Source organism: Candidatus Thiodiazotropha endolucinida (genome assembly GCF_001715975.1).
Lineage (GTDB): Bacteria > Pseudomonadota > Gammaproteobacteria > Chromatiales > Chromatiaceae > Thiodiazotropha > Thiodiazotropha endolucinida.
In genome coordinates this window covers 57,672-104,848 of sequence record NZ_MARB01000016.1, presented here as the reverse complement: position 1 = coordinate 104,848, position 47,177 = coordinate 57,672, and the positions used below count along the sequence as shown (strand labels likewise).

41 protein-coding genes and 2 tRNA genes (1 of these 43 only partly in view) are annotated in these 47,177 nt (G+C 51.5%); 12 read left to right on the top strand and 31 right to left on the bottom strand.

The features are described from left to right. Positions 1-122 precede the first annotated feature (122 nt). Together CODIS_RS14085 and CODIS_RS14080 are read right to left on the bottom strand one after the other, a co-directional pair. Positions 123-713: a class I SAM-dependent methyltransferase gene (locus CODIS_RS14085; protein ID WP_069126375.1), complete on the bottom strand. Its 591-nt coding sequence runs from the start codon at positions 711-713 to the stop codon at positions 123-125. A 46-nt stretch (positions 714-759) separates the two neighbouring features. Next, positions 760-1,410: a DsbA family protein gene (locus CODIS_RS14080; protein ID WP_235615228.1), complete on the bottom strand. Its 651-nt coding sequence runs from the start codon at positions 1,408-1,410 to the stop codon at positions 760-762. A 123-nt stretch (positions 1,411-1,533) separates the two neighbouring features. Here CODIS_RS14080 and CODIS_RS14075 point away from each other — a divergent pair, with 123 nt between their 5' ends. Continuing rightward, the gene (locus tag CODIS_RS14075; RefSeq protein ID WP_154723134.1) at positions 1,534-1,722 is read left to right on the top strand and encodes a hypothetical protein; all 189 of its coding nucleotides are present in this window, start codon (positions 1,534-1,536) and stop codon (positions 1,720-1,722) included. 31 nt (positions 1,723-1,753) lie between these two features. Here the strand turns inward: CODIS_RS14075 and CODIS_RS21560 are convergent, their stop codons facing one another. Beyond that, positions 1,754-4,135, bottom strand: coding sequence for a methyl-accepting chemotaxis protein (locus CODIS_RS21560; RefSeq protein WP_069126370.1), 2,382 nt, complete (start codon positions 4,133-4,135; stop codon positions 1,754-1,756). A gap of 377 nt (positions 4,136-4,512) precedes the next feature. Here CODIS_RS21560 and CODIS_RS14065 point away from each other — a divergent pair, with 377 nt between their 5' ends. The 3 genes from CODIS_RS14065 (at position 4,513) to CODIS_RS14055 (ending at position 10,524) form a co-directional block, all read left to right on the top strand. After that, positions 4,513-5,043: a TlpA family protein disulfide reductase gene (locus tag CODIS_RS14065; protein WP_083220775.1), complete on the top strand. Its 531-nt coding sequence runs from the start codon at positions 4,513-4,515 to the stop codon at positions 5,041-5,043. Between the two features lie 378 nt (positions 5,044-5,421). Next, positions 5,422-8,880 (top strand): hypothetical protein, encoded by a 3,459-nt coding sequence (locus CODIS_RS14060; protein ID WP_069126367.1) that lies wholly within the window; start codon positions 5,422-5,424, stop codon positions 8,878-8,880. A 216-nt stretch (positions 8,881-9,096) separates the two neighbouring features. Next, positions 9,097-10,524, top strand: coding sequence for a peptidyl-prolyl cis-trans isomerase (locus tag CODIS_RS14055; RefSeq protein ID WP_069126364.1), 1,428 nt, complete (start codon positions 9,097-9,099; stop codon positions 10,522-10,524). 115 nt (positions 10,525-10,639) lie between these two features. Here the strand turns inward: CODIS_RS14055 and CODIS_RS14050 are convergent, their stop codons facing one another. The 4 genes from CODIS_RS14050 to lexA form a co-directional block, all read right to left on the bottom strand. Then, entirely contained in the window at positions 10,640-12,466 is a 1,827-nt protein-coding gene (locus CODIS_RS14050) for a diguanylate cyclase (RefSeq protein ID WP_069126361.1), read from the bottom strand. Between the two features lie 302 nt (positions 12,467-12,768). Next, positions 12,769-13,185, bottom strand: coding sequence for a hypothetical protein (locus CODIS_RS14045; RefSeq protein WP_069126358.1), 417 nt, complete (start codon positions 13,183-13,185; stop codon positions 12,769-12,771). After that, entirely contained in the window at positions 13,185-14,486 is a 1,302-nt protein-coding gene (locus tag CODIS_RS14040) for a DNA polymerase Y family protein (RefSeq protein ID WP_235615227.1), read from the bottom strand. Before CODIS_RS14040 ends, CODIS_RS14045 begins: the two co-directional genes overlap by 1 nt. Beyond that, positions 14,487-15,086, bottom strand: coding sequence for a transcriptional repressor LexA (gene lexA / locus CODIS_RS14035; protein WP_069126356.1), 600 nt, complete (start codon positions 15,084-15,086; stop codon positions 14,487-14,489). Between the two features lie 233 nt (positions 15,087-15,319). On the opposite strand from lexA, the gene CODIS_RS14030 reads away from it, so the two are divergent. The 3 genes from CODIS_RS14030 (at position 15,320) to CODIS_RS14020 (ending at position 18,372) form a co-directional block, all read left to right on the top strand. Then, on the top strand, positions 15,320-15,673 hold the full coding sequence (locus tag CODIS_RS14030; RefSeq protein WP_154723133.1) for a hypothetical protein: 354 nt from the start codon (positions 15,320-15,322) through the stop codon (positions 15,671-15,673). Between the two features lie 437 nt (positions 15,674-16,110). After that, the gene (locus tag CODIS_RS14025; RefSeq protein WP_305782117.1) at positions 16,111-16,803 is read left to right on the top strand and encodes a response regulator transcription factor; all 693 of its coding nucleotides are present in this window, start codon (positions 16,111-16,113) and stop codon (positions 16,801-16,803) included. A 216-nt stretch (positions 16,804-17,019) separates the two neighbouring features. After that, positions 17,020-18,372 (top strand): ATP-binding protein, encoded by a 1,353-nt coding sequence (locus CODIS_RS14020; protein ID WP_069126351.1) that lies wholly within the window; start codon positions 17,020-17,022, stop codon positions 18,370-18,372. 245 nt (positions 18,373-18,617) lie between these two features. On the opposite strand, the gene CODIS_RS14015 is transcribed toward CODIS_RS14020, so the two are convergent. The 24 genes from CODIS_RS14015 to CODIS_RS13895 all read right to left on the bottom strand — a co-directional run bounded on the left by CODIS_RS14015 (position 18,618) and on the right by CODIS_RS13895 (position 42,208). Beyond that, on the bottom strand, positions 18,618-19,550 hold the full coding sequence (locus CODIS_RS14015; protein WP_069126350.1) for a phosphate/phosphite/phosphonate ABC transporter substrate-binding protein: 933 nt from the start codon (positions 19,548-19,550) through the stop codon (positions 18,618-18,620). Further along, positions 19,550-20,266: a phosphate/phosphite/phosphonate ABC transporter substrate-binding protein gene (locus tag CODIS_RS14010; protein WP_162420229.1), complete on the bottom strand. Its 717-nt coding sequence runs from the start codon at positions 20,264-20,266 to the stop codon at positions 19,550-19,552. Before CODIS_RS14010 ends, CODIS_RS14015 begins: the two co-directional genes overlap by 1 nt. A 273-nt stretch (positions 20,267-20,539) precedes the next feature. Further along, entirely contained in the window at positions 20,540-22,969 is a 2,430-nt protein-coding gene (locus tag CODIS_RS14005) for a putative bifunctional diguanylate cyclase/phosphodiesterase (protein WP_069126344.1), read from the bottom strand. Continuing rightward, positions 22,966-23,868: a phosphate/phosphite/phosphonate ABC transporter substrate-binding protein gene (locus tag CODIS_RS14000; RefSeq protein WP_069126342.1), complete on the bottom strand. Its 903-nt coding sequence runs from the start codon at positions 23,866-23,868 to the stop codon at positions 22,966-22,968. The genes CODIS_RS14005 and CODIS_RS14000 overlap by 4 nt, the downstream gene beginning before the upstream one ends. 20 nt (positions 23,869-23,888) lie before the next feature. Next, positions 23,889-25,319, bottom strand: coding sequence for a TolC family protein (locus CODIS_RS13995; RefSeq protein WP_162420228.1), 1,431 nt, complete (start codon positions 25,317-25,319; stop codon positions 23,889-23,891). A gap of 177 nt (positions 25,320-25,496) precedes the next feature. After that, on the bottom strand, positions 25,497-26,000 hold the full coding sequence (locus CODIS_RS13990; RefSeq protein WP_069126337.1) for a ferritin family protein: 504 nt from the start codon (positions 25,998-26,000) through the stop codon (positions 25,497-25,499). Positions 26,001-26,133: 133 nt separating this feature from the next. After that, positions 26,134-27,993 (bottom strand): FAD-dependent oxidoreductase, encoded by a 1,860-nt coding sequence (locus CODIS_RS13985; RefSeq protein ID WP_069126334.1) that lies wholly within the window; start codon positions 27,991-27,993, stop codon positions 26,134-26,136. A 64-nt stretch (positions 27,994-28,057) separates the two neighbouring features. Then, positions 28,058-28,423, bottom strand: a complete 366-nt coding sequence (locus tag CODIS_RS13980) for a four helix bundle protein (RefSeq protein WP_069126332.1) — start codon at positions 28,421-28,423, stop codon at positions 28,058-28,060. Positions 28,424-28,496: 73 nt separating this feature from the next. Further along, on the bottom strand, positions 28,497-29,639 hold the full coding sequence (locus CODIS_RS13975; protein ID WP_069126330.1) for an NADH-quinone oxidoreductase subunit D: 1,143 nt from the start codon (positions 29,637-29,639) through the stop codon (positions 28,497-28,499). 122 nt (positions 29,640-29,761) lie between these two features. Continuing rightward, positions 29,762-30,331, bottom strand: a complete 570-nt coding sequence (locus tag CODIS_RS13970; protein ID WP_069126327.1) for an NADH-quinone oxidoreductase subunit C — start codon at positions 30,329-30,331, stop codon at positions 29,762-29,764. After that, positions 30,328-31,041: an NADH-quinone oxidoreductase subunit B gene (locus CODIS_RS13965; RefSeq protein ID WP_069126324.1), complete on the bottom strand. Its 714-nt coding sequence runs from the start codon at positions 31,039-31,041 to the stop codon at positions 30,328-30,330. Before CODIS_RS13965 ends, CODIS_RS13970 begins: the two co-directional genes overlap by 4 nt. A 77-nt stretch (positions 31,042-31,118) precedes the next feature. Then, positions 31,119-32,015: a respiratory chain complex I subunit 1 family protein gene (locus tag CODIS_RS13960; RefSeq protein WP_069126322.1), complete on the bottom strand. Its 897-nt coding sequence runs from the start codon at positions 32,013-32,015 to the stop codon at positions 31,119-31,121. Continuing rightward, entirely contained in the window at positions 32,015-33,892 is a 1,878-nt protein-coding gene (locus tag CODIS_RS13955) for a proton-conducting transporter transmembrane domain-containing protein (protein ID WP_069126319.1), read from the bottom strand. The genes CODIS_RS13960 and CODIS_RS13955 overlap by 1 nt, the downstream gene beginning before the upstream one ends. Next, complete coding sequence (locus CODIS_RS13950) at positions 33,889-35,355, bottom strand: complex I subunit 5 family protein (protein WP_069126316.1); 1,467 nt, start codon at positions 35,353-35,355, stop codon at positions 33,889-33,891. The genes CODIS_RS13955 and CODIS_RS13950 overlap by 4 nt, the downstream gene beginning before the upstream one ends. Beyond that, a complete protein-coding gene (locus CODIS_RS13945) occupies positions 35,352-35,834 on the bottom strand; it encodes a sodium:proton antiporter (RefSeq protein WP_069126313.1) in 483 nt (160 codons plus the stop codon). The genes CODIS_RS13950 and CODIS_RS13945 overlap by 4 nt, the downstream gene beginning before the upstream one ends. Then, positions 35,831-36,517 carry an MnhB domain-containing protein gene (locus tag CODIS_RS13940; protein WP_069126310.1) on the bottom strand — a complete coding sequence of 229 codons (687 nt, stop codon included), beginning with the start codon at positions 36,515-36,517 and terminating at the stop codon, positions 35,831-35,833. The genes CODIS_RS13945 and CODIS_RS13940 overlap by 4 nt, the downstream gene beginning before the upstream one ends. Continuing rightward, the gene (locus CODIS_RS13935) at positions 36,510-36,818 is read right to left on the bottom strand and encodes a Na(+)/H(+) antiporter subunit B (RefSeq protein ID WP_069126307.1); all 309 of its coding nucleotides are present in this window, start codon (positions 36,816-36,818) and stop codon (positions 36,510-36,512) included. The genes CODIS_RS13940 and CODIS_RS13935 overlap by 8 nt, the downstream gene beginning before the upstream one ends. After that, a complete protein-coding gene (mnhG, locus tag CODIS_RS13930; protein ID WP_069126304.1) occupies positions 36,815-37,132 on the bottom strand; it encodes a monovalent cation/H(+) antiporter subunit G in 318 nt (105 codons plus the stop codon). Before mnhG ends, CODIS_RS13935 begins: the two co-directional genes overlap by 4 nt. Continuing rightward, a complete protein-coding gene (locus CODIS_RS13925; protein ID WP_069126301.1) occupies positions 37,129-37,395 on the bottom strand; it encodes a monovalent cation/H+ antiporter complex subunit F in 267 nt (88 codons plus the stop codon). The genes mnhG and CODIS_RS13925 overlap by 4 nt, the downstream gene beginning before the upstream one ends. Continuing rightward, complete coding sequence (locus tag CODIS_RS13920; RefSeq protein ID WP_069126298.1) at positions 37,392-37,919, bottom strand: Na+/H+ antiporter subunit E; 528 nt, start codon at positions 37,917-37,919, stop codon at positions 37,392-37,394. Before CODIS_RS13920 ends, CODIS_RS13925 begins: the two co-directional genes overlap by 4 nt. A gap of 298 nt (positions 37,920-38,217) precedes the next feature. Continuing rightward, on the bottom strand, positions 38,218-38,472 hold the full coding sequence (locus CODIS_RS21175; RefSeq protein WP_162420226.1) for a hypothetical protein: 255 nt from the start codon (positions 38,470-38,472) through the stop codon (positions 38,218-38,220). Between the two features lie 1,771 nt (positions 38,473-40,243). After that, positions 40,244-40,319, bottom strand: a tRNA-Asn gene (locus CODIS_RS13905). Between the two features lie 57 nt (positions 40,320-40,376). Next, positions 40,377-40,946: a GspH/FimT family pseudopilin gene (locus CODIS_RS13900; protein WP_069126291.1), complete on the bottom strand. Its 570-nt coding sequence runs from the start codon at positions 40,944-40,946 to the stop codon at positions 40,377-40,379. A gap of 74 nt (positions 40,947-41,020) precedes the next feature. After that, on the bottom strand, positions 41,021-42,208 hold the full coding sequence (locus CODIS_RS13895) for a pyridoxal phosphate-dependent aminotransferase (protein WP_069126289.1): 1,188 nt from the start codon (positions 42,206-42,208) through the stop codon (positions 41,021-41,023). Positions 42,209-42,337: 129 nt separating this feature from the next. Between CODIS_RS13895 and uvrB the strand changes: the two genes are divergently transcribed. From uvrB to CODIS_RS13865, 5 genes are all read left to right on the top strand, one after another. Continuing rightward, positions 42,338-44,344, top strand: a complete 2,007-nt coding sequence (gene uvrB / locus CODIS_RS13890; protein WP_069126286.1) for an excinuclease ABC subunit UvrB — start codon at positions 42,338-42,340, stop codon at positions 44,342-44,344. A gap of 183 nt (positions 44,345-44,527) precedes the next feature. Beyond that, on the top strand, positions 44,528-45,181 hold the full coding sequence (locus CODIS_RS13885; protein WP_069126278.1) for a protein-L-isoaspartate(D-aspartate) O-methyltransferase: 654 nt from the start codon (positions 44,528-44,530) through the stop codon (positions 45,179-45,181). Between the two features lie 165 nt (positions 45,182-45,346). Next, positions 45,347-45,423 (top strand) — tRNA-Val (locus CODIS_RS13880). A 741-nt stretch (positions 45,424-46,164) separates the two neighbouring features. After that, a complete protein-coding gene (locus tag CODIS_RS13870; RefSeq protein ID WP_069126272.1) occupies positions 46,165-46,605 on the top strand; it encodes a universal stress protein in 441 nt (146 codons plus the stop codon). Between the two features lie 189 nt (positions 46,606-46,794). Then, positions 46,795-47,177, top strand: partial view of a hypothetical protein gene (locus tag CODIS_RS13865; protein ID WP_069126270.1) — the beginning only. 838 nt of this gene lie beyond the right edge of the window; only the first 383 of its 1,221 coding nucleotides appear in the window; the start codon lies at positions 46,795-46,797; the stop codon falls past the right edge of the window.

Here is a 47,177-nt window from a genome sequence, read left to right as displayed (position 1 = left end):
ATCAATCGCTAGATTGAGCGGTAATTACACCGCCAAACGAATTTGACGGCTGACGACGGGTAAAAATCAACAGCCTGCTAGTGAATAACGATGCCTGTGCGGCAGTTTCAATGGCACAGGGATCACTTGTTGACCGCCAATGCTACGGTATAACTTTTACCTTGTTTAAGCTTTTCATAGTTGCCGAAAATCTCGTTGAGATTGCGTTTCATGTACTGTCTCAAGCCATTGATGGTTACAACATAGAGTTTGCCGCCCGGTTTGAGACGTTGCCTGGCATCATGCAAAATCAGACTGAGCATCTCTTTGCCCACTTTGGCAGGAATATTGGATGCAATAACATTGAAGCGCAAGCTTGAATCAATATGATCAAAAGCGTTGCTGAGGATGGCTTTGGCGTTTGTCAATCGGTTACGTTCGGCATTGTCGTTGCTGTAGTTGACCGCCATGAAATCCTTATCGACCATCAGGGTCTGTCCCTGCGGTGCCCGCCGGGCCATATAAAGGCCTATCGGACCGTAGCCACAGCCCAGGTCGAGGCAGTCGTCTGTGGGAGCGATCCGTAAACGATCCACCAAAAGCCTGGTCCCTTCATCGATCTCGCGTGGTGAAAAGATGCCCCAGGTGGAATGAAATTGCAGACGCTCACCGGACAGCTCCTCTGTGAACACGATATCCTTGCGGAGTTTGTCTAATTTCTCTTTAGTCAGCATGGTGGCGGAGTGTTACCCGTGAGAGTTTTCAAGTCAATCCCCCTGATTAAGAATCAGCGTTAATAAGATTGTGAATGAGTTCCAACATCGGCTCGGCATTTAAATAATCAATGGCCACCGGCCAGTAGCTCTCTGCATGCTGAAGCACAAGCGAGGGGAAGCTACGCACACCCAAGCGGAGTGACTGTGCAATCTCAGAGTCCAGCTTTTGCTGTGTGGAGGAATGGTTCAGCAGTTTGGAAAATTGCTGTTCGTTCAGACCTATCTCCATCGCAAGTTCGATGAGAGTAGTGTCATCTGAAGGATTTCTTGCCTGCAGGTAGTAGGCCTGCTGAATAGCCACTATCATGCTATCTTCCATTTCCGGTTCTATCGACCTGGCGGCGATGACTGCGCGGCAGGCAGGGTAGGTGGACCTTCTGGGCGTATTCCGAGCCCAAAAATCAAAATTGAAGCGGGTCGACGGTATACGCTTCCCAATCTCCCGCCATGTGCTCTGCAACCTCATCCGCAGATCATCCGGCATCGGTTGCGATGAATCCGCCGCCAGCCCGCCTAACAGGCGACTGCTTGTGATGTTGTCAGGGAGCCGTGACAGAAGTACCTCGAGTACCGGACGAAATCCCCAGCACCAACTGCACATTGGATCATGGATGTAGTAGAGGTGGGCCATGTTCAGGATTTGTTTCGCAGCCATATCGGTTGTGTTATAAGAGTATATCCGATTCATGTATTACATTTATCGAAATATATTTTTGGCATTTCACGATCCATCAGGCTTGGCCGCGCTATGGTTGTCGTCTGTCAGGGTGATAATAGATTGAAGTCCGCACTCCTTGGAAAAGTCTCATTCTGGTTGATTGTCGTCGGCAGCGCGGCACTTCTGGCACCGCAACCCGCCTGGCCCGAGTGGTTGGCGCGTATGATATTGTCTGCCGGCATTGCGCTGGGCGCGACCACACTCGGTGTGCTGCTGTGGCAGAAGCGTGGTCGCGGCAGCAAGAAGTGACGGGGAAACACTACACCTTGAATGGTCCCTGTCAACCGGCTGCTATTTTTTGTTCGACTCTATTCAATAGGCCTATGATTTCACCTGACAGAGGCTCGATTTCATTATAGAGGTCCTCCGCTCTGTCAGTATCCCCACTTTCCATATGCTTGATAATTTCCCTTATCAGTGAATGTAACTGCTGATGGGGTTGTTCTATCGCATGTATTTCAGCAACATCGCCGTATCGATTAAGCGCTTCTGAGTAGTACCATTTGCCGAGGGCGCAATCATGATGCGAGACTGCTTCTTCATGGGAGAGGGATTGCTTGCCATCGAGAAAGGAACGTACTCTTGTTTTCCATGCCAGGTGGGCTGATTTTGCAGGGCTGAAATCAAACCCACTATCGCCTGAAAATTTAAACTGCTGGACAACCCTTTGCAGATCGGAGGCCAATGTCCCCAGGTCATTGGCGGTATCGGAGGTATTTTTTGCCCGCTGCGAGGTCTGCTTGCCGTTTTCGCTGATATTGATCATGTTCTTGTTGATCTCTTCAACCACCGAGCACTGCTCCTCTGCCGCAGTGGCGATCTGAGTGTTCATTTCGTTGATTGTCTCGATAGCCCTATTTATCTCACTGAGCGAATGAAGTGCCTCCGTCGCCTGCAGAACTCTGCTGTCCACTTTCTCCCTGCCGGAAGCCATCACGGATACCGCCTGTTGTGTGCCGTTCTGCAGTGCCTGTATCATAGACTCGATTTCACCTGTCGACTGATGCGTGCGATTGGCAAGCCCACGTACCTCATCGGCTACGACAGCAAAACCACGCCCTTGCTCTCCCGCTCTTGCGGCCTCAATGGCGGCGTTAAGGGCGAGTAGGTTGGTCTGTTCGGCAATACTTTTTATGACATCCAGGACCGAACCGATACGTGCGCTCTCCTGTTCCACACCAAGAATCGATTTTTCGGCGAGTTCCACTTCATCCGCCAACGCCTGCACGGCATCTGCTGTCTGCTTGATTACTTTGCATCCTGTATGTGCTTCGGCAGTAGCTGCCTTGGTGGCTTCTTCGGCGGTAGTTGCATTTTGTGCTATGTTGGCTACACAGGCTGTCATTTGGGTCATAGCCGTAGCAACCTGGTCAGTTTCATTTTCCTGCTGCTGGATTCGGCGACTGATCTGACTGGTATTATCTGATGTTTGCGCAACAGCATTGATTACCGACTCAGTTGATTGCGCAGTCTGTTGTATCAGTTTGCAGATCTTGTCAACGAATTGGTTAAAGCTTTCTGCAAGCAGTCCAAGCTCATCATTACCCCGCTTTTTCAATCGTTTCATCAGATCGCCATCGCCATTGGCGATATCTTGCATGGTCTTGACTGCCTCCAGGATCGGATTGTAAATAAGACGCGTGGTCAGCCAACTTATCGATAATCCAATCATAAGACCAAACAGCAATAGACTGATTACAAGTGTTGTCGTTGAACTGGCATCCTCGATCAGGCGTTGGCTGGTGTGTGAAATAGTCGATTCATGATGAGCAACCAACTGCTCGAGATGTTGATCCGTTATCAGTAATAGTGGTGTGATCTGGCTGCGTACAAGCCATGCATCACTACGCCACTGATTACTCCCGTGTATCTCAAGAAGCCTCTTGAAGTGCTCATCGAAACGTACCATGTTATCCGTAAATTGCTCGATGGAATCAGCTTGATCCAATGTCAGTTGATCACTCTTTGCACTGATTATCCGGACCAGTTTTTTTGTCCTGTCCAGGTAAAGGTTCAAGTCGTTAATGTTTGAATCACTGCGAAAAGCGAGATAACCGCGGATACCGTTCATGATATTGCTCCAGGCATACCGCAACTCAGTAAGATGATGCAGGATCTGTTTCCTTTCCTCGTCCGCGTATTCTTCCATTTCGGAAAGAATCATTTGAGATGTCAGTTGCATCTGTTCCCGGCTGATAGGGTTTATGTGCATATTGGCATAGGCGATACCAGGGAAGTTACCTTCATGCGTGGCAGTCTGATTGAGTAACGCCTCAGCTGTCTGTTCATACTGCTTCAGTTTATCGTCCAGCTGCTTGAGTAGTTGGGACGAAGTGGTATCTTCCGCCTCTATGCTCTTGGTTATCAATGATTGAAGTATATATTTCGTTTGGTCCCTTTGACTTGAGAAGTCCTGTAGCTGGGACTCATCCTTCGTAAGAAGATAAAAGGCTAAAGATTCTGTAGATTGTTTCAGGCTTTTAGCGAGGTCTTTCGTCAGGATTAGTCGCGGCTGACTCTCGCGGACCACCTGGTTCACGCTTTGTTCAACATTACCCAGACTGATGAGTGTGATAATGGAAGAGGTTGCAAGCACACAGAGAATGAGTCCGAAACCGAACCACTGCTTTGTGCGAATCGATATATTATGAAAAACTGACATGATCGTTTCCCTGATATGGATGATCCATATCCCAAATCCTGGCGCTGGTATTTTATAATTCGTATGCGCCGTATAACCTTGCCCACAAGCCGCCTGTGGACGATTCATTACAGCAAATAAGCTTATTGTATTGCTTTGCTGTAACCATATACTCCATGGTTGCAAGAGATATCGTCTTCGATTTGTAAAACTTTAGTTACATTTCGACCCTTCCGATCTCTCATGCGGAAATAGAGTGAATTTGGAAATCTACTTTTTTATCATTTAGCTAGAGACTAACTTTTAAGTATTATTTGAAGTCAACTGCGGGAATGATATTCCGTAATACTCTGCATCAGGCGGGTGAACAATTAATACTGACTGAGTAAAAAAACACCATGAATCTGTTCAAAAGGTCATATTTTCTCAATCTCATACAGGTGTTGATCCTGCTTGTATTTTCATCCAGCGGTCTGGTCCATGGTGGCTGGCTTGAGGTCATATTGCCGGATCATCCAGCTCCCTCCCTGGTTCTTCAAGACTTAAAAGGCAATCAAGTCAGAATCAGCGATCTCAAAGGCAAAACGGTTTTACTCAATTTCTGGACGACCTGGTGTCCCCCCTGTATTGAGGAGATGCCGTCATTGATCAGGTTGAAAGAAGCGATGAACCAGTCCGATTTTGTCATCCTGGCCATCAATGTCGAGGAGGGCAAACGTCGTGTAAGTAAAATGGCGGCACGCCTGAAACTTACGTTTCCCGTTCTACTTGATCCTAACCGGGTCGCAGCCAACGCCTGGGAGGTCAAGGTCTTCCCGAGCAGTTTTCTCGTTGATGGTCAGGGGCGCTTGCGTTATAAGGCGATCGGTCCTGTCGAGTGGGATAGTGACGAAGCCGCTTCGATTGTTCACCAGGTAATGCAGCAGTAATGTGCATGTAGAACTACATGCATCGGTGCTTGTTTATTAAGTGGGGAGCAAGAACGGTTCTCCCGGTTGTTAGAGCATGAACTGGTTCACATCTTTAAACCCTACCCGGAATTTATTTTCCCTGACCATCAACATTTTAAGTTTCTCTTAATATCGTTTTGCTAGTTTTTGGTACAACCTGCCCAAAACAGTCAATACAGTAGAATGAATACTGAATAATAAACATAGTAAATACAAGTATTTATTGTTAATTATTAATCAATTGGTAGTGATTGGACAGGAGGATCATCACATTCATTGTGAACCAATCGTGGACGTACAGCGCCGTCAGAGTACTCGTCCCACAAAAACCTTACAGCTTCATGGAGGGGTTTGGTTATGAAGTGCAATCATTCAAGACGCAATAAATCTCATCGCTTCGTAACATTCGCGATTTCGTTTATCTTCATGCTGATTTTCGCCATGGACAATAGCTGGGCGAGCAGAGATGAAGGAGAGGAAAATCACGAGGAAGACAAACACAGTAGTGAAGAGGATGAGCGCAGGAAGGAAGAGGAAGAGGAAGAGGAAGAGGAAGAGGAAGAGGAAGAGAAGCATTCCGAAGATGACGGTGGCGACGGCGGTAACGGCCTGGCGCTGAGCCCAAAGAACAGTTTCAACATCATGATGAACTATGAGCTCGGTATGCATTGTACCGGGTTTGAGTTCGCCTACTGTTGTGTGCTTCCTCCCTACAACTCTATCCTTGCCCAGGTTGTGAAGACGCAGCAGAGTGACGAAGGGCAGACGGCCTTTGCGCGCCTTCTGGAGGGGGATCCCTCGGTAGGTCTGGATGCTTTGGGACGCCAGACTGTTTTGCGTGACCCCGATCTCGATGCGAATGGGGATTTCCAAAAGTATGTACTCGAATACTGGCATGATGCCCAACCCCGTGAAACCCGCCCGCAGGTTGTGCCTCAGACCTCAACGCTGATCAGTGCGACAGAAGGCAATTCACTGCTGATGTGGAATACCCTTGCCGATTCGGCGGTGGTCAATCCGGACGGTTCGCTCAAGACCTCCGGTAATGGCAATCCGACCTGGAACGGTGTCAGCGGCGCTATGGTGGGTGATGGCGATTTCGACGATCCGACCGACAACTACTGGAATGCAGTCTGGAATCATCTCTATATCTATGCCGACCTGGAAGGGGCCAATCCCAACAATTCTTCTGCGGAGAGCGATAAGATTCGACTCGGCGTATCCGGCCATATCGAGTATCCCGCGGATTGCGGCGCCGGCCTCCATCCCATGGGGCCTGTTTCTCATCCCGATGGCGTACCAAGCAATCCTGCCGTAGCGAATGACTGCGGCGGTGCATCCAATGGCAACGTGCTGACTTTCTCGGGTGAGCATGGCACGGTTGTCTACACTCAGATGAAGGTGTTGGAGAACCTGCCGATTACCCTGACCTCACCCAGGATCTGGGAGGCCTTGGGACTCCCGTTGACTCCGTTCGAGGATTCCATCAACTTCTTTGCCGATCCGGGTGCGATGTTCGAGGACTCTGTACGCCCCTTTGTCGCAATGAGAGCCAAGCTGCGCCATTACGATCCCGATCAGCCGGGCGGTATGGGTGAACCTGTGATGCAAAATGGTGTGCCGGTGGAGGGCTTCGGTACCGCCCCCATCGATATCCCCAACTGCGAGCGCTGCCATTCAGAGGTGGATACCACCAATTCCCCGCATAAGAGCGGGGATGAAATCTGGGCCAAGGTTCAGCAGGAGTACAACTTCTGGATGAGCTATTATGGTATAGGTCCTGGCGACTCGGATTGGTATCCGCGACTCAAGAGTGCGGCCATCAGTATTCTCGGCCTGCATGACATGAGCCATGGCACGGATTTCCTGGTCAACTATCCGGCCTGCGGCACTCCGGCGGAGTGCGATGCCTTGGCTGCCGATCTGTCGGCGCAAAACAACCGGCCCGTGTTCGCGCAAAGCACCCGAATCGGCAATACCACCGTGCTGTGTCAACGTTGCCATGCGGATAACGTCATCGCCCAGGTCAAGTCGGCCTCCTTTATCGATGATGAGGGTAACGATAAGGTGATTCTGCCTATGTCCGAAGCGATTCATCAGACCCATCGCGGTGTCGGCGAGGGTGGCCCCATAGCATTCAGCGACAGTCTCGGCCGTTTCGGCGGCTGTCAGGGATGTCATCCAGCCCATCGTTCCAATGGCGATATGGCGGGCTATCCCATCACCGAGACAGGCGACAACTTCTATGCCGATACGGATAACCGTCTAGGTGCCGGCGGTTGTTTCGTCGGTCGTGATGTACACTCCAATCCGTTCAAGGATATCGACGGCGCCGGTACGCCCGAGCATCTGACCGCCATCGGTGAATGGTTGCGCGACAATGTGTCTCGCAATCAGGCCGGACTTGCGGGCAGCGATCGCGACGACCGGGGTATCTGGTGCACCAACTGTCACAATCAGTTGAGCCAGGAGATCTGGAAACGAGAGAACATGGAGAGCCTGATCGATGGCATACCCGGCCCAGGCGCGAGCAATATACGCGCCCTGGCGTCATTGGATGAAATTGCCGCCGCAGTGGGTGTCGATACGCAACAGGCTTTGGACTGGCTCGATCCAAGAGATCCCAATGTCTTCCCGGCCGATGGAGCGATTCGCACCTCGGAAGAGACCATGGCCATCTGGCGCCGCGATCCTGGGCTCTGTGCCTATTTAGGCGGCAGTACCGACCCGGCGCTCGATGCCAAGCTGGCCACCATCGAGGTGGCGGGAGACGCCACCGCATGTACCACGGGTGCCGCAGCGCCAGGCCCCGACTGTGACGGCAACGGCGAGGCGGACTTCCAGATCTGCGGCAGCTTCGATGGCGACGGCGACTTCAGTGTCAGTATCCTCGATTTCTGTACCACCGACGATTGCGTGGCTGCAGCCCAGCAGACTCTGAGTGGATCGATGGCGGCCGCGGTACCCTTCTCGGCGGCAACTGACGGACGCGACCACTGGCTCGCCGCCGGCGAACCTCATTGCGCCGACTGCCATACCGCACCCTATGTGGAGCCGAGCGGCCATCAGCCGGGTAATGACCATCCGCCCTTCAACTATCCATGCAAGGCGGGGTTGATGCGTTACTCGCGCGGTCACCGGGACATCACCTGTCAGGGGTGTCATGAGTCGATCCACGGCCTCTATCCGGTGGCACCCCATCTGGAACAGGGTCCTGGTGTCGATGGCGTGGATGCAACCACCTATGCCCAGGCGGCCTATCTCAACAGCGATGACAGCCATGGTCCGTTGAAGTGCGGTTCATGCCATATGTACGAGACCCTGGCCGATAACCCTGATGCCCAGATACCCACACGCGTCTGTGCGCCGGGTGAGGATGGAGATTATTGTGACGAGGGTGAAGGTCTGCGCTTTGACGGTACGCCGATCGCCGGGGATTTCGACGCGGCAGTGAGTTGGGCACATACTTTTACCGATAATCACGATCCTCGAGACGACTTCTGTATCAGCTGTCATGAAAACGAGAACGATGAAGTCAGTGTATCGGAAGATGAGTGGCTGGAGCATGCCATGAAGGGGCGGGTATCGCGAAAGACCATGGATCAGGTGGAGATACTGATCTCAGGTTCTGTATTTGGCTCCACAGATCCGCGCACTACCGTCTGTCAGGGTTGCCATGATGACGAATGGCAGGAAGTGGCCTGTAACGGCGAAGACGGTCGGGAGTGGAAACTCCATCTCGCTGAAGGCCGGGTGTCGGAAAGCGTATGGGAACATGTATCCCTGGATCGCACCGGCTCAACCTGTGGCTGGTAACGGCAGTACGACCCAGTCTGTCAAATAGGCCGATAGACTGGCTGCATTAGGGAGGGGAAACAGCCTGTTTCCCCTCCCGTTCAGTTCACAGCCATGTATCGTGTTTTAAGGGTAAGTTGAATCGCTCAACTGTTTAACCATCGATTATATACCGCAGACCTGTTCCATCACTGATGCGGCCGGGTAGCTGGTTGGGCAGGGCAGTCGGAGGCAGAAATGAGAAATCTTGTAACACTGGCGGCCGGTTGTTTCTTGACCGCTTCCGCATGGGGAGAACCTACAGCAGAGCCTGTACTATCCGATGGCAATATCCTGGCCCGGGTTGACGATCGGATCATCACCTTCCCACAACTGAACAGTACCGCCGTGGTGGGCCTGTCAACACCGGCATTGGGAACACCCGAACGACGCACTGTGATCCTGACACTGCTGGACAAGGCGATCAGTGTCAACCTGCTCTATCTGGATGCCGTCGGCAAGGGAAAGCTGGAGGATCCGAATTTCAAACGGGAGTTGCAGGAGTATGCCGATGGCATGCTTGCGGGACTCTATCGCAGACACTACCTGAAAGCGGATTCCGCTGTCAGCGAAGTAGATATTGCCGAATATGTGAAGAAACACTTTGCCAAGGATACCGAGCTGGATGACAAGATGCGTCCCCTGGTCGAGGCAAAGGTCAAAAAAGCAAAATACCTGGTACGCAAACAGGGATTGCGCAAACATCTGCATGCCGGGACTAAGGTAATGATTCACACCAAGCATCTTGAGATTGAAGATGACGGTATACGCAGCGATGAGCAGGTGATCGCCGAGTATGACGGTAACGTAATGACATGGGGTGAGAGTAAGAAATATCTCACTACCTTGAACAACTCGATCGATATCAACAGACGCCTGAAAACCCTTAATGGACTGATAGATAACTACCTATTGGCGAAAAAGGGGCGAGAGGCGGGGCTGGATCGGGATCCGGGTTTTCAGTCCGCCCTGGCCGAATTCAGTGTGACACGCCTGGTCAATCAGCATCGTAGTGCGCTGGCGCAAGCTATGCAGCCGACGGAGCAGGAGGTACGGGACTATTTTACTGAACATCAAGGGCGCATTACCTTCAATGAGCACCGCAAACTGCAGATGGTGGTGTTGAAGGATGAGAAGACAGCGCTGGATATTATGGAAAAACTGGGGAAGGGTGAACTGACCATCTATCAGGCGGCGCTCAACCACTCCATCGATCCAAGGGCAAAGCAAACCCTGGGTGACTTCGGCTGGGTCGAGGAGGGCAGTGGCTTTCCCGCCCTGGATGAGTTGGCCTTCACCCTTGAAATCGGCGAGTTGGGAGGCCCTGTAGAGACCCCCGCCGGCTGGCATATTATTCGGGTGACTGATCGAAGGGTTTCGAAATATACCGATATCAATGATCCGGATACCCGGCAACAGACCCGTCGGCTGTTGCTGAAGGAGCGTCTCAACGACTATGTGGTCGAACTGCGTAAACGGGAGTATCCGGTAGTTGTCTATGAAGAAAACCTGAACCGGTTGCTGCAGGAAGAGGCGCAGTGGATTACCGCCAAGAGCAGGGAGATGGAACAACACCCTGAGCGAGCCAAGCTCATCCTGGATGAGATGAAGGCACTTGTGGAATAGTGACTGCTTCCATTATTTTATCATTACTTACGTAAAATTTTGGCTTTTTCTACAGCTTCGATAATTTGGGAATGTAACCGATCGAGTGGCGAGGTTCCAGCGATTTAGGGAGCAATCATAATCCGCTTGTCAGACAGGCCGGCTGACAGTTAAGTTTTGCATCCACGCTGATGATTCTGTTTTTGCCCTGTCGCTTGGCTTCCAACATGGCGTTATCGACCCGCTTCACCAGGCTTTCCATACTATCTTCAGCACAGAATTCAGTTACACCAAAGCTTGCAGATATTTTCTGCACCACGGTGAACTCTTTTTCATTTATCAGATCGAGCATTTTTTTTGCAAGTTGTCGCCCACCATCAATATCTGTTTCAGTAGAAAGTATAATGAATTCCTCACCACCCCAGCGGGCAAAAATATCTGAATCCCTGAGGGCATCTTTTATCAGTACAGAAATTTCTTTGAGTACAGTGTCTCCAGCAATGTGACCGTGCTTGTCATTGATCCGTTTGAAGTTGTCGATATCAAACATGATTGTCGTCAGAGGTCTTTTGTACCTTAAGGATTTTTCAATCTCATGCTTCAGTTTTTGCTCGAAACACTGCCGATTATAGATGCCGGTAAGAGCATCCGTGCTCGCCTGAATGATAAGGGCTTTGTTGATGGTTTTGAACTCAAATTTTTTAGTTTGGTAGCCGAGGTGTAAAGTAATCAGTGCTGTTATGAAGAACGTTGTAGGTACGATACTAGGAATTATCGCCGGCTTTTCCGGTTTTTCCGGTTCAGGTTTTGGTGCCGAGGGAATACCCATTTTCTGTAGCAGGCCAATTGCTGAATAAGTCGTATAAATGTCTCCACCATATTGACCATCGGGGGTTTTCATCGACATCACATACTTGCTTATGCTCTGCTTGTCGACGTAGTCAAGAAGTTGCATGTTATGCAAAAGCCACACGGTCAGGTGGGTGGCTTTGATCGAGGCTTTTTTATTTTCAAGGTTACTATGGCGGGAATAGCCCCCCAATTCGACTAAATAGTGATTATAATTAAAATAGTCAATAAGCGCATTCATGTCGATGGAATCGCTAACTGCCTGACGTTTGATTTCATCACTGCCATTGGTGGTATCCCAGATGGATTTGAATGCGCGAAACGCATTGTAGCTATCGTCAGAATTCTCCCCTGGTTGACTGCTGTAACCGCCGGTAACAATATCATGATTATTCTGAACGAATCGAATGACACCCTTACTCAGTTTCTCAGGTATCGGTCGGCCGGTATGTTGACTCAGTATAGCGAGGGCCCGGGCTGCAAATGAGGTGCACTTCATACTGGAATCTTTTAGGAGCTTTGGATAATGTTCATCCCAGAATCCTCCGTCCTCGTTTTGATGGGCAACGATAAAGTTCCAGATGCCATCCAGATTCAGTCTCGGGTCGTCCAGAAGGTCGAGTCTATTAAGTATCATGAGGGCATCCATGGTTGGCCTCACCCCGACGTCCTGGCCGGGCAGGGTTTTAAATCCATCATACCGGGTACCGCGTTGGTATCGGGTATAGGTTTCCACCCTAGTCTGCTTGATCTCCGTTTCGTACAGACCCAGGATGAAATCAATGACAGCATGTCGATTTATGGTGTGCAGCCCGTTCAGATCTCCCAGGGTGCTGATAGCATAGCGTGTGCCTCGCAGTGTGCTGTTATTGAGCTGTGAAGGTTCGAACAGCATGTCCGGATTGGTGACAAAGTAACCTGCTGGATTTTGCCGTTGGACGATCCATTGAGTCGTGGCCTGAGGTGAGTAGTAGATGTTATTTTCATTGTAATCATCCATCGCTTGCTGATACTGCGCTTCCAGTTCAGAAGCGTACGCAGCATCGCTGCTGATTTTCCATTGAAAGGAAATCGCCATAACAACCAGAATCCCTGCAAGCAACATCAGAACCATATTTATTTTCATATCAACCCAAACAGCAGGAAATCCCAGTAAATTATAGGGATATTCGATGTAATATGAGTTGGTATATTGTAAAGGAAAGTAAAATCTCTAATCCGTGGTCGACCGGGTTGGATCTTTCAGAGGCCTAAGCAGTATGGTTTACGGAATGCACGCCAGCAGGCGGCTAACACAGATGATCTGTACCCGTGCAATACAGTGTTGCTTAGTCGAGTCCGGTTAAGGGAGGCGTCTCACGCAGGCTCCGTTGGCATAACGATTGGCGTTCATTAGCGGCTTGTATTTTTCCTTGATCAGCGACTGTGGCTGAGTATGCGCGGCCAACGCTCATAGGCGGCGTCTTCCATCTCCGGGGTGATGGTGACCACATAGACGCGTCTTTCGTGCTCCCAGTGGGCCACCAGGCCCTGGATCCATTTGCCCGGAGTGACGTCGAACCAGTGGCTGGCGCCCTCCATATCCACCTCCATGAACTGGCTGATGAGCAGTTTTACCGGAATCGGCCGCCAGCGGTCCCAACGCCCGCCATAGATGGCATCGAGTCTGGCCCAGCCCCCCAATGGCAGTTTGCCCAGCTGGTGGGTGCGCCGTCCCCAGGGTAGCAGGTCGGCATCGCCGTGCCTGTTCTTTACCGGCAGGCAGGCCTTGGCATTGGGGAACCTGGTGCGTACCTCCTGGCCGTTGAGGGTGTAGTGGACGGCGGTGCACATCAATCAGGCCGCGATACATATTGGGATGTAGGGTGCTGTAGAATTGTTTCCCTGTGCCCAAACGGCTTCCAGGCCGGCGCGATGACATTGGGCATTTTCGAGCGGCTGAGCAGGCGAACGGGGGCCAGGGTGAATTCACCGTAGCGCTGGTTGATATGGTCCATGGCCTGGTTGAGACGATCCTGACGTTGGTGGTCCGGCTGCAGAAAATCGAGCTGGCAGTCGGCGTACTTGGGATCGAGGGCGGTGATCTGTACCTGGTGGCAGCCCTGGCCTGCCCAGTGGTTATCAAGGAAGTCCTGGCACATGGCGACGATGGTCGGGCCATGGTCGGTGGGCGGATCACAGCGATATTTGCGGCTGAGATAGCCCTCGTCGATACGCACCCCGATGTAAAACAGGCTGGCGCGGAAGTGGTGCAGTCGCAGTCGGGTGGCTACCTTCTCCGCCATATGCAACAGGAAGGTTTCGACCACCTCGCGCTGACGGGTGTTGGGGGGCATGACCTTGCCATGGCCGATCGACTTCGGCGCATCGACATCGGTATGCACCGGCTCGGGATCGAGTCCCTGGGTCATCAGCCAGATACGCCGTCCCGGGTTGCCGAAGCGGCGCCCGATCTCGCCGATAGGCAGGCGGCGCATGTCGCCACAGGTATAGACCCCCCGTTCCGCCAGGTAGCGGCCGATACCTTTGGCAATACCGCACAATTCAGTGACCGGCACCCTGGTCAGGGTCTGCTTCGCCACGCCCGGGGGGATGAGGGTCATGCCGTTGGGTTTGTCGAGTTTGGCGGCATACTTGGCAGTGGTCCTGTCGCCGCTGACGCCCACCGAGCAGAGTACCCCCCCGGAGACCTCCAGCACCGTCTGCTTGACCCGCTTTGCGATCTGGTGCGGGGTACCGAGAAGGCGTTGGCAATGGGTGATGTCGAGGAAGGCTTCATCGACGGAGAAGATCTCCATGTCCGGGGTGATGCCTGAGAGCGCCTCCATGATACGGGAGGAGACCTGGGCGTAGCGCTCCGGGCGGGCCGGTATTTGTAGAAAACCGGGACAGATCCGTTGGGCTTCTTTCAGCCGCATGCCGGTATGCACGCCATAGGCGCGTGCCTCATAAGAGCTGGTGATGATGCAGGTCCCCTGGGAGCCGTTGGTAATACCGATAGGGCGCCCCTGTAGCTCCGGGTGGTCGACCTGTTCCACGCTGCAGAAGAAGGCGTTCATATCCACCAGGATCATGGCACGGGACCAGTAGGCGTGGGGCTGGGTGTTGTCGTAAAACATGACTGCACTTTCCATTCATTGGTATCGCCTTAACTGACACACCAATACCCCCTGAATGCGTACCCGCTTTGCCGCATAGATCATGGGGGGTATATCGGGGTTTTCGGCAATCAGTTTGATGCGGCCGCTCTTGAGACGCCTGAGGCGTTTGAGGGTGGCTTCCTGGTCATCGATCAATGCCACCACGATGGCGTTATCCTCGGCGGTATCACAGCGCTCTATGATCACCAGGTCTCCATCAAGAATGCCGATACCGATCATGGAGTCTCCTTTGACCTGCAGGGCATAGCGGTTGTCGCCGAGCAGGTAGTCGGCCAGATCGAGGCGGTCCTGGCCAGGGATGGCCTCAATGGGCTGACCTGCGGCAATGGCGCCCAACAGGGGCAGGCTCAGTTTTGACGCCTGTGCCGTTTCCACCAGTTCGATGCCACGCTTACGTCCGGCTATCAGGCGTATAGCGCCCGCCTCGGCCAGGGCCTGCACATGGCGATGGGCGGTGCCTTTGGAACTGATGCCGATGCCTTCGGCAATCTCAATCAGCGAAGGGGCGTATCCCCGCCTTTTCAGGTAGCGGCGGATAAAGGTCAGGGCCCGGTCCTGGGTAGGGGTCAGCATATTCGTTCTCCAAATGTTCCATTCGATGTTTTGGAGTATAGAACATTAGGAGAACTCTGGATAGGGGGTGAATTTTGAATTGGTGCGTGCGCTACGCGCACACCCTATTTATAAATCAGATGTGAGCGAAGCGAACACCACAATTTACAATTCAAAATTAAACAAAGTTCTTTGTAATTGATGGAGAAATTCTCTATATTCTCATGATAAATAAAAGATATTTGGGGATAATCATGCCTAACCGGACCCTGCAGCGTCTTGCGCTGATTCTCGCTATCGTGATGTTGAGTGTGTGGGGAACGATCCTGATTGTCGATCCTCATCTGATCGCCGGCTATTTCAGTGTTGAGCCGGTCAATCATGCGTTTGCCGGTATGATGGGAGGGGCCCTGCTGGGATTGGCCTTTATCTCACTGGCCGGTGTTACCCGATGGATGCAAACACCACGGGCACTGGGTGTAGCCATGGCCATTCTGGTGGTGGAAACCGCCTATCTAATGTTGGGCTCCGGTGACATGCTGGTGACCCTTCCCACCACCATCAGTCTGGTGACCGCCGCCGCTGTAGCCTTCTTTCTTCTCGTCTGAATGCCTGTGTCTGCCAACTATTGGCGGCTCAGGTATAGATATGGATTCGAACAGAGCAGAAGCGTGTTCATGCGTGGAGGCCTGATGCGGACTGAGTCAAGTGACCGGGCTCGTAATAAAAAAGTACTTTCAAATCAATAACAAATATTATATGGCATACATGGGTGCCATGGCTTTGGGCGAAGCGTAGGGAATAGAATTCGCGAAATCAGTCATAAATCGCAAATATTGATTACTGTTATTGCGTGAAATTGGTATATAATTCCCAATTAAGGGCCTGCCGGGCTGATAAAGTAGAAATTAATACTAATCTTTACGGTATGCGAACTTAAGTCAGTAAGGAGCAGCACGAACAGGAGAAAACCTGCTGTGGCAGGGTGGGATTGTCCCGCATCCACCTGATTGGTCAGAGTAAAAAATTGTTGCGTGGGGGATTTATGTCAAGTGCGATAAATCTGCTGCTTGTCGAAGACGATGAAATGTTGGGCGATGGCATCCAGACCGTGTTGACGCGGCGTGGATTGTCGATCGACTGGGTACGCGATGGTCTCTCAGCCATGCAGTCTTTGAAGACTACCCGGTATGATGTGTTGTTGCTCGATTTAAACATACCCTGGCTCTCCGGATTGGAGGTCTTGGCCCGTCTCCGCTCGGATGGAAATCAGATTCCCGTCCTTGTATTGACGGCACGCTCCGAGGTTGTCGATCGCGTACAGGCGCTGGATGGCGGTGCGGATGACTATGTGGTCAAGCCATTCGATATCGAAGAGCTATGTGCGCGTATTCGCGCGCTCCACCGTCGCCACAGTGGTCAGGAAGAAGAGATTTTGCGTCATGGTGATCTTATTCTGGATCCATCTGCCCATACGGTAACCATACAGAACAGCGAAGTGTCACTGTCGGTAAAGGAGTTTGATATTCTCCAGAGCCTGATGGAGAACATGGGTCGCGTAATGTCACGCAGAAAACTCAGTGAGAAAATATACTGCCTGGATGACGATGTTGAGAGTAACGCCATCGAAGTCCATATTCATCATCTGCGTAAGAAGTTGGGAGAGCATCCGATACGCACTGTCAGGGGAGTGGGCTACGTGATAGAGAAGCCCGCAGGTGGAGTGGCAAGACGTTAGGGCCTGTTAACCGGACCTGGACTCATGGCAGCTTCACGAAGCGTTCCATGTCTGTAAAAATATCCCGCGTAACGGTAGGTCTCTGACAGCCATCCCCGGTATTTCCATGACACGTCGTACCGGGCATGCTTGCAAGGGCCGGCATCATATCGAATTCTCATTCTTCTACCTTGACCCTCTGCTATGTGGTATGTGGCGGATACTCTGGAGTTATAGATGGTTGTGCGTTCCATAAGCCTGCGCCTGTTACTGATGCTATTGGTATCGATGTTTCTGTTATGGGGCACGATACTCTATTTTACCTGGTGGAAGGCCGGTAGTGAGATCAATCGGGTCTACAATGCCGAGTTGGCCTTGGTTGCCCAACTCCTTGCGGTTGCAACGGAGCACGAATCGGAAGAGTTTGATCTGGATGAGTATCAGACTGATTTAAGTGAGTCGGGCTATCGGTTTCCGTTGCTGTTTCAGGTCTGGTCCCATGAAAACAGGTTGATGATACGGGGTCCGGAAGCACCCGATTTCCCACTTTCCGGCTCCATTGTCGATGGTTATACAGACAGTGAAATAAATGGCAAGGGATGGCGTGTCTATACCATGAATCTGAAGAATCACGACTTCCGTGTGCAGGTTGCGCGCAGCCATATGACAAGTCAGGTGTTGGTCCGTGATTTTGTTGTAGATGTCATAAAACCCTTGTTGATTGCCCTGCCGTTATCGGGAATCCTCTGGTTGATCGTGCATCAGGGCCTGCGACCGCTGAGAGAGGTAACGCGCCTGATCAGAGAACGTGACTACGACCATCTCAGTCCCGTTCATCCGACTCATGTACCCAAGGAAATAGCTGGAATGTTGGATGCGCTGAATGGATTGTTGGTGAGATTGAAGCTGGCCATCGATCGAAACAGCCGGTTTACCGCTGATGTGGCGCATGAGTTACGGACACCGATAGCCGGTATGCTCGTCCAGCTTCAGTCAAGCAAAGACGGTGATAAGGAAGCACATGGAAAAAGTGTGTTTGAGCAGATTAAAAAAGGCCTGAGTCGTCTTAATCATGTGATTAATCAATTGCTGGTGCTGTCTTCTATTGAACCGGGAAAGATCCGTAGTAACTTTACTGAACTGGATCTCGATATGTTGGCGCAAGAGGTCTTGGCGGACATCTCACCACAGGCCTTGAGTAAAGAGATCGATATGGCGCTGGAGTGTGCTGAACCCGTCACCATGGTGGGTAACCGGGAATTGATCGGACTGTTACTCGGCAACCTGGTCAACAACGCCATAAAATTTACCCCCAACAAGCGTCATGTCACGATCACAATCGCCCATACCGATGGTGGTGTGGCAGTCACCGTTGAGGATGAGGGACCGGGTATACCGGATGACAAGAAAAAATGGGTTTTTGAACGACTCAATCGCCTGCCTGGAGGGACAGATACAGGTGCCGGATTGGGCCTTTCAATAGTCAAGGAAATCTGTGAACTCCATCAAGGAAAAATCAGTTTGAACGACCCCGTTCAGGGGGAAGGGCTTATTGTGAAGCTGTTCTTCCCAGGCTTAAGAAAACCTTAATGATCTCCTGCTAGGTTATCTGAGAGCCATAGGACTGCCTGACGAACAGCCGACAGCGAATGCCATTGGCCCCTACATGGGCAACACAAATGTCGAGATAGTGTTTTCCGCTGCGGGATCGATCCAGAAAACGGTAAACTCTCATATCTAGTCGAGTGTCACGAGAATGAAATAAACCACGACTGAAAAGTTGTTTTACCCTTACCCGCGTGTTCTCCCCACACGCGGGTTTTTTTTGCCCACAATCATTCTGTTTGATCGGAATTTATCAGTTTCTCATACTCCTCTTTGAGCACACGGGCCGAGCGTAAATCCTGATTGGATATTTTGACGATACCTTTCCCTTTGAAAAGGGAAAGCAGATGGAGAGTTTTAGGTAGTTCGTGTAATCGGGCGGCCATCTCATCGACTTTTTCGGTAAATTCCGAGGGAACAAATTTATTGATGCCGATGACCATTGGGACGATGGGATCCGAGGCGACCAGGACCTCCAGATGATTGGCAATCTGCGTATTTAATTCACTGGCGGTATCAAAGGAAAAATCAGTGACCAGGGCAGCATCGGCTTTGTTGAAAAACAGGTCAATGATTGCAGTGTTGACATCGCCGACCGGTGTGGATGTGGAGAAAAACCGCTTGGCGATGGGAAGCCTTTCTTTCATCAGTGCCACATCGAGAAACAATAGTCCGAGGTTAATGCCGGAAGGGTGGGTCAACCGCTTTTGTCTCAGTTGCTCCAGGCTGCTGATCTTGTCTGAACGCCGGGTCAGAAGAACTATTTTCTGTAATTTACGCGGTCCAAAAACGACTGAGTAACGGTGGTTTTGATTAACCATGTGGTCGATTTTCAGGTAGTCCAGAGTGTCGGTCAGGACCGCGTCAAGTCTATGCTGTTGCATCGCTTTAATCACATCATTGGGTGAATCGAAGTCGAAAAACTCGCCCTTTTTACCTATGTTTTTCATGAACTCGGTGAAAACCAACTCGGTTGCAATTCGGGTATCGTTGAGGTCGGTCGAAAACATCAAACGAGACATGATGCCGATATAGGCGGTATCCCGATCGTATGGATCGGCGAGACAGCTCTCATGACCGGAGAGCAGTGCCAGGTTCAAGCCAATTACAAAACCTTGCTGTAATATATTGATGATCGGACGATTAACTGACGATGTGATCACTATTTAGTGGTCCCAGCTTGCTTCAAAAGTACCTCATGTTCATCCAATAAACTACGGCTTTCAATTAACTGGTTCTGTTCAAGTTTGACGAATTTCTTGGCGCGAAACAGGGAGAGTAGGTGCTTGATCCGTGGATTTTCATGAGCCTTGACGAGAAATTCGTCAACTTTTTTGAATATGGAATGTGGGACATTTTTATTAATGGCAATAATCTGTGGAATCATGTAGTCGGACGCGATGAGTACCTTCAGATCCTGAGGTATCTGTTTGTTCAGTTCAGCTGCCAGTTCAAAAGCGACGTCCGAGACCAGTGCACAGTCGGATTTCCCAAAAAAGAGATCGACTACTGCTGTGTTGGTATCTATAGTCTGTTTGATGCTGGAAAAATAATTGTCAAGACCTGGAAGTCCCTGTTTTCTCAATTCGACATCCAGAAAAAGCCTGCCGAGATCATGGCCATTCGGTATGGAAATTTTCTTTCCGCGCAAATCCACAAGATTTTTGATACGGTCCTTTTTACGGGTCAACAGATATGCTTTTTGATGGGCGCTCGATCCGTAGATGAGTGTATAAATATAGTCTGAGTTGATAAGATGATCCAATGCAAAGTGGTCGATAGTGTTGGTGAAGACGGCGTCAACACGGTTTTCCGATAAATCATGAATCAGTGCATTTCTATCCTCGTAAATCTTGATCTCGGATTTCATATCCATCATACCGAAGACCTTTCTGATGATCATATCAGTGGCAATCGTAGTGTCCGTTACGTTGGCGTCAAACAGTATTTTAGACATGCGGCCGAAATAGCCGATACTGGGATTATCGGTATAGCGATCAGGGAGAGGGGCAGAATGAGTCAGTATCGTTGTCAATAGTAAACAACAACTTAGTAGGTAGGAATAGGCTACTCGGTATTTCATGGTCAGCTGAAATGCAGTTTTTTAATTTTCAATTGGTTGTGTACATTGGCTTGGAGCTGAATTAGCTGATCATGTGGTCTTCCGTTTTTTTCGTTGAGGATCGAACAGTGTGACATTGGTTTTACAGATCAGTGCCTCAAGTTCACTGGCGCTCATCGGTTTGTAGAAATAGTAGCCCTGAATCAACTTGCAATCATGAGCTCTCAGCCATTCAACCTGGGCCTGGTTTTCAACACCTTCACCTATGGTTAGAATCTCCAGATTGTGTGCCAGAGAGATGATGGATTTCGATACCGCGACAGTTTTGCGATCGTGGGGTATCCTGCTGATAAACGATTTATCGATTTTTATGACATCGATGGGCAGTTCGGTAAGATAACTGAGTGATGAAAACCCGGTACCGAAATCGTCAACCGCCAGATTGAAACCCATTCTTTTCAATTGATTCAGTATAGGAAGATTCTTGCCCTCCTTACTGACCAGGACATGTTCCGTGAACTCAAGCTGAATATTGTGAGGAGAGATGTCATATTCGATGAGAGTGTTATGTAAACGTTCCGCAAAGTGATTGTCCAGCAACTCACTGCCCGATACATTGATGGAAACATTTATATCAAAATCCCATGCCTTGATTTGTTGACAGACTTTAGCGAAAACCCATTGGCCGATTTCGCCGATCAAGCCTGACTGTTCGGCAATCGGGATGAATTTACCCGGTGGTATCAAACCGCGTTCAGGTTGTTTCCAGCGTAGCAGAGCTTCACAGTGATGGATCTCACCGTCATCGGAATTGATGAAAGGCTGGTAGACCAGATAGAGCCCGGTTGAAGCAATAGCTTGTCTCAACGCTCCTTCTATGTCGAGATAGTCACGAATGTCATGATGCATCTCCTCGGAAAAGAACCGGTACGCATTCTTACCGCTTTTTTTAGCCGCATACATGGCTGTGTCGGCATTCTTGATCAACTCTTTTGTGTTGAGCCCGTCATCTGGATAAATCACTACGCCAATACTGGCGCTGACGCGTAATTCACGATCATTGCTATAGATCGGTAATTGAAAGCGCTTCAAGATGGCTGCAGCAACCTGGCTGATGGATTTTCTATTATTCACACCCTTAATGATGGCAGTGAATTCGTCACCGCCCAGGCGGCATACGATATCATCACTGCGAAGAGCCTCCTGGATGCGCCAACCGGCTTCGCTCAATACAACGTCGCCAACCTCATGGCCGAGAGAATCATTGATGATCTTAAAGTTGTCCAGGTCGAGAAAAAAGACGGCTAGGCCGCTATCGAAAGCTTCAGATTCCTCGACTGCCTCGGTGAGACGATCCATGAAGTAGCGGCGGTTGGGTAGTTTCGTCAATTTGTCGATATAGGCAAGGACTTCCAGTTCGTGTTCGAGTTGTTTACGCCGGGTTATGTCGGAGAGAATGACAAAGTAGCCTCCGCTATCGATTTCATCGATATCAAAGCGCTCGATGCGCATGGTCATGTGGGTCAGATTGTGTTTGAGTGTTCTGATAGTGATATCGGTCGACCAGTCATGTTGGTCTACACTGGAGAATTCATTTGCGATTTCGAGTTGCTTGTTTCGGCCTACTTTCAAATGATTGAGAAAAGTGAAGAGTGACATGCCATTGAAGTAGTCATCATTCTGGTTGATGATATTTTTCAATGCGGCATTGACGAATATTATCTTGTCGTTCTGATCGAATATGGCAATGGCGTCATTGGTGTCTTCAACAAGGCGTGCGAGGCGGCGTAAATCCCTGGTGTTCCTGTCCAGACTTTGTGCCATGCCGTTAAGCGTATTGGCAAGTACGCTGACTTCACCGATCGCATTGGTGGGCGCGCGAGCAGTAAGTTCGCCATGCGCCAGTCTGTTGGCAGTATGACGTAGGTTGGCCAGTTGTTGCCCTAGCTTCAGAGAGCTGCCATGCAACAGTAATAGGGATATGAAGACAAGCAAAAAACTGAATATCAGGACATTCTGGAAATAGCTGAACAACAAGGCCTCGTATTCCGTATCAGCCAAACCAAGTGAGAAGATTCCCCATTCGAGGCCGCTGATATTGATCGGTTTGGTAAAGACAAAAGCATTATTACCACTCTTCACATGTTCTATCTTATAGGGCGATGAATTCTTGAATTGTGAAAAATCCAGGCTCTTTTCCACGCTTTCAACATTCCAGCCGTCGTTTGTGAGCTTGATCGTCCGACCTTTGACCGAGGTGAATGTCACAAAAGATATTTCCGGTGTTTGTTGCAGTACCTTGTTGACATAAGAGATGATAAAGCTGAAGTCTTCCGTATATAGCGCTTCACTGCATGCGGCTATCGTCGAGTTGGCGAATGTGTCTCCCTGGATGGCGATCATCCGCACCAGCTTGTCTTTGTATATTGGTAATAGAAGGATGGAGAAAAGCAAATTGACACTCAACAGAATCAATGCGACTCTCTTGAAGAGGTGTTTGAATATTGTGGTTTGCTTCATGGGATTTCTCTCTCGCTTCTCAGGCGGACATACTTGTCACTTAACTGGCGTACATCGTATACCTCGTCCGTACTGATCCTGTGCAGTCCCTGAAACCGGAAACTCTTTCTTAAATATTGCAGGCGGGGAATCTCTTCGAGATTTTCAAGATAGGGAAATATTTTATCGATACGATGCCTGGGGAAATCCTTTCGTACAGAAATAACCATGTGAATAAATGGCGGAGATGTTTCGATTATCTCCAAACTTTGGGGAATTTGTAGATTCAGCTCGCTGGCGACTTCATAGGAAAAATCGGTGACCAGCGCCGCATCTACCTGGTTGAAAAAGAGTTTAATGATAGCTGTATTCGACTCCTTGGTCTGCCGTATTTCGGAAAAATGATCATTCGAAACAGGTAGACCAGCATGCATCAGTTCGACATCTAGAAAGCGCTTGCCCACAGCATGTCCCGAGGGAATGATGATTTTTTTATTTTGCAACTCATGCAAAGAGTCAATTCCGCTGTTGCGCCTTACAAGCAGAATATATTTCGGTTTAATGGATTGACCGTGCTGAACGGCAAATGCGATCTCAGGATGAAGGTGTTCAAAATTGTCGAGATAGAGCACAGTATCCATGAATACTGCATCAAGATTACCGGCGGCAAGTTCCCTGGTTAGTGCCTGATCGGTGTCATAGATCTTGATCCTGAACTCTTCATTATGATCCTTGAACATCTCATTGAAAAGCACGGTGAAGAGGATCTCCACGTCTGTGATCCGGGAATCATATATCGACTCAGCGCTACCGCCGACACGCATGATATTATGATTGTCGGCAACGGCGGAGAGCGATGCCAACATAATCAGTCCAATGATCCAGTTCAATCCATGGTGATTGATGGGATGTATTTTCACGACACAGAGACTATGGTGATTTACTCGATAACCTCGCTCCCCAAGAGGTAGGCAATTTCAGCCAGATGGAGCGCCTGATCATGAGTGGCGCGGGCAAGGTTGGCGCGTACCATGGCATCCAGCAGATTTGCCTCGATGATCTTTTCGGTTTTCACCGCGCCGGTCTGGTAGGCGCGATTGCTCAGGTCAAGGTTTTGTTGCGAGGTCTCGACTGCCTGTTGGGTGATGTCGACCTGCTTGTGGGCAGCTCCGGTCTTGATGAAAAGGTGTTTGATCTGTGTCGCGGTGCTTTCACTGAGCAGTAGCCTCTGCTGCTCTTTTTGAGCCTTTTTCGCTTTGGCTGCCGCAACACGCTGTTTGATCAGGCCGCCGTCAAACAACTTCAGTTCCATACCGATGGCCAACTGCCAGGCGTGTTCGTTTTCTTCAACACTCAGGCCACCATCCAGTTCATTATTGAACTCATCCACAGAGGCCATCAGGCCGATGGTAGGGTAGTGGTCACTCCTGGCTTCGTCCACTTTGGCCTCATAGGCCTCCACGGCCAGCGCCAGCTGTTCAATCTGGGGATTGAATTTCTCTGCCTGACCGATCAGCCGGTCAAGCTCAAGACTGTTCGCAGGGTCCGGATACTCCTGTGTGCCGAGCTGAATCTGTTCCTGCCATTCGAGTCCCATGGTAAAGGACAGTGCGGCCAGGGCAGCCTGGTGTTTTGCTGCAAGTTCTTCATAGGTCGCCTCAGCCAGGGTATGTGCGAGCTTGCTTTGCAGCAGGTCGAGTTTGTTGACCGATTCTGAACCGCCGTCGTAGAAGGCCTGGGTGATGTCTCTCAACACTTCGAAGGAGATGGTGATATCTTCGGCCAGGGCTGCAAGCTGCCGGGTATAGAGTGCGGCATAGTAATAGCGTTTCACATCCTGCACGATCTGCAGATTGGTTCGATGAACCTCTTTGGTGGCAATATCGACACCGAGTCGTGCCTGTTCGATCAGACTGGAACGCTTACCCCCGGTATACAGCGGGTAAGTCATTTCGAGTGAGTAGTGGGAGGTGTCCCTGCCCAACAGATCCACATCCAGCGCAGGCACTTCCACCGGCGGCAGCATGCCGGGCGCCACATCGAATCGCTGGGCCGGGAACTCGAATATAGCGGTCTCGTCCCGGCGAATGAAATTGGCGTTCAGGCTGAGTGTTGGCCAAAAGGTGGAGCGGGCCTGTTGGTACTGGGCTTCCGCAATCGCCACCGATTTTTGTGAAATGACCTTCAGTCGATTCTTTTCCAACGCCGTGGCAACCGCCTCATCAAGTGTGTACGACTTGACGTCATTAGCCAAAACCGGGTTGAGTGACGCATATAAAAGGAATAAAAGTAATAAACCTGAAAGTGCCGTTAAAAGCTCAAACAAAAGCGAGACAGGCTGAACAGCCTGCCCTATGAGTCGTTTTTTCACGTTATCCTCTGCACTAAGCATAGGCTTCTGCCATGAACGCACTATGCAAACTGTCAACAGAGTCCTTCTTAGCTTGCCAACCAAGAGGTGTAGTGTTCCATTTACTACAATGATGTTAGACTAGATCCAATATGGGTTTGTAGCAAATAAGCTAATTCTCATATTCTTTTTGGGCTATTAAACCCCACCACTGTGGATCGTCTCGTAATAGAGTTTTTCCAACTGGTTCTTATGCAGGGTCTCCTCGTTGGCGAGGAACATAAACAGATCCTTGACCGGTCCCGTTTCGGTGCTTTCTGCCAGTGCATGGTACTGCTCCATGGCTGCGTGTTCGCGGCCCAGCGCATATTGCAACACCGCCTGGTCATCGGGCTTTTCCCCCAGTTCCGGGAGATGGATGCAATCCGAAAAGCGTTTGTCGCTGGCCGGCGTCTCAACCATAGCCTGAATATGATGCTCGATATCGGGCCGTGACCTGAGCTCGTTGAAGAGATCGAAATGGCGCTGTTCCTCGTCGGCGAGTTCCTCCACCAAGTAGCGGATCTGCTTGCTGACCTTGGGGATCAAGGCTGTATAGAAGTCCCGTGCGGTCCGTTCGAACTCGATCGCAACCTCGAGAATTTCTCCCAGGCTTTTTTTCGATTGCAGCTTTTCGTAACCGCTACTCTGTCCTTCTTTCATAACCAACCCCGCTGTATGAGTTTTAAGTTTTTAAGTTGGGTGAGTTCGCTTCGCTCACGATTTCTTCTTGTTCGAACAAACGCGTGTGCTATGCGCACGTGTTAACTTAGATCTAAAAACTCACAACTCAAAACTATTTTTTATCAAGCCATGTTTCAATACTTGCCGCCACCCGGTGGCCGTCGGCAACCGCATGCACCACGTCCGGCCCATTGACACAGTCGCCGGCGGCCCAGAGCCAATCGACCGATGTGCGGCCGTTTTCATCCACTTTGAGACGTCCCCGGTGCCACTCCAGTTCTTCACTAAGGGTTTCTCCGAGTAACGAGATATCCGACATCTGGCCAATAGCCTCGATCACCATGTCACCTTCGTGGATCTGCTCGTCAGTTTCGTCATAGGCGGGTGAAAAGCGACCCTGATCATCGAAAATCGAGCGGACCTTCCAGGTCTTCAGACCCTTCAGACGGCCTCTTTCGATAATGCAGGCCTGCGGGCCCCGCGCATCGAATATTTCGATCTCCTCCTCGAGACACTCTTTGACTTCCACAGGGTCGGCCAGGAAGTGCGCCTTGTCTTCCAGGGCGGTTACCGTCACTGTCACCTGCCCATGTGCACGCCGCTGCATGCGAGCGATGCTGCGGGCGATGTCCATGGCCACATTGCCGCCACCGATCACAACGGCCTTTTTCGGCAGTTTGAATTTCTCATCGTTGGTAATCATGCGTAGCAGATCCACTGCCTTGACGACCTGTTTATGATCCGCTCCAGGTATCCGGGTCGAGCGTCCCAGGTGCAGGCCGATCGCCAGAACGACCGCATCGTGATCGGCTTGCAGCTGCTGCATGCTGATATCCACGCCAACCCGGGTATTGGTCTTGATTTTCACACCCATCGATGTGATGACATCGATGTCCCGGTCAAGCATATCGTAGGGCAGACGATAGGAAGGAATACCGTATCTGGGCATGCCGCCCGCTGCATCCCTGGCCTCGAATACGGTTACCTGATGGCCCTTTCGCACCAGATCGAATGCGGCTGTGAGACCGGCAGGCCCGGCACCGATAATTGCAATCTGTTTGCCACTCAGATAGTCGGCCTTCTGTTCCGCGACGATCTGTTTGACTCGATCGTGATCAACCGCATCCATGGCGTATCGCTTAAGCCAGCGAATGGCGACCGGTTCACCCCGCCGGCCTATGGAACAGGCCTCTTCGCATCGGTGGGTACAGACGCGGCCGCAGACATGGGAAAAGGGATTTGAATTGTAGATCCAGCGTACCGCCTCTTCAGGTTTCCCCTGCCAGATAGCGCGGATGTATTCCGGCGCATCCATATGAGTCGGGCAGGCGTCGTGGCACATACCGCACTGGACGCAGCGCGAGGCCTCAATCACGGCCTGTTGCTCACTGTATCCATGGACGATCTCATCGAAGTTGTCGATCCTGGCCTCAGGCACCAGTTCTTCCATCGCTTGCCTTTCCAGGTCAAGCAGATCGGAGTCGACACTCTTCTGCCAGCCCAGGCCGTAGTATTTGCCGTGAAGACCGGTTTCGTCGGGCAGAATGAAATAGCTGTCGATCTCTGCCTGGGTACAGGTGTGGACATACTCCCTGGAGAGCGAGATCGCCCCGGTGGGACAGATATCGACGCACAGGGCGCACCAGCAACAACGTCCGTAGTCGATGGCGGGGCGGAGGTTGCGAATGCCGTTGACCGGATCTTCCGGCAGGTGAGGGACCTTCACCATGGTGATCGCGGCATTGTCGCACACCTTTTGGCAGGAACTGCATCCAATGCACTTCTCGTGATCATTCAGGTGAAAACCGCGATAGTTTGCTGCCGCCGGTCTGGGTTCCAGTGGTACGGTTACGGGTTTGCGGGCGAAAAACTGGAGTGCCTTTAACGGGGAGAGGATGGAGCCGTGGTCCTCGTGTGCGATTGCTATCGAGTTTTGAATTTTGAGTTTTGAGTTTTGAGTTGTGTCGCTCATATCAGGGCTCTCTGCGCCGTTTGTGCTTTGGTGCATTTTGAATGGGTATTGAAGAAGTGGATGTTCATGTATTGCTTACCATTGCTGTAGTTTTGACGATGGATGTCAAAAGAGAAACCAGTTCTTCACAATCTCGAATTAATGAATCAGCCATGCGTTGTTCAAGATATTCTGTCTGTTTCAATAATTTGAGCCAATACAAAGTCTCACGCGCCTCTTTTGATGCGATGGACATTTTTGATTTGAAATCCTTTCTCGATTCCCCGGCCCTCGCCTCTTCAATATTTGCACCAATGCTGGTGCCTGAACGCAGCACTTGCTTCGAAAGCACAAACTCCTTCTTCTCATGTTGCAGGTACCTTGCCAAATGCACCACTCTTATTGCAAATTCGAAACTCTTCTCCTTCGAAATATGCCTGTTCTTATTCATTCAGCCACCTCCCTGTGACTCTTCATTAACTAAGCACTAAAAACTCACAACTCAAAACTCAAAACTTGTCGAGCTATCTGTCAACTTCCGGCGGACATGCATCGAGCGAGAACATGGTCTGCGCAATATCCTCGATCCGCGAGCCTACCGATAATTTTTCCAGGACCTGTACCGCATGCATCGATGAGGGTCCCCGTACATGTACGCGATAGGGTTTGGGACCGCCGTCCGATACCACGTAATAGCAGAGCTCGCCCTTGGATGATTCGACCCGTGTATAGGTCTCTCCAGCCGGTACATTCCACGCCAGTGGGTTGGGTATGGGAGCGCGGATCGGCCCATGGATATCAGGAAGCGCTTCGACTATCTGGCGAACAATACGGATGCTCTCCATCAGTTCATGCCGCCTTACCAGGGTGCGGGCCCAGGCGTCGCCGCTCTCTTCGGTTGGGATGTCAAAATCGAGTTGGTCATAGACCAGATAGGGATCGTCCCTACGGACATCGAATTCAAGTCCGGTTGCGCGCAGGTTGGGTCCCGTGACACCCCAGGCAAGGGCCTGTTCCTGACTCAAAACACCGACGCCCTTGGCGCGTTTTACGAAAACCTGGTTCTTGAAGAAGAGATCATCATAGTCAGGCAGGCGGGATTCGATATAGTCGAGGGTTTCACTCACCCGCTGCAGAAAACCGGTTGGCAACTCCCGCCTCACACCACCGGGGATATTGTAGATGCTGTAGACACGGCCCCCGGTGAACTCCTCGAACAGGTCCAGGATCAGATCGCGATCCGCCACCCCCCAATACATGGTACTGTACATGCCGGTGGTCGCGGCATGTCCCCCGAAGGTGAACAGATGGGCGGCGATACGCGACAGCTCCAACTGCATGACGCGAATCCAATTGGCCCGTTGCGGGACATGCAGACCGCAGAGCTGTTCTACGGCCATGGAGTAGCAGAGCTCCATGGGTGATGGGTCGGGTACACAGATACGCGGCACCAGAGCGATGTTTTGAATCCATAACCGCTGTTCCATCAGCTTTTCGAAACCCCGATGGAGGTATCCGCCGTCAGCCCTGGCTTCCAGCACCACATCCCCGTGCAGTTTGACCTTCAAGGCATAATTACCCTCGATACCGGGATGGTTGGGGCCGAAATTGAGCTCGAATTCATTGCTCGGCGGCTGGCGTTGGGCTTCGTAGTTTTCGGGTCTCATACTCGCTGTACTCGTAAGTTTTGAGTTTTTAGTTATGAGTTTTGAGTTGTCGGTGTTCGCTTCGCTCACGCTTGTAAACAAAAGTGTGCGGAGCACAATTATCAAACTAAAAACTCAATAGACTATTTTTTCTTCTGACTAAACCGCTGTTCCTCCGGCGGAATAATTACGCCACCCCCCTCAGCTACGAGCTCCTGCAGCCACTCCGGATTGTAGTTCTGCCAGCTCAGGTGTTCGTTGATGTAGGCCTCACTGTCGAACTCCTTGCGCATCGGCGGTGGCCCGTCCCACTCTGTGAGGATAAATTTCTCCATATTCGGGCTGCCTTCGAAGTGAATGCCGTACATTTCGTGAATATCCCGTTCGAAAAACGCGGCAGGTTGGTAGAGGTCGTAGACCGACAGATAGACCCCCGGCTCCCGGGCGATACGGATGTGGGCGGAGACCAGGGAGTGACTCTCATAGGACCAGACATGGTAGACCAGCTCGAACTCGTCATCATCGATCCAGTCGACACAGCTGATGGCGGAGAGATGAATATACCCGGCACGCCCCTGCAGCAACTCAAGCAAGGCCGGCAAGGCGTCGGCCGGCACGTCCACGCGTACCCGGCGGCTGCTCTTGCGGCGTACCACGATGCCCTCGATCTCCTCCAGCAGATCATCCAACCAGTGAGCGATTTCCTTACTCATTTGCGTGGCTCCTTTAACTCGTGACCCAGGCGCATATCCAATGCCTCCAGAGGTTTCTGGTGCTGTTCCAGCAGGCGGGTATGATCACCCAGGGTCCCCTCGCTCAGCAGGTCATAGTGTTTCGCTTCGGTGATTACATCTGTGGGTGTCTGCCAATTCTCGCCAAACAGCTTTTGCTGATTGCCAAGGTAGTAATCATAATTACGGTAGTAATCCTCCCAGCTGTTCGCCTGGCCTGAGTGAATCCGGTCCATCAGCTGTTGCAGACCGGTGATGACCGCTTCGGGTCTCGGCATGCAGCCGGCGATATAGAGATCCACCGGCATATATTCGTCGAGTTTTTTCGCAGTGGCGTAGCTTTGCCAATACATTCCGCCGTTGACGGTGCAGGAACAGATACCGATGACATACTTCGGGGACCCCATCTGTTCATAGGTCAGGATCACCCGTTTCAGGGTTTTGATCGAGACATAGCCGGTGATCAACAGGATATCGGCCTGACGGGGCGAGACCATGGGTTGAATGCCCAGACGCTCCATGTCGAAGCGGGAGGTCATCGCCGGCGGCAATTCGATCGCTCCGCAACCGGTGCAGTAGTGCAGGATGAAGAGGGAGCGGGAGCGACAGAAGCGCACCAGGTCGTCGAACACGCGCGCCAGTGGATTTGTTCGCTTTGTTTCTACCACCGGAATCTGTTTTATTGAGCTCATCATAGCTCCTTTTAAATATGAATTTTGAATTTCGGTGTTCGCTGCACACACATCAATTCATAATTCACAACTCAAAATTAAATAACAAACGCAATACCGATCAGTCCCAGCATCACCGGCCACTTCCACATCAGTCGCAGCAGGTCCTCGGTACGATAGCGGGGGAACAGATAGGCAATGCTGACCGGTATCGCCAGTACCAGGAAACTCTTCAACAGAAAATCGAACCAGGTAGTACCGCCACCGAGAAACAGGCTGACATAGAGTACGGATGTGGTGTAGAGCTGAAAGCACTGCATCACAAACAGGCCGCCAAGATACTTTCCACCCATTTCGACCATCGGGCCGGTGGCTATTTCCGCCGGTGCAATGTAGATTTCAAAGGGCTGCTTTCCGAGGGAAGCATGCATGGCGACAAGACCCGCGATGGCCAATAGCGGCATCTCTACCACGCCCCAGGTTTCGAATCCGCCGGCTTGTTGGGTGGCGATGATGTCGATGAGGTTGGTCGTGCCCGCGGCGTAGGCGACACCAAACACCACGATCACCAGCGGGATGTCGTAGGCGAGCATGGCGGTCAGGGCGCGGGCAATCCCGATTGAGCCGTTAGGGTTGGCGCATTGCCCCACACCCAACGCGAGACCGAGGGAGGGGATCATCATCAAATAGAGCAGGGTGATGATCCCGCCTTTTTCCGCAATACCGTTCATGCCGGGTACCGGGAGCAGGGTCTCGGCAGCGATATATCCCCCCATTGCCATGACGATGCCGATGTCGTGGATCAGGCCGTGTGATACCTGGGTCCTCTTACTGTGCAGTTTGACGATGTCATACAGCGGTTGGAAGAAGGGGGGGCCGACGCGCCGCTGCAGCCTGGCGGCGATACGCCGCATCATCAGTACCATCATCATGCCGACGATGAAGGCGACCAGGGGCATCAGGGTCAGTTCGATAAGCAGTTCTGTGGCTGACATTAGATCACCGCCCAGGCGATAACGAATAGCGCTGTGCTAAGGAGATAAAACTCTGCATTGGCCCGACGGTAGAGCCCTTGCATACCCAGGGAGAGAAATTCGATCATCGAGGTGATGCTGCGCTCCAGCCAGAGGAAGCTGCCCCGATACCAGCCCCCTATGAGGTGCATCAAACCGGCATAGAAGTTATCACTGTACTGGTAACGCACATCGGCCGAGAGGAAGTGTCCACCGGCATAGTTGTCCAGTTGATGGACGCGCTTACTGCGCCCGGCGGAGTAGAAGATAACGGCGCCGATGCCGAAGCCGGCGAACAGGACGCCGATCACCCAGATCATGTCCAGGGAACCGCTGTTCGATTCCACGCCGCCTAGCGTATATTGCGGGACCGGGAGACCGACTGTCTGCAGGACTGATGCAATCCATTCCAGCGGTATACCCGGCATCAGGCCGGTAATGAAAATGATCGCGCTGAGAATCAACATGGGGATCATCATACTCCAGGGGGCCTCGGCGACATGTTCATGTTCCACGCGCAGCTGGCCCAGGAAGATGTTATGAATCAATTTGTAGACGGAGAGGATGGTGCCCAAGGTGCCGATCACCGCGGCCAGGAAGAGCAGGGGCATGCCTTGATTCAGCAGTGAACGATAGACCAGCCATTTAGAAACGAAGCCGTTCATCGGCGGTAGCCCCGCCAGGCCGATGATGCCTATCAATAGAACCATGAATGAGAGCGGCATGCGTACCACGAGCCCACCGAGTTTGTTCAGATCAGAAGTGCCGGTACGGTAGATGACCGCAGTCACGGCCATGAACAGCGCAGCCTGATAGGTGGCGTGATTGAATACATGTAACAGCCCGCCTGCGCCACCCATGGCATCCGCTACTACGATGCCCAGCAACATATAGCCACCCTGTCCAATGCCGTGCCAAGCCAGCAGGTGACGGGCATCGTTCTGTTTCATGGCGGTGAAGGTGGGGAGGATGATCGTCAACACGGCGAGCCATGCCAGCAGGTCACGGGCATCTATGAGCGTAAATGGCACTTTTAAATTATCGATATTGACGATGCCAAAGAGTTTTACCAGAACCAATAAAATGGCGAACAGGCCCATGCGGGAAGAGATCGCACCCAGGAAGGCACTACCGGGGCCGGGGGTTTCGGCATACGCGGGTGCCTGCCACAGATGGAAGGGTAACAACCCCATCTTGATGCCGAAGCCGCCACCGAAGAGGATCACCAGCAGCCAGAGTTTGGTGGTGCTGATCTGTTCAACTGCCGTGATAACCGCTTCGAGCTGTAGTGAACCGGATGCACTATAGACCAGGGCAAGGCCACCGAAGACCGCCATGCCCCCGGCCATTGCGTACGTGATATAACGCATGGCCGCCTTTGTGGCGACGCCACCGGCCAGGGCCATGAGCAGAAAGCCCGCCCAGCTTACAAGTTCCCAGCCGATAAACAGGGAGAGCAGATCGCCGCTGGCGAGCAGGATCAGCATGGTGAAGACGTTCAGTGCCATGGCCGTGTGGAAGAGCCAGATATTGCCACCCTGTTTTATATAGTCGCGTTCCCATGCGCCGCATGAAAACCAGCTGCTGAGCAGGGCGGAGCCGAGGGTGATCAGGGCAAAGAACCAGCTCAAGGCATCGAATCGCCAGTTCAGCATTTGTCCCATCACCTCGAAAGAGAGGGAGGAGGCGATGGTACCGCCTTCATAACCGAGTGCCGCCATCTTTGTCAGTGCAAGCAGCTGGCCACCGTAGAGGATCGTAACCATCCAGCCGGCCGCGAGGCCCCGCCCGATCGTCAGGGCCACCAGCAGGGTAACGCCGGAGAAGAGCAGCAGTTCGTCCAAGAGGGTCAGGATCATTGGCTGCCTCCGGGATTGACGGTACTGATGTAGAGGTCAATATCCTGTACTTGCACGGCAATGGTATTGAGACTGTCGCCAACGGGTGCGATCATCACCGCGGCAGCGATCAATCCTGCACCAAACAGCGTAGCGGTCACCAGGGAGAGTCCTTCGTTTTTTGGTATTTCATGATCGAGGGTTTCCCGCGGGGCGTCCTGGTAGAGTATGGCGGCAACGCGGAACAGATAACTGGCCTCAATCACAGTGGCCAGCAGAAAAACGGCAAGTCCAATCAGATAGAGGGGTTCTGACTGACCTGCCAGTTCGGTGATCAGAGTGAACTTCGCCCAAAACCCGGGAAGCGGCGGCATGCCAACGAGGGAGAGGGAGAACAGCACGAACAACGCGGCCCCCAGCGGCGCCATTTTGGCACTGCCTCGCAACCGCTGAATAGCTCCCCCCCAATCCTCGGCCAACATGAAGAGTCCCGATTTAATGATCAGATGATGGATAGCGAGTGCGAGCACAGCCAGAACTCCCGCGCCATCGGGCAAGGCCATGGCAATGAACATCACACCCAGCTGGCCGATGGAGGAGAATGCCAACATGCGCCGCAACTCCTTCGCGCGCCATGCGGCCAATTCTCCGCTGACAACACCCAGAATACCGAGGATCAGCAATACCTGCGCCGCTTCGGGCTGGTGAAAAATCAACAACAGCAGACGCAGGATGATCAGCAGGGCGAGTTTGGATAACAGGCCGGCAAGAAAGGCCGAAAGTCGTGTCGAGGCGGTGGCATAGATCTCGGGCACCCAGGTATTGACCGGGAAAAGTTCTGCCTTAACCCCGATGCCTATCAGGATGCTCAGAAAGGCCGTGAGACCCAATTCGTCATTCAATTGTGCCGGTGCCAGCTGGGCCAGATGGGCCAGGTTAAGGGTGCCTGTTTTGCTGTAGATCAACGCAATGCCGAACAGGGTCAACACCGAGCCGATGCCGCTGAGTATGAGATAACGCAGGGTCGCCACATAGGCAGCGCTACTGCCGGATGCGGAGGCCAGTCCAAAGGTGGCGACAGCGGCAAGCTCGTAGAATACATAGAGATTGAACAGGTCGCCGGAGAGGGCCAGTCCTGTTGAGGCCGCCACCAGCAGCAGCATCAAAGACTGGCGTCGGGCGCTGTCCTGGTCCAGTGTAAATGGCCAGAAAATAAGCCCGAGCAGCTGTACAGCAAAGGCGAACAGCAGGGCGAGCGAATCGATATAAAGGTTGATGCCCAAGGGTGGAGCAAATCCGCCAATGGCAATGGAGATTGGTTGTGTCGAGCCTTGCAACCAAATATCGGCTATCGTCCAACAGCCGTAGATCAGGATCGCCGGTCCGCTCCAGAGAGCGATCGCGATTGAGCTACGCATCAGAATCGGCAGCAGGAAGGCGCCGAGCAGGGGTAGCGCAATGGTCAACACCAGATAGGCATTCATGGCGCATCCCCTCCCCGCATATTGACTTGATCAGCAGGGATCGGAGGCAGAGGACGCTCTCCCAGCGGTGCATCCTGACTCACGTCTCTTGCGGCACCCATGCTGGCGGCGATCTCACTATCCATGCGCTCAGCCGCCTCTTTACGATCCAGCGTGGCGTAGCGCTGGCGGATTCGGATCAGCAGACTTACTGCAAGGGCCTGTATGCCGACACCGATGACGATGGCGGTGAGCACCAGGGCTTGCGGCACCGGGTCAACCATCGCGGCAGGTTCTGAAAGCGAGGTGAGTATCGGTGCGACCGCATCCCAGCGGTAGCCCGCCAATACCAGCATCAGATTTGCGCCGGCCTCTGCAATGACCAACGCCAGTACCATGCGAAACAGGTGAGACGACATAACCACACCGGCCAGACCGATCGTGATCAATCCTATCGCTGTGGTGTATAGAATCAATTCCGGATCGAATACGGAGGTCATTGCGGCGCCTCTGTCTGTATCAGGCGTGACAGCAGGCTGGCCAGTTCGGCACCCACCTTCAGGCCGACCGCAAGATAGAGCAGTGGCAGGGTACCGGCGGAGATAAGCTGACCCAGGGTGTCCTGTACCAGCAAGGGTTGCAGAAACGCCTTACCCTCCATCATTGCCAGCAGGCCGACAAGGATGAAACTGGCGCCGGCGAATCCCTCAATCAGACTCAAGGTCTTATGGTGCAGTCTGGCTCCGGGTCGGGCCAATAGGGGGAGGAAGAAGGCAGCTGCCAGAATAACGCCCCCCTGGAAGCCGCCACCGGGGGTCAGGTGGCCGTGAAAAATGATGTAAAAACCGATGGTCATCATCAGCGGAAAGAGTAGCGAGCCTCCCGTGTATAGAATAAAACCACCTTTTGTTTGTGTGCCGGCAGTGGTATGCCGGCGTCCCAAAATCAGACCGGCGGATACGGCGGCTGCAAAAAGTATCGAGAGTTCTCCCAGTGTATCGATGGCGCGGTATCCCAAAACGACCGAGGTGACGATGTTTACGGCCCCGGTCTGTTGTGGCGCATGTGCCTGAATTTCACTGCCAACGAGCATCGGCGGGGTGCCGAAGTCGAGTCCGCCGGCCAGCGTAAGCAGCATGAAACCCAGGCCTCCGGCAAATAACAGACCGGTGAGGTTACCCATCCTTGTTCTCCCCGCCATGGCTCAGCAGTATATATTTCACCTGCTCGCTGTCCACTTTCCAAAGACCCAGGCGGCGTAGTGCAAGCGCCAGGATCAGGCTGCTCAATCCGACCCCGACGGCTGCTTCCGTCATGGCGACATCCGGCGCTCTCATGATTACGAAGAGCAGAGCCAGGCCAAGGGAAACGACGGAGGCGGCGGCAACTGCAGCGATATGGTTCTTCACCAACAATACCATCACCGCGGCACACAGCATCATCAATGCCAGGAGCAGTAGAATCCAGACTTCTATATCACTCATGCTTGATCTCGTTCGGAGGTTATAGTTTCAACTTTTTTCCACGGCTTCACCCCTGCCATCATAAGTGCCCTGGCGATAGTGGATGAGCCGATGGGATTGGTGACCAGGATCATGAGAGCAATGACCAGCAGCTTGGACCACCACTCCGGATAGAGCAGTCCAATGCCCAATAACAGGGACAGTGCACCCAATGTTACTGCCTTGGTTCCTGCCTGGATTCGGTTGTAGACATCCGGCATGCGCAGCAGTCCCAGGGCACCGAGTAATGTGAAGGTCGCTCCTATGAGCAATATGATATCCGCCAGTAGTCTCATGATCCGTTTCCCTCGATGGCACGGGCAATAGCGACAACACCGACGAAAGCGAGTGTGCCGTAGATGAGTGCCACATCAAGATAGAGCGCACTGCCAAGCAGTGCAGCCAGTACCACCAGGCCCGAGGTTGTGATGACTGCCAGGGTATCCGCCGCTACCACCCGGTCCGGGGCGGTAGGTCCCATCAGTAAGCGAAGCAGACTTAGTAACACCGCACCACCCAGCATCATAAGGGCGGCTGTTTCCATTAATGTCAGTATCATTTAACGAAACCTACCAGATGACGTTCAAATATGTCGGTCACATCACGGGTTGCGCTTTCGATATCGCTTCCTGGAGGAATGTCGACCCAATGTATCAGGATGCTGTCTCCTTGCAGGTCCACAGTCAGCGTACCAGGTGTCAGGGTGATGCTGTTTGCCAGGATTAAACGACCAAGCGAAGATTTCAGCCTGGTTTTGACTTCGACCACGCCGGGATTGAGAGGGAGAGAGGGAGAAAGTACGCGTCGAGCCATATCGAGATTGGCGCGTATGAGCGCTGCCAGGAAGACTGCCAGGTAGCTGATAAAGGGCAGGATTGCAGCGGGAGAGAGGCGCAGGCCGGAAAAGAGAGGGAGATGGGGCCGGCTTGCCAGAGTCACCACGGAAGCCACAACCAGGCCGCTGACCACCTCAGCAAGAGCAAGGTTGCCGGAGAGCATCAGCCACAGCAGGAATATCAGGACGAACAGAAACAGGCCATGGGAAAATCGGGCTTCTTCTTGTTGAGCGGGTGTGGCTGACATACGCTGATTCACCTCGAAATAACGGTTACTTGCCGAGCACCGATGTGTCGACAGTTCGACATGGGAAAGCGGGAGAAAATTGTGCTAAACATCCAAACAAACAAGGAGATATCTCTCGTTTTGAAATTTTTTTTCTGTTGTGATTGTTACTTGGGTTTACGATGACTGGGATTTTGATCCATATGAAAACATCTCATTATTACTCTTTTATGTCCTTTTTGTTGTCAAGGGCACACAGGCATCGGCAGTCTGATCTCAGAAATGTCACCACACTTTATTCGAAAGAAGACCTGTGATGCTATCCTTTTTGGGAATGACGGATCTGAATATCGGGATTGATTCTCAGAATTCCATCTTCACCCAATATCCCAACCGCCTTATCATGACCATTCTTCATCAGTGTTTCACAGCTCCCGTTTGAAGGTCTTCTGATACAGATCAATTTCCAGCCAAACTTTTTTAGTATTGACAGCCCGTCTACCTGCTTCTCATTGATATATCTTTCTGGTGAAGCCGGTATCGGTCCCATCCCTAACCGTTTATCGTAGTGCATGTTTATTCCCAAAATATAAATATTTACCACTATCCGGGGGATGCCCTGATTTGTTTTATAGGTAGCAACCGTGTTGTTATGGCAGTGGTACCCCTGTCGGAATGATAGCGCAAAATGGTTAAGTTGATAGCCCTCCCGTTATTGGTGATTGATCGCCACTATAGGAACCACATATCCATATTTAGCCCCATGATGGCGCAATCGAGAAAAACAGTAGATGAAGGGTTTCTCAGAGATCAGAATTATCTGGGGAGATCGGAATTATAATCCATACTTGGCCATGATCTCTCTGCGCACAGGACATCCGCAGACCGTGCCATTGCCAAACGATACCTTGTAATTACAGTTTTTGCACTGATCATCGAATACGAACAGAACGGACCCAGCCGCTGTCACGTAATCGATCTTGCAAAGTTGGAAATTGGGGTCTTTGACACAACGATGGCAATTCTGGCAGAGATTGGCTTGCTCGATGATCCGGGGATCAACTTCAAGTTGTTTTGCGTTGCCCACAGCACTCATCTCTTACTAAATGCCGATTATCCACCTCGATTGTAATTATATCGTGTTGAGCCGCTATCATGCATTGAAATAGGTCAATCGATGCTTAAATTTTCAAATACAGTAAATTAGTTATATATGTCGAGTCATTCAGTAACCAACCCCTTTAAGGTAAGTAAATAGCGCATTGACACACGGCAACTGGCATATGTAGAAAACAGGCTGCCCTAGCATCGAAAATATTGTTGAAGGAGGTCAACCCCGTTATATGGCGTTGTTTCATTCCCGACGGGGTGAGAATAGAGATCTGAGATGGATACGAGAGATAGTTTTGAACTTATAACAGATCTTCTTCCAATATTGTCATACACACACTCAAGGCCATGTAGTGTAGAACCGTTAGGCCAATCGTTGATTGATACTCCCCAGATATTCACATAATGTTTTTTTGATCCGGATAGCAGGTCGAATCGCCTGTCCGATTCGAATCCCCGATTATAGGTAACAAATGAGTCTTTATGTTGAGAATCAAATTGATTCAGTGTGTGGATTCTGCTGCCATTGACGAGATGGGTGTAAAAATAGACCCTTAGTCTATCGTTATCGTAGGTATAGGTGGATCCGTCATCTCCGGTACGTGTACCTTCCATTTCACGATTGATTAAAAAGGTGTAACGGATTTTATCTCTAACAGTGAGACCGGCGAGAGTGAGAATTCCAGAGTTATCATCCAGACTGATTATCGGTCCTTCAAAAGTGTAGTAGTTGAACATGTTTATGAGTTCACGCTAGACACCCGATTCGGCAGCATTGTGATCTCTTGAAAAAAGAGATTATTTACCTTTTTGTTCGTCGTGGATGACTTAACATTTATAACAGCAATATTTATGCCTGATAATGAATGTATAATGAAATCAAGGCGATGGTGATTTTTATCAAAATGGCCTGTTAAATTTCCCGACAATAATTATCCTTAATATCCCCTCGTTTTTAATTCCACCCTATCCTGACGATATTTCACCTATGAAATGCGATGACCGTGTAATGGCATTGCGATGTGAGTTGAAAAGCCTGAAAACGAGCGTTGCGCACGATGAGCTCTATTCTGATTGTCGGATATGCCGGGATCTGTACGGCGATCAAGTGACATTCCGGTAGGACAGTGCCGATTTAATAATGGAAGGAGCGATATCATTCGCAAGTTAGTGTTTTCAGCCTTGCCTAAAAACAAAAAGGCCTACATCATTGTAATGTAAGCCTTTGTTTTATATGGCTCCCCGGGACAGGCTCGAACTGCCGACCTAGTGATTAACAGTCACCCGCTCTACCGACTGAGCTACCGGGGAATTATTCAAGAGGGGCGCATAATAAAGAGACTGGGCCTTAGCGTCAATAGTTCGACCTTAAATTTCGCCGCTGCAGCTGAGTTGTGATCCATCCGAACGGGTCTTGGATACCCTGACGCGTCCCAGGTTGCTTACGATCACCGCTTTGGGGGGGATCAGGTTGTCAGGATCACAGAAAGTGAGGGTAAGATTGTAGCCGCTGGGCCGTCCATCTCCCCGGTAGACTACATATCTGCGGTATCGGCTGGAATCTATAACGATACTCATACCCTGTATCGGCTGATGTACGCCTTGCAATAGCTCGTTCTGATCCCGAGATCTGTTCCGGTTCAAATCCTCATACAGAATATACCCATGGCTCCAGTTCGCGGCGTTTGTACAACGCTCACCATTACTGCTGGGGCAGAGTACATGGTGAGTCTCTCTGGAAATTGAGAGGGAGCGGGCGAGATGGAAATGGTGAACAAAGCTGTTGATCTCGCTTGCCTGAAGGTTCTTCACCTTTAAGGTGCGAAAGGAGGGTATAACCGTGATTAACAGGATCAGCGCGATACCCAGGGTGATGATCAACTCGATCAGGGTGAATCCGAAACCTCGGACATAAGAGTGGGTGACAGTGTGTGGCATGTTTTCTCCCTCCTTGGAGATCGGCAGGGCGCATCCAGCGCCCTTGATACTGCCTGGCCAGAGAGGCGCGAGTATCAGGTCTTGAGTACGCCTTCAATCCGGTCCAGGGCCTTTTCCAGGTTTTCCTGACTGGTCGCGATGGAGATGCGCACATGTCCGGAAAGCCCGAATGCAGTGCCCGGCACCAGCGCCACACCTGCTTCCGTGATCAAGTACTCCGAGAGTTCCAGATCATTGCCGAGACCCTCCAGAGAGGCCAGAGCGCCTTCCACGTTCGGGAAGCAATAGAAAGTGCCGTCACTCGGCAGGCAGTCGATGCCAGGCATGCCGTTGAGGCGCTCGACCACGTAATCATGACGTGCCTTGAAGGCGGTCAACATCTCCTGAATACACTCCTGGGGTCCTTCGAGTGCCGCCTGCGCCGCCACTTGCGAAATGGAGGTGGGATTCGAAGTGCTCTGAGACTGGATCTTTTTCATGGCCTTGATGATATCTGCGGGACCACCGGCATATCCGATGCGCCATCCGGTCATGGAGTAGGCTTTTGAGACCCCGTTCAAGACCAGCGTGCGATCCTTGAGTTCCGGGCAGGCGTTGAGAATATTGACGAAGCTGTTTCCCGGCCAGAGGATATGTTCATACATATCATCGGTTGCGATCAATATTCTGGGGTGCTCTTTCAGCACCTCACCCAGTGCGGCCAGCTCCTCCCGGCTGTAGGCCATACCGGTGGGGTTGGAGGGGCTGTTGATGACGAATAGCTTGGTCTTTTCAGTGATCGCCGCTGCCAGTTGCTGGGCATTGATCTTGAAATTCTGAGCAGCACCGGCGGAAACCAGCACAGGCACTCCACCTGCCAGAATCGACATATCGGGGTAGGAGACCCAATAGGGTGCGGGGATGATTACCTCATCGCCAGGATCGAGTACGGCCTGGGCCAGATTGTAAAAACTCTGCTTACCCCCGCATGAGACCAATATCTGATCGGCTGCGTAGTCAAATCCGTTGTCGCCCTGGAATTTGTCTCTGATTGCCTGCTTCAGGGCCGGTGTGCCATCGACCGCAGTATATTTCGTAAAGCCGTCGTTGATGGCATTGATGGCGGCGGATTTAATATGGTCAGGCGTGTCGAAATCCGGTTCTCCCGCACCCAGTCCGATGACATCCTTTCCTGCAGCCCGCATCTCGGCGGCACGGGTGGTAACTGCAAGGGTGGGAGAGGGTTTGACGGCTTGTACGCGACTGGAGAGTTGTGCATTCATTACTGTTTTTATCCCTGGTTCTCAAACATCAGCGAAGCGGCTGATCGACGGATTGATAAAAAAGCCACTCGGTGATGGCGTTGTTGGGATGTCATAATAGCCAATTCAAGCACGATGAAGAATCCCCAAATGAGCAAAGCGTTCAAATTAATTGCAAATTTCTCTCCCGCAGGCGACCAGCCGGAGGCAATCAGTTGTCTCGAGGAGGGTTTGAGGGACGGTGAGGCCGGCATGACCCTGTTGGGTGTCACCGGTTCGGGTAAAACCTTTACCATCGCCAATGTCATTCAACGGCTGCAACGCCCAACCTTGATGCTGGCCCCCAACAAGACCCTGGCTGCCCAGTTGTATGGGGAATTCAAGGAGTTCTTTCCCGAAAATGCGGTCGAGTATTTTGTATCCTACTACGACTACTATCAGCCAGAAGCCTATGTGCCCGCATCCGATACCTTTATCGAGAAGGACGCTTCCATCAATGACCATATCGAGCAGATGCGCCTGTCGGCAACCAAGGCCCTGCTGGAACGCCCGGATACGATTATCGTGGCCACGGTCTCTTCTATCTATGGTCTGGGCGACCCGCGTGCCTATCTGGGGATGATGTTACACCTGAGTCGTGGCGAGATCATCGATCAGCGGGCCATCCTGCGACGTTTGGCAGAGCTGCAATACAAGCGCAATGATGTGGAACTGCACCGAGCGACATTTCGTGTACGGGGTGAAGTGATCGATATCTATCCGGCGGAATCGGACGCCGAGGCGGTACGGGTGGAGTTGTTCGATGATGAGATCGAGAGTCTCTCCGTGTTCGATCCACTCACCGGTGAGATCAAACGCAAGGTGCCGCGCTACTCGGTCTATCCCAAGAGCCACTATGTGACACCGAGGGAGACCCTGTTGCAGGCGGTGGATCAGATTAAGTTGGAACTGCAGCAGCGACTGAAGCAGCTGGATTCGTCGAATAAGCTGGTGGAGGCGCAACGCCTCGATCAACGCACCCGTTTTGACATCGAGATGATCACCGAGTTGGGTTACTGCTCAGGTATTGAAAACTACTCCCGCTTTCTCTCCGGACGGGCTGCTGGTGAACCGCCTCCAACCCTGTTCGACTACCTGCCGGATGAGGCCTTGCTGGTGGTGGATGAGAGTCATGTCACCATACCGCAACTCGGCGGTATGTATCGTGGCGACAGATCGCGCAAGGAGACATTGGTTGAGTACGGATTTCGCCTTCCCTCCGCACTCGACAACCGGCCGCTGCGGTTCGAAGAGTTCGAATATCGAGCCCCGCAGACCATCTATGTCAGCGCGACACCGCGCGATTATGAGATCGATCACTCGGGTGCCATTGTCGAGCAGGTGGTCCGTCCAACCGGTCTGGTCGATCCTCAGCTCGAGGTCAGACCGGCGAGCACACAGGTCGACGACCTTCTCTCCGAGATACGGCTGCGGGTGGCGAGAAAAGAGCGTGTTTTGGTGACCACCCTAACCAAGCGTATGGCGGAAGATCTCACCGACTATCTCGGTGATCATGATGTGCGCGTGCGTTATCTCCATTCCGATATCGATACGGTGGAGCGGGTTGAGATCATTCGTGATCTGCGCCTGGGTGAGTTCGATGTATTGGTCGGTATCAATCTGTTGCGCGAAGGCCTGGATATGCCGGAGGTCTCCCTGGTAGCCATCCTGGATGCGGATAAAGAGGGATTTCTGCGTTCAGAAGGCTCCTTGATCCAAACGATTGGCCGTGCCGCGCGCAATGCCAACGGCATGGCGATCCTTTACGCGGATCAGATTACCGGCTCGATGGAACGGGCGATCGATGAGACCAATCGGCGGCGGGCCAGGCAGATTGACTATAACCGGGTCAATGGCATCACACCCCAGACCATCCTGAAATCGATTTCGGACGTCATGGAAACTGCCTATCCAGGGGGTCAGCTCAGCGCCAAGCGTTATGCCAGGGTGGCGGAAGAGGAGATGGAGTATGCGGGCCTCTCGCCATCACAGATGGCAAAGCGGATCCAACAATTGGAGCAACAGATGTATCGCCATGCCCAGGATCTTGAATTCGAGGAGGCGGCTAAGATCCGTGATCAGATCAAGAGCCTGCAGGATCGGGGATTGGTAGTGTAAATACTTGACAATTAGCAACATTTACCTTGGTGGCGATATTGCCCGATATTAAGAAGGGAAATATAAAGTATTTAAAATAAATACTTTATTTCTCTCATCTTTCTTCTAGAATTAAAGTCATTCCAAATGGCACATCTGTTGTAAACTCAAACAGGCAAACACACTGAGGCATAAGTACTGAATATGGGCGATGTTCAAAGAATGCTCAGTGATATACAGGCGGAGGCGAACTACGCCTGCCGCATGACGGGTCTGGACCATCTCAATGATCATGTTCTGGCCGCCATGAGTCGAGTGCCGCGACAGCGTTTCGTCAATAAATCCTTTCGTCCCCATGCCTACGACAACAGTCCGCTGCCTATCGGCAAGGGTCAAACCATTTCGCAACCATTCATCGTCGCCCTGATGACAGACCTGATGGCGCCGAATAGAGACGACAAGATACTTGAAGTGGGTACCGGATCGGGCTACCAGACCGCCGTATTGGCGGAATTGGTCGATCATCTCTATAGCATCGAGATCATCCCGGCATTGGCAAAAAAGTCCCGCCGTCGTCTAGAAAAAGCCGGTTATACAAATATAAGCTTCCAGGTGGGCGACGGTTATTACGGTTGGTCAGAAATGGCGCCCTTCGATGCCATCATGGTGACAGCAGCCGTTGAGCATATCCCACAACCGCTGATCGATCAGCTTGCCCCGGGAGGGCGTCTTGTACTACCGGTGGGAGAACGGCCCTACAGCCAGGATCTGCTGCTGGTGAAGAAAGACCAATACGGGACCGTGAAAATAACCAGACTCCTCCCTGTCTCATTTGTGCCACTTAGCGGATCACGCTGACCCACCATCGAACCCTTCTTTAAGGTCGCCCTTTTCCAGGTTGCATATCTGGTCAAAGGATAGCACCGGCATGGATCAACTGGTGGCATGAAAGACTACAATTCATTCGTTGGAGTGGCGGGGTTGCAATGGATATGGGGCAACCTGTATGATTCGCCGTCTCAAAGGCGCGTAGCTCAGTTGGTTAGAGCGCTACCTTGACATGGTAGAGGTCGTTGGTTCGACTCCAATCGCGCCTACCAATGAAAACAAGCACTTATGGTTTGCCCTGAGTGCTTTTTTTGTGCCTAAATGGCCTTGGGCTGAAAAGTTTATTTTCAGAGATATCAATATTCCCTTGTAGGATTATAATTTGGATTTGAATCGTAACCGTCCGGTAAATCTATCTTTTTAAACAGATCGCTTCTGTAATTATATGTGGTCACGAAATATGGGTGAAACTCCCATATTTTGATTCATTACCGCTGCCTTCAGCGGAGCAGGCGCGATAGCGACTGCGTCAGATGAAAGGCCTGGTAAAAAGTCTGACCCTTCACTTGAAACTGCCAAACTACATAGAGCCTGTTAACAATCACCTGGCAAGTAACTGGAGTATATACAGAACCGACAAGGCCTTTATCTTAAATCCTGCCATGAAGTTGCGAGGCATATATATTCCCCCTGTAATTTGCCAGGAGCAGACATTTAGTTTGGCTGTGTACGATGGTCGTTTACGACCCTGAACGGTCATTCGTGCTCATCTGTGCCATGATGACCATACTTACCCAAACAATCCGCTGAAGCAGCATCGAGAATATGGGATTAGAAGAGCGAAATCTTGTGTATGGGCGGCCAGTTCCGGTTATGTTCCCGTGGTCCCCTGAGGAACGACCGTGGATTCCATAAGGGTTGGAAGGAACTGGTTTATGAATACCACTTAGTCTGATCGATTGGTCGGTCGAATACAGTTTGGTACTATGGTGCGTAACTGATGGAGAGAAGATATGAAACTTTTGGTGGCAGTGGACCTTTCTGATTCCACACAGATAATTGTGGAAAAGGCGGAAGAAATCGCCAAGGCATTTTCAGCAAAGGTGTGGATCCTGCATAACGCAGAGCCTGAGCCGGACGTCCTGGAATTCAGAGCAGATCCGCAAGCGGCCCGAGAGTCCCTTGCGGAAAAATTCCATCGTGAGCATCGCCAGATCCAAGAAATAGCGAAGCGATTGCGCAAAGAAGGCCTGGAAACGACAGCGCTTCTTGTGCATGGGCCAACAATAGAAACAATTCTTAAGGAGGCATCGGATCTGGATGTGGATATGATTGTTGTAGGTACTCATGGACGAAGTGCGATGTATCAGCTTCTTGTGGGTAGCGTCAGCGAGGGGATTCTTCATAAATCCCAATGCCCGATACTCGTTGTCCCAACACATCAACGTACCTGAAGTAGAAACAGCGTCAGATCTAACATTCCAATACAGCAACTCCCAGCCAAGAGCGTTTATAGGGTTTTCCCCAACACACTCCTGACGTTCATAGTGTCATACTGGCCATAATACTAACTAAGATAACAAGAATTACCCCCTGTTGCGGTAGGTTTTTGCAGGGAATTCTAAAAAAAAACGGACGGACATATGCTGAACGTCATACTTGTGGTTATTGCAGCCGTTGTATTGCTGATCATGTTCCATCCTCGCTTACTCAAAAATGTGTCCTGGCAGACGACACTCACGCCACTCTCCTCCATAATCGGCAGCGGGTTTCTGATCATAGCTCCAATGCTTGCGAGCGTGATCGGCGTCTATTCTCCTCTCGCAGTCATTGTCATCGTTGTACTCGCCTATGCCATTGGCGGTGTGATTCGTTTCAATATTATTCATGCCGAGCCCCTCCTGCACGATAAGAATGCTCACCCGTGGATATACAAAATCGATTTTGTTGCCAATGCCGCGCTTTCCCTCGCTTACGTAACTGCAGTTGCGTTCTATCTGTCATTGCTGTCGTCTTTTTTGCTGAA

What these genes read in the sequence shown, in the direction of transcription:
- CODIS_RS13975 (WP_069126330.1), bottom strand. Translation starts at nt 29,639, where the DNA reads ATGAGACCCGAAAACTACGAAGCCCAACGCCAGCCGCCGAGCAATGAA.
- CODIS_RS13965 (WP_069126324.1), bottom strand. Translation starts at nt 31,041, where the DNA reads ATGAGCTCAATAAAACAGATTCCGGTGGTAGAAACAAAGCGAACAAAT.
- CODIS_RS13940 (WP_069126310.1), bottom strand. Translation starts at nt 36,517, where the DNA reads ATGGGTAACCTCACCGGTCTGTTATTTGCCGGAGGCCTGGGTTTCATG.
- CODIS_RS14065 (WP_083220775.1), top strand. Translation starts at nt 4,513, where the DNA reads ATGAATCTGTTCAAAAGGTCATATTTTCTCAATCTCATACAGGTGTTG.
- CODIS_RS13970 (WP_069126327.1), bottom strand. Translation starts at nt 30,331, where the DNA reads ATGAGTAAGGAAATCGCTCACTGGTTGGATGATCTGCTGGAGGAGATC.
- CODIS_RS13960 (WP_069126322.1), bottom strand. Translation starts at nt 32,015, where the DNA reads ATGTCAGCCACAGAACTGCTTATCGAACTGACCCTGATGCCCCTGGTC.
- CODIS_RS14060 (WP_069126367.1), top strand. Translation starts at nt 5,422, where the DNA reads ATGAAGTGCAATCATTCAAGACGCAATAAATCTCATCGCTTCGTAACA.
- CODIS_RS14055 (WP_069126364.1), top strand. Translation starts at nt 9,097, where the DNA reads ATGAGAAATCTTGTAACACTGGCGGCCGGTTGTTTCTTGACCGCTTCC.
- CODIS_RS14080 (WP_235615228.1), bottom strand. Translation starts at nt 1,410, where the DNA reads ATGGCTGCGAAACAAATCCTGAACATGGCCCACCTCTACTACATCCAT.
- CODIS_RS13870 (WP_069126272.1), top strand. Translation starts at nt 46,165, where the DNA reads ATGAAACTTTTGGTGGCAGTGGACCTTTCTGATTCCACACAGATAATT.
- CODIS_RS14045 (WP_069126358.1), bottom strand. Translation starts at nt 13,185, where the DNA reads ATGTGCACCGCCGTCCACTACACCCTCAACGGCCAGGAGGTACGCACC.
- CODIS_RS14005 (WP_069126344.1), bottom strand. Translation starts at nt 22,969, where the DNA reads ATGAAGCAAACCACAATATTCAAACACCTCTTCAAGAGAGTCGCATTG.
- CODIS_RS13925 (WP_069126301.1), bottom strand. Translation starts at nt 37,395, where the DNA reads ATGATACTGACATTAATGGAAACAGCCGCCCTTATGATGCTGGGTGGT.
- CODIS_RS13935 (WP_069126307.1), bottom strand. Translation starts at nt 36,818, where the DNA reads ATGAGTGATATAGAAGTCTGGATTCTACTGCTCCTGGCATTGATGATG.
- CODIS_RS14040 (WP_235615227.1), bottom strand. Translation starts at nt 14,486, where the DNA reads ATGGAAAGTGCAGTCATGTTTTACGACAACACCCAGCCCCACGCCTAC.
- CODIS_RS13985 (WP_069126334.1), bottom strand. Translation starts at nt 27,993, where the DNA reads ATGAGCGACACAACTCAAAACTCAAAACTCAAAATTCAAAACTCGATA.
- CODIS_RS13895 (WP_069126289.1), bottom strand. Translation starts at nt 42,208, where the DNA reads ATGAATGCACAACTCTCCAGTCGCGTACAAGCCGTCAAACCCTCTCCC.
- lexA (WP_069126356.1), bottom strand. Translation starts at nt 15,086, where the DNA reads ATGCTGACCCCTACCCAGGACCGGGCCCTGACCTTTATCCGCCGCTAC.
- CODIS_RS13950 (WP_069126316.1), bottom strand. Translation starts at nt 35,355, where the DNA reads ATGAATGCCTATCTGGTGTTGACCATTGCGCTACCCCTGCTCGGCGCC.
- CODIS_RS14085 (WP_069126375.1), bottom strand. Translation starts at nt 713, where the DNA reads ATGCTGACTAAAGAGAAATTAGACAAACTCCGCAAGGATATCGTGTTC.
- CODIS_RS13885 (WP_069126278.1), top strand. Translation starts at nt 44,528, where the DNA reads ATGGGCGATGTTCAAAGAATGCTCAGTGATATACAGGCGGAGGCGAAC.
- uvrB (WP_069126286.1), top strand. Translation starts at nt 42,338, where the DNA reads ATGAGCAAAGCGTTCAAATTAATTGCAAATTTCTCTCCCGCAGGCGAC.
- CODIS_RS14030 (WP_154723133.1), top strand. Translation starts at nt 15,320, where the DNA reads ATGCCTAACCGGACCCTGCAGCGTCTTGCGCTGATTCTCGCTATCGTG.
- CODIS_RS13955 (WP_069126319.1), bottom strand. Translation starts at nt 33,892, where the DNA reads ATGATCCTGACCCTCTTGGACGAACTGCTGCTCTTCTCCGGCGTTACC.
- CODIS_RS13900 (WP_069126291.1), bottom strand. Translation starts at nt 40,946, where the DNA reads ATGCCACACACTGTCACCCACTCTTATGTCCGAGGTTTCGGATTCACC.
- CODIS_RS13945 (WP_069126313.1), bottom strand. Translation starts at nt 35,834, where the DNA reads ATGACCTCCGTATTCGATCCGGAATTGATTCTATACACCACAGCGATA.
- CODIS_RS13980 (WP_069126332.1), bottom strand. Translation starts at nt 28,423, where the DNA reads ATGAATAAGAACAGGCATATTTCGAAGGAGAAGAGTTTCGAATTTGCA.
- CODIS_RS14050 (WP_069126361.1), bottom strand. Translation starts at nt 12,466, where the DNA reads ATGGTTCTGATGTTGCTTGCAGGGATTCTGGTTGTTATGGCGATTTCC.
- CODIS_RS21560 (WP_069126370.1), bottom strand. Translation starts at nt 4,135, where the DNA reads ATGTCAGTTTTTCATAATATATCGATTCGCACAAAGCAGTGGTTCGGT.
- mnhG (WP_069126304.1), bottom strand. Translation starts at nt 37,132, where the DNA reads ATGAGACTACTGGCGGATATCATATTGCTCATAGGAGCGACCTTCACA.
- CODIS_RS14020 (WP_069126351.1), top strand. Translation starts at nt 17,020, where the DNA reads ATGGTTGTGCGTTCCATAAGCCTGCGCCTGTTACTGATGCTATTGGTA.
- CODIS_RS14010 (WP_162420229.1), bottom strand. Translation starts at nt 20,266, where the DNA reads ATGATGGATATGAAATCCGAGATCAAGATTTACGAGGATAGAAATGCA.
- CODIS_RS14025 (WP_305782117.1), top strand. Translation starts at nt 16,111, where the DNA reads ATGTCAAGTGCGATAAATCTGCTGCTTGTCGAAGACGATGAAATGTTG.
- CODIS_RS13920 (WP_069126298.1), bottom strand. Translation starts at nt 37,919, where the DNA reads ATGTCAGCCACACCCGCTCAACAAGAAGAAGCCCGATTTTCCCATGGC.
- CODIS_RS13990 (WP_069126337.1), bottom strand. Translation starts at nt 26,000, where the DNA reads ATGAAAGAAGGACAGAGTAGCGGTTACGAAAAGCTGCAATCGAAAAAA.
- CODIS_RS21175 (WP_162420226.1), bottom strand. Translation starts at nt 38,472, where the DNA reads ATGCACTACGATAAACGGTTAGGGATGGGACCGATACCGGCTTCACCA.